A 56,173-nucleotide genomic window follows, 5' to 3' on the forward strand; every position below is an offset into this window, starting at 1 on the left:
GCAAGAAGATCCTGTTCACCGGCCAGGCCGATGAAAAGATCGCGGTCGACGCCTTCAACCGCGGCCTGATCGACCGCTATATCAAGAAAAGCGCAGACGATGCGCTGGACCGGCTGGAGGAGGAAGTGGCTGCGCTGCAGAAGGCGTTTTTCCAGGAGCAGTCGGAGACCCTGCTGGACATGCTGGTGCTGCACGAATTCAGCTTCCTGCGCTGCGGTGCGCTGGCCAAGGTCGTGCAGCAGCTGTACCAGGAGCACGGCTTCGTCGAGCACTACCCTTTCCCGAGCCCGAGCGGCATCCTGTTCTTCAAGGCCGACGGTTCGGCGCAGCTGATGGTGGTGGAAACCGAACGGGGCTACGAATCGCAGGTGGAAATGGCTCGTGACAGCGGCGCACCGCAATCGCTGGTGGAAGCGCTGGAAGAAAAGCGCATGCTGCCCTTCTTTCCGCCCGACGGCATGTATTCCGACGAAGTGGGCCAGCATTGGCACCGCTACTGCAAGGCGCCGCAGGTGTGCAAGGGCCTGGAAACCTACTACTGGGCCCTGTTCGAGGTCGAACCGACGCTGCTCGATATCCAGCCCACCCCTTACGCGGAATTCCTGCGCCAGCATACCCCGCCGCTCGCAGCGTGACGGTCCAGCCCGTGTCACACTTGGGGTGTGACCCCAGGGTGTGACACGGGCCCAGCCTTATGCCTCGCGCAGCGTTTGCAGCGGGGGGTGGTTCAGGACGTTGCGCAGGCCGAGCCAGCCGCCGATCACGGCGCAGATCGCGCCTGCCAGCAGGCCTGCCAGCCAGACCCAGGGACTGAAGGTCCAGGCGAACTTGAACTGGTAGGTTGCCAGGCCCCATCCCATCAGGCCGGCGCCGGTGGCGGCCAGCAGGCCTCCCAGGCCGCCGACCAGCATGAACTCGATCAGTTGCGCTTGCGAGAGCTGGCGGCGGGTGGCGCCGAGGGCGCGCAGCAGGCCGGCTTCGCGCCGGCGTTCGTCCTGGGAGCCCATCAGCGCGGCATAAAGCACCAGCACGCCGGACAGCAGGGTGAAGGCAAACAGGAATTCCACCGCCTGGATCACCTGGTCCAGCACCGATTGCACCTGGCGCAGGATGCCGCCAACGTCGATGATGGTCAGGTTGGGGAATTCGCGCGACAGCGCGTTGCCGGCAGCCAGGGCATGCTTCGGCAAGTGGTACGAGGTAATCCAGGTTTGCGGCGTGTCGGCCATCACTGCCGGGTTGATGATGACGAAGAAGTTCACCCGCATCGATCCCCATTCGAGCTTGCGCAGGCTGGTGATCTTCGCTTCCACCGGCGAGCCGGCGATATCGAAGCGCATCGTGTCGCCCAGTTTCAGGCCCAGCGTCTTGGCGATGCCCTCCTCGACCGAGGCTTCGCCCGCCGTGCCCCCCATCGCCCATTTGCCGGAGGTGACCTGGTTCTGCGCCGGCAGTTCCGTCATCGTCGACAGGTTGAATTCGCGTTCGGCCAGTCCTTTCGCCCGTTCGTCGGTGTAGGTCTCGCTGGTGATGGCCTTGTCGTTCACCGCCACCAGGCGGCCGCGGATCATGGGGAACATCGGCACGTCCTTCACGCCGACTGCCTTCAGGCGCGCAGCGATGACGTCCTTCTGGTCTGGCTGGATGTTGATGATGAAGCGGTTCGGGGCATCAGGCGGCATGGTATTGCGCCAGGCCGACATCAAGTCGCCGCGCACCACGGTCAATAGCAGCAATGCCATGAGGCCAAGCGACAGCGATACCACCTGCACCACGGTGGCGCCGGGCCGGCGGCGCAGGGAGGTCACCGCGAAGCGCCATGCCTGGTGCGGGAATGCATTGCGCAGCGGACGCAGGGCTTGCAAGCCGAGCCAGCCCACCAGGGCAAACAATGCGAAACCAAGCAGGAAGCCGCCGCCGGTCACGCCGGCGAGCTTGACGTCATTCGATTGCCATAACAGCAGCGCGCCGAAAGCGGCGATGCCGAGCCCGTAGGTGGCCAGGGCGGCAGGCTTCGGCGCGGCGGCCTCGCGCCGAATCACGCGGTTGTGCGGCACGTTACGCAGCTGCAGGATCGGCGGCAGCGCGAAGCCGGCCAACAGGATCATGCCGGTGGCGAGGCCCTGCAGCGCCGGCAGGATGGTCGGCGCCGGGATGTCGGTAGCGACAAGGCTGCCAAGCAGTTGCAGCAGAACATAGTGGGCGCCAAAGCCGACCAGGACCCCGAGCAGGCTGCCCGCCAGCCCGACCAGCAGGAATTCGACGAGGTAGATCAAGGTCACCTGGTTCTGCGTCAGCCCCAGGCAGCGCAGCATGGCGCAGGAATCGAGATGCCGCTGCATGAAGCGGCGCGCAGCCATCGCCACCGCTACCGCAGCCAGCATGGCCGACAGCAGGCCGACCAGCGACAGGAAGCGGTCGGCGCGGTCGAGGGTGGCGCTCATTTCCGGGCGCCCCTCTTCCAGCGATTCGAGGCGCACCCCGCGTACATTGTCCTTCCTGATCAAGGTTTTCAGCCATTCGCCATATTCCTGCGTCGCCCTGGAGCTGGCGCCGGGGCCGGCCACCAACAGCCGATAGCCGACGCGCGACCCCTCCTGCACCAGATTGGTCGCCGGCATATCGGACAAGGCAAGGAAAACGCGCGGGGCAAAGTTGATGAAACCGCCGCCGCGATCCGGTTCCGCGGCAATCAGCTGCGTTACGCGGAACTGCTTGTCCCCCAGTTGCACCGTGCCGCCGACTGCGACGTCGAGCGACGTCGCCAGCGCCGGGTCGATCCAGACCGTGCCCGGTTCAGGCGTGGCCGGTGCCGGAGTGCCGATGCTTTCGTTCGCTTGCGCGACGTCGGTATTGACCTTGACGCGGCCGCGCAGCGGATAGCCCGGGCCGACGGCTTTCAGCGTCACCAGCACGGAGCGGGCGGCATCGCCCTGCCCTGCCTGCGCCATGCTGGGGAAGGCCAGCGTATCGGTCACCAGCAGGCCGCGCCGCAGCGCTTCTTCGCGCCAGGCGCCGGGCACCGGGTTGTCGGCGACGATCACCAGGTCGGCGCCCAGCAACTGGTGCGCATCGCGATTCAGTCCGCTGCGCAGGCGATCGATGAAGAATCCGGCGGCCGACAGCGCCGCCACTGCCACAACCAGCGCTACCAGCAGGAAGCGCAACTGCCCGGCGCGCCAGTCGCGCGCCGTCATCCTCAGGGCTTGTTGAAACATTAATTGTCAGACCACGTTAAAGGCAGAGAAATAGGTATCGACTTCGTCCAGGAACTTCTGCTTTTCCTCGGCGGGCAGGAAGGCTGCTTCGAAGCTGTTGCGCGCCAGCTGGTGCGCATGGGCCAGGCCAAGCGGCAGCGCGTCGAACACGGCGACGAAGTTATCGTTCATATAGCCGCCAAAGTACGCCGGGTCGTCCGAATTCACCATCGCCACCAGGCCCGCGTCGAGCAGCGCCAGCAGGTTATGGTCCTTCATCTGGTCGAACACGCGCAGCTTGGTGTTGGACAGCGGGCAAACGGTCAGGGGCATGCGCAGCGCGGCCAGGCGCCGTGTCAATGCAGGATCTTCCAGGCAGCGTACGCCGTGGTCGATGCGCTCCACCTTGAGCAGGTCGACCGCCGTTTCGATATAGGCTGGCGGCCCCTCTTCGCCGGCATGCGCCACCAGGTGCAGTCCGAGGTCGCGGGCGCGTGCGAACACGCGGGCAAATTTCTCCGGCGGGTGGCCGACTTCGGAAGAATCGAGGCCGACGCCGATGAATTTGTCGCGGTACGGCAGCGCCGCTTCCAGCGTGGCGAGCGCGTCTTCTTCGCTCAGGTGGCGCAGGAAGCACAGGATCAGCTTCGCGCTGATTGGCCCTTCGGTGCAAGCGCGATGGATACCATTAATCACATCGCCAATCGGCACGCCGCGCGCGGTATGGGTCTGGGGGTCGAAGAAAATTTCGGCATGGCGTACATGATCGGCCCTGGCGCGCTGCAGGTAAGCCATGGTCATGTCATAAAAGTCCTGCTCTTTCAGCAGCACGCTGGCGCCGGCGTAGTAGATGTCGAGGAAGGATTGCAGGTTGGTGAAGGCATATGCCGCGCGCAGTGCTTCCACCGACGGGTAGGCCAGCTTGACGCCATTGCGTTCGGCCAGCGCGAAAATCACTTCCGGCTCCAGCGAGCCTTCAATGTGAATGTGCAGTTCTGCCTTCGGCATATTCTGCACGATGGAGCGCATTTGGGTAGTCATTTTTTGTTCTCTTTCACCGCTGATAAGTAGTTGGCATCTTACTCCAAGATAGTGTGCTGCAGAGTCGGGCCAGCCGTGCTACTGTGGTGCCATAGGCGAGGGGATCGAGCATTGGCGGTACTACTGGCTTTACTTCTAGATCCAATAGAGCAATAATAAATTTCATCAACGTAAGATGCGTTTCGAGCCCGGCAACCATCCCCCCGCCGGCTAATAATGATCCAGCTCCGAGCCTCGGGCAATCCCTGGCAACTCAGGCAAGCTGGCAAAGCATTGAGCAGGCCTGCAGCCCACGCTACGACTGCCGACCATGTGACTAGTAGATTTTTCATTAAAGGACATTCACATGACCATTTTTGACAACTACGCAGCACGGTATGAGCGCACCAAGGAAGAGGAAATGTCCCTCTCCGAGTATCTCGCGCTTTGCAAAAAGGACCGCCTGACTTACGCTTCGGCGGCGGAACGGATGCTGGCTGCGATCGGCGAACCGACCCTGGTTGATACGCGCAACGATACGCGCCTGTCCCGCATCTTCGCCAACAAGGTCATCAAGATTTATCCCGCCTTCCGTGAGTTCTACGGCATGGAGGACGTCATCGAGCAGGTCGTTGCCTACTTCCGCCATGCCGCCCAGGGCCTGGAAGAGCGCAAGCAGATCCTCTACCTGCTGGGCCCTGTCGGCGGCGGCAAATCGTCGATTGCGGAAAAGCTCAAGCAACTGATGGAAGAAGTGCCGTTCTACTGCCTGAAAGGCTCGCCGGTGAACGAATCGCCGCTCGGCCTGTTCAGCGAGGCGGAAGACGGCACCATCCTGGAAGAGGATTACGGCATCCCGCGCCGCTACCTGCGCAATATCCCTTCGCCATGGGCAGTCAAGCGCCTGCACGAATTCAATGGCGATATCAACCAGTTCCGCGTGGTCAAGCGCTACCCTTCCGTACTGAAGCAGACTGCCATCTCGAAGACCGAGCCGGGCGACGAGAACAACCAGGACATTTCTTCGCTGGTGGGCAAGGTCGATATCCGCAAGCTCGAAGACTACGCCCAGGACGACCCGGACGCCTACAGCTATTCCGGCGGCCTGTGCCTGGCCAACCAGGGCCTGATGGAATTCGTCGAGATGTTCAAGGCGCCGATCAAGGTGCTGCACCCCTTGCTGACCGCCACCCAGGAAGGCAACTACAAGGGCACGGAAGGCTTCGGCGCCATCCCCTTCGAGGGCATCATCCTGGCCCACTCGAACGAGTCGGAGTGGAAGAGCTTCAAGAACAACCGCAATAACGAGGCATTCCTCGACCGTATCTATATAGTGAAGGTGCCGTACTGCCTGCGCGTCACCGACGAGATCAAGATTTACGAGAAGCTGCTGCACAATTCCTCGCTCGACAAGGCGCCTTGCGCTCCCGGCACGCTGCGCATGATGTCGCAGTTCGCCATTCTGTCGCGCCTGAAAGAGCCGGAAAACTCCAGCATTTTCAGCAAGATGCTGGTGTACGATGGTGAAAACCTCAAGGATACCGACCCGAAAGCCAAGTCCATCCACGAATACGTGGACTATGCCGGGGTCGACGAGGGCATGAGCGGCCTGTCGACGCGCTTCGCCTTCAAGATCCTGTCCAAGGTCTTCAACTTCGACTCGACCGAGGTGGCGGCCAACCCGGTGCACCTGCTCTACGTGCTCGAACAGCAGGTCGAGCGCGAGCAGTTCCCGCCGGAGACCGAGCAAAAGTACTTCTCCTATATAAAAGAGCACCTGGCCCAGCGCTATGTCGAGTTCATCGGCAAGGAAATCCAGACCGCCTACCTGGAGAGCTACTCCGAATACGGCCAGAACATCTTCGACCGCTACGTGACCTTTGCCGACTTCTGGATCCAGGACCAGGAATACCGCGACCCGGATACCGGCGAAAGCTTCGACCGCGAATCGCTGAACAACGAGCTGGAGAAGATCGAGAAGCCGGCCGGGATTTCGAACCCGAAAGACTTCCGTAATGAGATCGTCAACTTCGGCCTGCGGGCGCGCGCCAATAACGGTGGCAAGAACCCGGCCTGGACCAGTTACGAGAAGTTCCGCACGGTGATCGAGAAGAAAATGTTCTCCAATACGGAGGAACTGCTGCCGGTGATCTCCTTCAATGCCAAGGCCAGCGCCGAGGACGCCAACAAGCACGCCGACTTCGTGGCGCGCATGGTGGAAAAGGGATACACGGCCAAGCAGGTCCGGCTGCTGTGCGAATGGTATCTGCGCGTGAGGAAGTCGTCCTGATAGAGAAGTGGGATAATCAGGACGCGCCAATCAAGCAGGCAGGAGGCACATGACTTACCTCATCGACCGTCGTTTGCAGGGCAAGAACAAGTCCGCGGTCAACCGCGAACGATTTTTGCGGCGTTACAAGGGCCAGATCAAGGATGCGGTCGGGCGCGCCATCAAGGGGCGCTCGATCACCGACATCGAGAATGGCGAAAAAGTATCGATTCCCGTCAAGGACGTGAACGAGCCCTCGTTCGGCCACGCCCATGGCGGGATCTGGGAAGTGGTTAATCCCGGCAACGAGGAATACCAGAAAGGTGATTTGATCAACCGCCCCAAGGGCGGCGGGGGCAGCGGCCGCGGCCGCGCAGGCAACAGCGACCAGACCACCGAGGATGATTTCATCTTCGAACTGTCGCGCGAAGAATTCATGAACTACTTCTTCGAAGACCTGGAACTGCCGCACATGATCAAGACCCAGCTCACGGCGACCACGGAATTCAAGCCGCAGCGCGCAGGTTATACGGTATCGGGCACGCCTTCGAACATCCACGTGCTGCGCTCCCTGCGCGGCGCCCTCGGCCGCCGCATTGCGGTGGGCGGCAGTTCACGCAAGCGCCTGATCGAGGCGGAACGCGAACTGGAGGAACTGCTGGTGGCCGGCGCGCCCCTCGACGACCCGCAGGTCATCGAGCTGAAAAAGCTGATCCACCACTTGCATACGCGCTTGCTGGCCATTCCCTACATCGATCCCTTCGACCTGCGCTATTCGAACCGCATCAAGGTGCCGAAGCCGATGACCCAGGCCGTGATGTTCTGCATCATGGACGTGTCGGGCTCGATGGACGAGCAGCGCAAGGATACCGCCAAGCGCTTCTTCATCCTGCTCTACCTGTTCCTCAAGCGCGTGTACGACAAGATCGAGGTGGTGTTCATCCGCCACCATACGGCAGCGTCGGAAGTGGACGAAAATGAATTCTTCCATTCGCGCGAATCGGGCGGTACCGTGGTGTCCTCGGCCTTGCACCTGCTGAACAAGATCATTGACGAGCGCTTCGGCGGCGGCAGCTGGAATGCCTACGTGGCGCAAGCATCCGACGGCGACAACTGGGACAACGACTCCGTGCTGTGCCGGCAGCTGCTGGTCAACACCATCATGCCCAAGGTGCAGTACTACACCTATGTCGAGATCACCGACGGCCCGCCGCAGAACCTGTGGGAGCAATACGCCCAGATCCCCGAATACCACCAGCACTTCGCCATGCAGAAGATAGTCACGCCGGCCGATATCTACCCGGTGTTCCGCGAACTGTTCAAGAAGCAGCCAAAATGAACCAGATGACCAAGCGCCCCCCGCATCCACGCGCCCTGCCGGAGCAATCCGAATGGACGTTTGAACTGATCGAGCAGGCGCACGAAGAAATCCGCCGCGTAGCGCAGAACTTCGGGCTGGATACCTATCCGAACCAGCTGGAGATCATTACTGCCGAGCAAATGATGGACGCCTACACTTCAGTGGGCATGCCGGTGTCGTATGCCCACTGGTCGTTTGGCAAGCACTTCCTGGCGACAGAAAAAGGCTACAAGCGCGGGCAGATGGGGCTGGCTTACGAGATCGTCATCAATTCCAACCCCTGCATTGCCTATCTCATGGAGGAAAACAGCCTGACCATGCAGGCGCTGGTCATTGCCCACGCCGCCTATGGCCACAACTCCTTCTTCAAGGGCAATTACCTGTTCAAGACCTGGACCGATGCCGATGCCATCATTGATTACATGGTGTTTGCCAAGAATTACATCACCGAGTGCGAACAGCGGCATGGTATCGATGCCATTGAATTGCTGCTCGACTCCTGCCACGCGATCCAGAACTATGGCGTGGACCGCTACAAGCGTCCGGCCAAGCTGTCGCTGGCGCAGGAACAGATGAAGCAGAAGGAGCGCGAAGCCTACCTGCAATCGCAGATCAACGAACTGTGGCGCACCGTGCCGCGGCGCGAAGAAGAGGCCGTCGACAAGCCGGCGCCGCGCTTCCCGCCTGAGCCGGAAGAAAACCTGCTGTACTTTATCGAGAAGTACGCGCCGCTGCTGGAACCCTGGCAGCGCGAGATCGTGCGCATCGTGCGCAAGATCAGCCAGTATTTCTACCCGCAGCGCCAGACCCAGGTCATGAACGAGGGCTGGGCCACGTTCTGGCATTACACCATCCTCAACCAGTTGTACGATGAGGGCGTGGTCAGCGATGGCTTCATGATGGAATTCCTGAAGAGCCATACCAATGTGGTGTACCAGCCGCCGGTGCACAGCCCCTACTACAACGGCATCAATCCGTATGCACTGGGCTTTGCCATGATGTCTGACATCCGGCGCATTTGCGAGAATCCGACGCCGGAAGACCGCGAATGGTTCCCCGATATTGCCGGCAGCGACTGGAAGAAGACGCTTGACTTCGCCATGCGCAATTTCAAGGATGAAAGCTTCATTGCGCAATATCTGTCGCCGCGCCTGATCCGCGAGTTCCACTTCTTTGCTGTATTAGATGACGACAAGAACGACAAGCTGGCCGTCTCGGCCATCCACGATGAGCTGGGCTACCGCTATGTGCGGCAAATGCTGGCCGACCAGTACAACCTGGGCAACCGCGAGCCGAATATACAGGTATGGTCCGTCAATACCCGCGACGACCGCGCCCTGACACTGCGTCACACGCAGTACAACCGCCGTCCCCTCAACCAGCAGGCCAATGAAGTGCTGAAGCACGTGGCCCGTCTCTGGGGATTTGACGTTCACCTGGATACGGTTTCGCCGGATGGCCAGGTGATCAGCACCATCGAGTGCAAGCGCGAGAAGCGCAACCGGGTGATCTGACCGCCGCTTTTGACAGAGTTACGTCGAAGCAACACACTTCGCCAAATTTCCTTAGCCTCGCCAGGGTCGCTGGCGAGCAATATTTCGTCTTGAAGAAAAAGTGATGAAGATCAATCGCAGGGGCGAAAAAATGGTCAATTTTCTCTTGCTTTTTCTGCCAGACCACTTTGGCACAGCCTGGTAACAGCCTGCCAATATGGGGCTAAGGGCATGAAATTTAAACGGTTTTCGGGACAAAATTCTATGCAAAAATCCAAAATTCGTATGTATAATTCGCCGACGTCCCGGATGCGGCTGTAGCTTTGTGTCGCCATTTTGGGGGTTTAAAGTAGCAACACAAGAGTTGGTATTGGAGAAAGCAGGCATGAATTTCAGTGATAACGAGAAAATTGCCGGGAAGAAGAACTATACGGGCATCGTGTTCGTCGTAGTCCTGCACATAATTGCTGGTTACGGTATTGTTTCCGGCTTGGGCAAGAAAATGATTAGCAAGATGATCGAACCGGTGGAGACCAAGATCATCGAGGAGGTTGCCCCGCCTCCGCCAAAAGAACTGCCACCACCGCCACCGCCACCAGAGATGAAGGCCCCCCCACCGCCATTCATTCCTCCGGTCGAAGTGAACGTGCAGCAACCGCCGCCAGCGCAGAACGTGATCGCCAACGCGACCAACGTGAAGCCAGCAACCACCGATATTCGCCCAGCCCCTCCGGCACAACCTGCACCTCCAGCCCCTGCGGCAACCGGTGTACGTACCCCGGCTGTGGTCGACTTCAGCACCTGCGCCAAGCCAGAATGGCCGAAGTCGTCGCTGCGTAACGAAGAGACTGGCACTGTGACCATGTCCTTCCTGATCGGTGTGGACGGCCACGTAGCTGAGGCAAAAGTAGTGAAATCTAGTGGTTTCCGTGACCTGGACAAGGCCGCACAAGTTGGTATTTCCAAGTGCAAATTCAAGCCTGCAACGGTCGACGGCAAGCCGCAAGAAGGCTGGCAACAGATGCAATACGTCTGGACGCTGGAATAAACCTGAGACAGAGCACCGTCTCGCAACTAAGTAAGTCCGTTGTCGTTTAAGCCAGCGAACTGATTATTTTTCAAATTTGGAGGAAGCATGTTTAAGAATACCCGTTTGTCCGCTGTACTGGCCGCTGTGCTGTTCTCGGTGACCGCAGCTACCGCCCTGGTAAGCGCCCCAGCCATGGCTGACGCGCCTGCCTCGGCAGCCGCTTCGGCTCCAGCCGCTGACGCACCTGCAGCTCCAGCAGCTGACGCGGCAGCCGCTCCAGCAGCAGAAGCAGCCGCTCCAGCTGCTGCCCCAGCTGCTCCAGCCGCTAAAGAAGAAGTCGAAAACCCATTCGGTATCTCCGCTGTGTGGGAAGCCGGCTTCGTGGCTCGTGCTACCCTGATCATCCTGTCGATCATGTCGATCGGTTCCTGGTACATCATCGTGACCAAGATCATCGACCAGCAGAAGATCTTCAAACAGCAGAAAGAAACCTCTGCCAAGTTCTGGAAAGCATCGTCGATCGCTGCCGGCACCGCGACCCTGACCGAAGGTTCCCCATTCCGCTTCATCGCTGAATCCGGCACCAAGGCCACCGCTCACCACGACGGCGCCCTGCTGGAACAGATCGACCTGTCGACCTGGGTGACCATGTCCATCCAGCGCGCTGTTGACAAAGTGCAGTCCCGCCTGTCCGATGGCCTGTCCTTCCTGGCAACCGTTGGTTCGACCGCTCCGTTCATCGGCCTGTTCGGTACCGTTTGGGGTATTTACGGCGCGCTGACCAACATCGGTATGACCGGTAACGCATCGATCGACAAGGTTGCAGGTCCAGTGGGTGAAGCGCTGATCATGACCGCTTTCGGTCTGCTGGTCGCAGTTCCTGCCGTTCTGGGTTACAACTGGCTGCTGCGTCGTAACAAGACCGCAATGGAAGATGTACGCTCCTTCTCCGCAGACGTGCACTCCGTGCTGATCTCCGGTGCAATGTCCACCTCGAACGCTGCTGCTTCGTCGAAAAAAGTAGGTTAATACCATGTCGATGTCTGTAGGCTCCGATACCGGGGGAGAAGAGCAGCTTAACAGTGAGATCAACACGACTCCGCTCGTGGACATCATGCTGGTTCTGCTGATCATCTTCCTGATCACGAGCCCGGTCGTTCTCAAACTGCAGAAGATCAACCTGCCGGAAGAGATCAACCAGGCAATCCAGACCAAACCAGAGAACGTCAACATCGTTGTTAACAAAGATGGCGACATCTACTGGAACCAGAAGAAAATGCGCGACGCGAATGAGCTGTTCGATTTTCTGAAAGAGGAAGCTGTGAAGGTGCCTCAGCCTGAAGTTCATGTCCGCGGCGACAAAGACGCGAAATATGAATCGATCGGCCGTGTGATCTACACCACCCAGCGCGCTGGCATCCAGAAGGTCGGTTTCATCACCGAACCGCCTGATAAGATGTAAGAACAAGCCGCCCCTGGCTGTAGCGGGGGCGGCCTTCTGAAAAGGAACACATTTCATGAGTATGAGCGTAGGCAGTTCCGGCGGTGAGTCGGAACCGATGATGGAAATGAACATGACGCCGATGATCGACGTCATGCTGGTTCTGATCATTCTGCTGATCATCACCATTCCAAAAGCGAACCACTCGGTCAACCTGAACATGCCGGTCGGCACCCCGCCACCGCCAACCAAGGAACCAGTGGTCGTGACCATCGACGTTGACTTCGACGGCACCATCCTGTGGGACAATGTGGTCGTTCCTGACCGCCCTGCCCTGGAGAACAAGCTGATCGCCGTAGCGGCACAGGCTGACCAGCCTGAAGTGCACCTGCGTCCGAACAAGCTGGTTAACTACAGCGTGGTTGCAGGCGTCATGGCTTCGGCACAGCGTCTGGGCGTCACCAAGATTGGCCTGGTCGGCAACGAGCAGTTCCAGTAAATAATTGGGCCAAAACACCCTTTATTTTCCTAAATAGGCAGGTTATCCTGCCTATTTCGCATTTTGAAGAAAGAAAATCACCCCATGATTAAGTTTCGTCTCGCACACCTCGGCCTGGTAATGGCCGCTATCGGTTTCAACGCTGCTGTCCCGATGGTGGGCCTGTCCTCGATCGCGTATGCCGAGGCCGTGCGCGCAGAAGTTGGCAAGCCACTGCAAGAAGCCCAGAAACTGGCCTCCTCCGGCCGTTACAAGGAAGCCCTGGCGAAACTGAAGGAAGCAGACGCTGTCGGCGGCAAGTCCGAACTGGAAAAATTCCAGATCGAATACACCCGCGGTTCCGCTGCTGCCGCTGCCGGCGAGAATGAGACCGCCGCCCGCGCCTTCGAGCAAGTGCTGGCATCCGGCAAGCTGTCGCCAGCCCAGGCACCAAAGATCACCGAAGCCCTGGCCAGCATCTACCTGCGCGCCAAGGATTATCCAAAAGCCATTACCTACATCCAGAAGGTCCTGAAGGATAATCCGAACAACTCCCAGATGCGCGAGCAACTGATCCAGACCTATTACCAGAGCGGCAAGCTCAACGAAGCCGCCAAGGAACTGCAAGGTGCCAAGTCCGAAGGCAGCCTGCAAATGCTGGCCAACATCCAGCTGAAGCAGAACGACAAGGCTGGCTACGTGCAGACTCTGGAAAAGCTGGCTGCATCCTATCCAAAGGCATCCTACTGGGCCGACCTGCTGAACCGCGTGATCGGCAAGCCAGGCTTCTCCTCGTCCCTGAACCTGGACGTGATGCGCCTCAAGCTGGCCCTGAAGCAGATCACCAAGCCGTCCGAATTCATGGAAATGGGCCAGTTGGCCCTGCAAGCCGGCAACCCTGCTGAAGCCCTGAAGATCGTCGACGAAGGCTACAAGAAAGGTGCCCTGGGCACCGGCGCCGACGCCGGCCGCCACCAGCGCCTGAAAGACCTGGCAACCAAGACCCTGGCCGACCAGCAGAAGAACGCTGCCACCCAGGAAGGCAACTTCCGCAAGGAAAAGGATGCTGACGGCCTGGCCAACCTGGGCTATGCCATGGTTTCCGACGGCAAGGCCGATGGCCTGAAGCTGATGGAAGAAGCGATCAAGCTGGGCACCGGCCGCAAGCCTGAAGAAATGAAGCTGCACTATGGCGTGGCACAGTACATCGCCGGCAAGAAGGCTGCTGCCATCAGCACCCTGAAGTCGGTGAAAGGCACCGCTGGCGAGCCAGAACTGGCCCGCTACTGGACCATGTACATTAACAACCCGGTCTGAACAAAGCCGGGCTGAGCCAAGAAAAGCGCTGCCTGCACCCGCAGGCAGCGCTTTTTTACATTGAGAACGTATAATCAAGCATTTGAGCCTGATAGCAAGATAAATGAAGGTATTTCGCGGACTTCCCAATGCAGCGGCGCGCGCGCCCTGCGCCCTGACGATCGGCAACTTCGACGGTGTCCACCGCGGCCACCAGGCCCTGCTGGCGCGCGTGCGCGCGGCCGCCGATCGCCTCGGGCTGGAATCGGCCGTGATGACCTTCGAGCCCCATCCGCGCGAATTCTTCGCCCACAAGATGGGCGATATGTCGAAAGCCCCGCCGCGCATCGCCAACCTGCGCGACAAGCTGCAGGCCCTGGAAAACAATGGCGTGGACCGGGTGATCGTCGAGCATTTCTGCGATGCCTTTGCCGGCCAGTCGCCGCAAAGCTTCGTCGAAAAGGTGCTGGTCGAAGGCCTGCACGTGAAGTGGCTGATGGTGGGGGACGATTTTTGTTACGGCGCCAAGCGCGCCGGCAATGTCGCCATGTTGGCCGAAGCTGGCAGGCAGTATGGCTTCGAAGTCGAAGTACTGCCGACCGTGCGCAATGGCGAAACCCGTATTTCCTCCTCCGCCGTGCGCAGCGCGCTTTCCGAAGGCGATTTCCCGCATGCGCAGGCCTTGCTGGGCCATCCCTACTCGATTTCCGGCCACGTGATCCACGGCGCCAAACTGGGGCGCGATATCGGCTTCCCGACGCTGAACCTGCGCGTGCCGCACCGTCCTGCCCTCTCCGGCATCTTTATCGTGCAGGTGCACGGCCTGGGCGACAGGCCATTGCCGGCCGTTGCCAGCCTGGGCGTGCGTCCCACGGTGGAAGACGCCGGCCGCGTGCTGCTGGAAGTCCATGTCTTCGACTTCGCCCGGAACTGCTACGGCAAGGTGGTGCGCGTCGAATTCCTGCAAAAGATACGTGACGAAGAAAAGTTCATTGACCTGCCTACCCTGGTCAAGGCCATCGAGCGCGACGCCGACCAAGCGCGCGCCTTCTTCGCCGCCAACTCCGTCACCGACCGAATTTAGGCCTTGCCCAACTTCGCAAGCGCCAACCGAAACACAAACTTAAAGCATTCATCATGTCTGACAACAAACCAAAGAAGCAAGAGAGCAAGTACCCGGTCAATATGACCGAAACCCCATTCCCGATGCGCGGCGACCTGGCCAAGCGCGAACCGGGCTGGGTCAAGCAATGGCAGGACAAGAAGATCTACGAACGCGTGCGCAAGGCCGCCAAGGGCCGCCCGAAGTTCGTGCTGCATGATGGTCCTCCCTACGCCAACGGCGACATCCACATCGGCCACGCCGTCAACAAGATCCTGAAGGACATCGTAGTGAAGTCGCGCACCCTGGCCGGCTTCGACGCGCCTTACGTGCCGGGCTGGGATTGCCACGGCATGCCGATCGAGATCCAGATCGAAAAGCTGTTCGGCAAGAACCTGCCGACCGCCGACGTGCTGACCAAGGCGCGCGCCTACGCGCACGAGCAGGTGGAGCGCCAGAAGAAGGACTTCATCCGCCTGGGCGTTCTGGGCGAATGGGACAATCCTTACCTGACCATGAACTATGGTAACGAAGCCGACGAGCTGCGCGCCCTGGGCAAGCTGCTGGAGAAAGGCTACGTCTATCGCGGCCTGAAACCGGTGAACTGGTGCTTCGATTGCGGCTCCGCCCTGGCGGAAGCGGAGGTGGAATACCAGAACAAGCGCGACCCGGCGATCGACGTCGGCTTCGCCTTCCATGAACACGACAAGCTGGCAGCCGCCTTCGGCCTGCCTGCCCTGCCGGCCGGCGACGGCTTCGTCGTGATCTGGACCACCACCCCCTGGACCATCCCGTCCAACCAGGCCCTGAACATGCACCACGAGGTGACCTACGCGCTGGTGCAGACCGAGCGCGAAGGCAAGCCGCTGCTGCTGATCCTGGCCAAGGACCTGGTGGCCTCCTGCCTGGAGCGCTACAAGCTGGAAGGCAGCGTCATCGCCACCGCCACCGGCGACAAGCTGGCCGGCATCGCCTTCAAGCACCCGCTGCACGCCAGAGACGCGTTCTACGACCGCCTGTCGCCGGTCTACATCGCCGACTACGTAACCACCGAAAGCGGTACCGGTGTGGTGCACTCGGCCCCGGCTTACGGCCAGGACGACTTCATCTCCTGCAAATCGCACGGCATGAAGGACGATGACATCCTGAAGCCGGTGATGGGCGACGGCAAGTACATCCCGTCCCTGCCGCTGTTCGGCGGCATGAGTATCTGGGAAGCCTCGAAGCCGATCTGCGAGGCGCTGCGCGAAGCGGGCGCCCTGTTCGAACTGAAGATGTTCGACCACAGCTACATGCACTGCTGGCGCCACAAGACCCCGATCGTCTACCGCGCCACCTCGCAGTGGTTCGCCGGCATGGACATCCAGCCGCTGGACGGTGGTTCCACCCTGCGCGAGACAGCGCTGGAAGGCATCGAAGCCACTGAATTCTTCCCGGACTGGGGCAAGGCGCGCCTGCATGGCATGATCGCCAACCGTCCGGACTGGACCCTGTCGCGCCAGCGCCAGTGGGGCGTGCCGATGGCCGTGTTCGTCCACAAGGAGACCGGTGAGCTGCACCCGCGCACCGCGGAACTGCTGGAGCAAGTGGCCAAGCTGATCGAGCAAGGCGGCATCGACGCCTGGCAGGCGCTGGACCCGGCTACCCTGCTGGGCGCGGAAGCCGAACACTATGTGAAGAACAAGGACACGCTGGACGTGTGGTTCGACTCCGGCTGCACCCACCAGACCGTGCTGCGCGGCTCGCATCCTGAGCAATCGCACTTCCCGGCCGACCTGTACCTGGAAGGCTCGGACCAGCACCGCGGCTGGTTCCACTCCTCGCTGCTGACCTCTTCGATGCTGAACGGCCGTCCGCCGTACAAGGCGCTGCTGACCCACGGCTTCGTGGTCGACGGCGAGGGCAAGAAGATGTCGAAGTCGATCGGCAACACCGTCGCGCCGCAGAAGGTGTCCGACACCCTGGGCGCCGATATCCTGCGCCTGTGGGTGGCCGCCACCGACTACACCTCCGAGCTGTCGATCTCCGACGAGATCCTGAAGCGCGTGACCGAGTCCTACCGCCGCATCCGCAACACCCTGCGCTTCCTGCTGGCCAATACCTCGGACTTCGATCCGAAGGCGAACGCCGTGCCGGTTGCCGATCTGCTGGAAATCGATCGCTACGCGCTGGCCAATATGGCTGCGCTGCAGGCCGACCTGTCGCGCCACTACGAGCGCTACGAATTCCACCCGGTGGTGTCCAAGCTGCAGAACTTCTGCTCCGAGGACCTGGGCGGCTTCTACCTGGACATCCTGAAGGACCGCCTGTACACCAGCGCCGTGGATTCCAAGGCGCGCCGTTCCGCGCAAACCGCGCTGTGGCACATCACCCAGTCCCTGCTGCGCCTGATGGCGCCGGTGCTGTGCTTCACCGCCGAAGAGGCGTGGGCTTCATTTGCCGGCGAGGAATCGTTCAAAGCCAGCGACGAAACCATCTACACCCAGACCTGGTGGCAACTGCCGGAACTGGCGGACGCCGAAGCCCTGATGGCCAAGTACGCGACCATCATCGCCGTGCGGGCCGACGTGACCAAGCAACTGGAAGAACTTCGCGGCTCCGGTGCGATCGGCTCCTCGTTGCAGGCGGAACTGGAGATCAAGGCCGCCGGCGACAAGTTCAAGGCGCTGGCATCGCTGGACGACGACCTGAAGTTCATCTTCATCACTTCGCTGGCCAAGGCTGTCGAAGTGGCATCCGAAGCAGATGAAGCCGTGAACGTGGCAGCATCGACCGCGCAGAAGTGCGAGCGCTGCTGGCACTACCGCGCAGACGTGGGCTCGCACGCCGACCACCCAGGCCTGTGCGGCCGTTGCCACGCCAACCTGTTCGGCGCCGGCGAATCCCGCAAGTACGCCTAACCCAAGTCTGCGGCCGCCGCAGATGAGTGTCTGACCCTGCGGGTCAGACACTGGTTCCCCGGTTCTGGCAAGCACAAAGAAAAAGCTATTTATGGCCACCAAAAAGACCACCACCTTCAGCAGCAAACCCGCCTCCGGCAGCATGGCCCCGTGGCTGGGCATCGCCTTCATCATCATCCTGCTGGACCAGCTAAGCAAGATCACGATCAACAAGCTGTTCGTATACGGCGAAGAGAAAGTCATCACCAGCTTCTTCAACCTGGTCCTGGCCTACAACAAAGGCGCCGCATTCAGCTTCCTCGCCAACGAAGGCGGCTGGCAACGCCACCTGTTCACCGCCATCGGCGTGATCGCCGCGCTGTACATCGTCTACCTGCTGATGCGCCACAGCGGCCAGCGCATGTTCTGCTGGGCCCTGTCCCTGATCCTGGGCGGCGCAGTGGGCAACGTGATCGACCGCATCTGGCACGGCCACGTGATCGACTTCCTCGATTTCCACTGGAGCGGCTTCGGCCACTTCCCGGCCTTTAACATCGCCGACACCGCCATCTGCATTGGCGCCGCACTGTTCGTACTGGACGAACTGCGCCGCGTGAACAAGTAGGAGCAGCAAAATGGAACTGACTGGCAAGAAAATCGTCCTCGGCCTGTCCGGCGGCGTAGCCTGCTACAAGGCCGCTGAACTGTGCCGCGCGCTGACCAAGGAAGGCGCTTCGGTGCAGGTCGTGATGACCGACGCCGCGACCCACTTCATCACCCCGGTGACGATGCAGGCGCTGTCCGGCAAGCCGGTCTTCAACAGCCAGTGGGATCCGCGCGTGAACAACAATATGGCCCACATCGACGTCACGCGCGACGCCGACGCCATCCTGATCGCGCCCTGCTCCGCCGACTTCATTGTCAAGCTGGCGCACGGCGTGTGCGACGACCTGCTGTCGACCATGTGCCTGGCCCGCCCAAGCCGTGTGCCGCTGCTGATCGCGCCCGCCATGAACGTGGAAATGTGGTCCAATCCCGCCACCCAGCGCAACGTGGAGCAGGTACGCGAAGACGGCATCACCGTGTTCGGTCCCGCCGCGGGCGACCAGGCTTGCGGTGAAGTGGGACTGGGCCGCATGCTGGAACCGGAACAACTGCTGGCGGAAATGATCGCCGCCTTCCAGCCGAAAGTCCTGGCCGGCAAGCGCATCCTGGTCACTGCGGGCCCGACTTTCGAAGCCATCGACCCGGTGCGCGGCATCACCAACCTTTCCTCCGGCAAGATGGGTTACGCCGTAGCGCGCGCCGCGCGTGAAGCGGGCGCCGAAGTGACCCTGGTGTCCGGCCCTGTCGCGCTGGAGACGCCGTACGGCGTGGAGCGCCACAACGTCAAAAGCGCACAGCAGATGTTCGACGCCGTAATGGATCACATCGGCGGCCAGCACGTGTTCATTTCCGTAGCCGCGGTGGCGGACTGGAAGGTCGTGAACCCGAGCGCGCAGAAGGTCAAGAAAACCGGCGACAACAGCGTGCCGGAACTGAAGTTCGAACAGAACCCGGACATCCTGGCCAGCGTGGCCACCCGCACCAGCCTGGCCGGCTGGCCTTATTGCGTAGGCTTCGCCGCCGAATCGGAAAACCTGATCGAATACGGCGCCAGCAAGCGCGAACGCAAAGGCATCCCGCTCCTGGTCGGCAATATCGGCCACAACACCTTCGGCCAGGACGACAACACCATCATCCTGTTTGACGAGAACGGACATACCATCCTGCCGCGCGCCGACAAGCTCACGCTGGCGCGCCAGCTGATTTCCGAAATCGCCAAACGCATCGACAAGAACTCGCTATTCCAATGAAAACTGTAGACGTCAAAATCCTCGATCCGCGCATGAAAGACCAGATGCCGGCCTACGCAACGCCTGGCAGCGCCGGCCTCGACCTGCGCGCCTGCATCGATGCGCCGCTGGTCATCGAACCCGGCCAGACCGTGCTGGTGCCGACCGGCCTGGCGATTCATATCGCCGATCCGGGCTATGCCGCCATGATCCTGCCCCGCTCCGGCATGGGCCACAAGAACGGCATTGTTTTGGGGAATCTGGTAGGCTTGATTGACTCCGATTACCAGGGACAATTGATGGTGTCTACCTGGAACCGGGGCTTCAACACGTTTACGCTGAATCCAATGGAGCGCCTGGCGCAATTGATCATCGTGCCCGTGCTGCAGGTTGGCTTCAATGTTGTCGAAGACTTCGAGGCCAGCGACCGCGGCGCCGGAGGTTTCGGCAGCACAGGCAAGCACTGAGGAAATATTTATGGCAGTAGAGCAACGCTACAATTCGAATTCGCCGCTTACCTGGCCCGCGATTGCGGCCTCGCTCCTGCTCTCAGCCTGTTCAACTTTTCAATCCGGCAGCGAGCCGGCCGCCCCGGCTCAGCCAACGCCGCCGTCGGCGCCAGTTGCCCCGGTGGTGACGCCGCAGATGCAGGCCGCACGCGACAACCTGAAGGTGATCGCCAGCCTGCAGGAACGCCTGTACCGCATCGCCGCCCCGCTGTTGATCAATAACGCTGACCTGTGCAAGGCGCAGGCGCGCAACCTGCTTGGGTTCACCGCCAAGAACAAATACTCCTATCCCGGCGAATACGGCGACGCATCGGCCGCCGTGCTGGGCTACGACGATGTACTGCAAGTGTCCGGCGTACTGGCTGGCAGCGGCGCCGCCAAGGCCGGCCTGCGCAAGGGCGACGACCTGATCGCCGCTGGCGGCAAGCCGCTGCCGAAAGGCCATGATGCCGAAAGCAAGGCTGCAGCCGTCTTCGGTCCTTTGACCGCCAACAGCGCCACCTTGAGCATGACCATTGCACGCAATGGCAACAGCCAGACGCTGAACGTGCCCGTCACCCGCGCCTGCGCCTTCCGCGTCGACCTGGGCAACTCGGACAATGTGAACGCCTACAACGACGGCAGCCGCGTCATGCTGACGCGCGGCATGATCAACTTCGCGCAGAACGATGAAGCCGTGGCCTACGTCATGGCGAAAGAACTGGCGCACAACATTCTCGGCCACGCCGGCACCATGCGCAGCACCGCCACCATGGCCAGCATCATCGACAACCTGGCATCGGTGCGGCCTGACCTGACCATGCTGGTCGGGACAGCCGGCGTACGGCCAATGCCTGCCGATTACGACGTGGCAGCCGACAACCTGGCGCTGTACATGCTGGCGCGCGCCGGCTACAACATCGGCAATGCACGCAACTTCTGGCAACGCCTGTCCGGCCAGTATCCAGCGACGGCGCTGAATGGCTACACCGCGATCCACCCGAACGTCACCGTCCGCCTGGCCGCGATAGACCGCAGCGTTTCCGAAATCAAGGCCAAGCAGGCCGCCAAGCGCCCGCTGCTGCCATGAAAACAGCGGTCCTGATGCTCGCCCTGGCGCCCGGCGTGGCGCTGGCGGGGCCCTGGACCACCGTCTCCAGGGACAAGGACAGCACCCTCCTGCTCGACAGCAAATCCGTGCGCAGCGCTGCCGAAGGCCGCAAGGCCTGGACCATGGAAACCTTCCGCAAGCCGCAAACCGCGCCCGACGGCAAGATGTATCTCTCGGTGCGCTCGCTGCACCTGTATGCCTGCGAGGCCGGCACCCGCACCCTGCTCAGCCAGACCTTCCACGCCGACGTCCTGGGCAACGGCGAGCCGGTAGGCACCTTCAAATACGAAGCCTACGATCCCGAAACGATCGCCCCCGACAGCCTGCCGGAAAAGGCCTTCAGGGCCGTCTGCAAAAAGCGCTGACCCTTGCTATAGTTCGATGCATGGACAGCATCGACCTCGAAGTACTCAAGACTTGCTCCGCCTGGCTGGCCGCGGGACACCGCTGCGAACTGGTCACGGTCATCCGCACCTGGGGCTCCAGCCCGCGCCCGATCGGCGCCAACCTGGCCATCTGCGACGATGGGCGCGTAGTCGGCTCGGTCTCCGGCGGCTGCATCGAAGACGACCTGATCGAGCGCGTGCGCAAGGAAGGCATCGTGCGCCAGTTGCCGGAGGTCGTCAGCTACGGCATCACGGCCGACGAAGCCCACCGTTTCGGCCTGCCCTGCGGCGGCACCATCGAACTGGCGCTGGAACCCCTCGGCCCGCACAGCCGCATTGACGAGCTGCTGGAACGACTGGCGGAGCACCAGCTGGTGGCGCGCACGCTAGACATGGGCAACGGCGCCGTCACCCTCGAACGTGCCCGTCCCGGCGCGGTGCTGGAACGCAGCGGCGATTTGCTGGTCACCCAGCATGGCCCGCGCTGGCGGCTGCTGATCATTGGCGCCGGCCAGTTATCGCGCATGCTGGCACAGATCGCCACGGCCATGGACTACCACGTCACCGTCTGCGACCCGCGCGAAGAATACCGCGCCGGCTGGGCCCTGCCCGAAGTGCCGCTGGTGCACGCCATGCCCGACGACCTGGTGCTGGAGATGCAGCTCGACTCGCGCAGCGCCGTGGTCGCGCTGACGCACGACCCCAAGCTGGACGACATGGCATTGATGGAAGCGCTCAAGTCCGACGCCTTCTACATCGGCGCCATTGGCTCGCGCGCCAACAACAACAAGCGGCGCGAACGGCTGTTGCAGTTCGACCTGACCGAGAAACAGATCGCCCGCCTGCACGGCCCGATCGGCCTGTACATCGGCAGCAAGACACCGCCCGAAATCGCGATCTCCATCCTGGCCGAAATGACGGCGGTAAAAAACGGCGTTCCCGAAGTCCTGCAGATCAACCACGCCGCCGCCCTGGCCACAGCCCCCGGCCCCGCCTGCCCGACATGAATTCAATAGCAAGAATCAGCTTGCCACAGCCCAGCCCGTGTCACACCATGGGGTCATCACGGGGACGCCGAGTCCCCAAGTGTGACACGGGCTCAACCATGTTACAGACGAGCTCGTGTCACACTCGGGGTGTGACCCCACGGTGTGACACGAACTGAACAATATGAATACTGCGAACCTTCTTAAACTGATTTTGCTGGCTGCCATCTGGGGTGGCTCCTTTCTGTTCATGCGCATTGCGGCGCCGGTGCTGGGGCCGGGTGTGCTCATCGAGTACCGGGTGACGTTCGCGGCGGTCTTCCTGGCCGCGGTGGCGCTGGTGCTGCGCAAGCGGCTTGACCTGGGCCAGCATTGGAAGCATTACCTGGTGCTGGGCTTCTTCAACTCTGCCCTGCCCTTCCTGCTGTTCGCCTTTGCGGCGAAGACGCTGACCGCTTCCGTGCTGTCGGTCTTGAATGCGACCGCGCCGATCTGGGGCGCTATCGTCGGCGCCGTGTGGCATCGCCATATGGTTTCGGGGCGAGTAATGCTTGGGCTGGCTTTGGGCACGGCAGGCGTGGCGATACTGGTCGGCTTCGACCATGTGAGCAGCAAGGATGGCGCCGGATTGGCTATCGCCGCAGCTACCCTGGCTGCCTTCAGTTATAGCATCGCCACTACCTATACCAAGGTGGCCAGGTCGGCGCAGGGCGTTGAGCCTTTCGCCAACGCTCACGGCAGCATGTGGGCTGCGGCCTTGCTGACCATACCGTCCCTGGCGATCTTCCCGCAACCGGGCGAGCCGACCATCGGCATCATGGGCGCTGCCCTGGCGCTGGGCGTGCTGTGCAGCGGCATCGCTTACCTGCTCTACTTTGGACTGGTGCGCGATGTGGGGCCGACTTCGGCGCTGACCGTTACCTTCCTGAATCCCTTGTTCGGCATCCTGTGGGGCACGCTGTTCCTGCACGAAGTGGTGGGCTGGTACACGGTTGCCGGCGCGGCCATCGTCATTGCCGGCACCATGCTGGTCACCGGTTACAAGGTCAAACTGCCCTGGATGCGGAATACCGAGGCTGCATGAAGCATACATTTTCACTGGCCCTGCCCGCCGCGTACCGGGTGCAGGACGTACTGGCCTTCCATAGCCGCGATGCCGAAAGCGTCGCGGAACAAGTGAGTCCGGATGCGATCCGCAAAGGGATGTTGCTGGATGGCGTGCCGGTGCTGCTGGCCATCGCGTTGCCCAAGGGCCGCGCACGTTCCGCCGTGTGCGATGCCGACATTGACCTGCCGCGTGCCCGTAAGGTTCCTGCGGCGCTGGCGGCGCGCATCGAAGCCGCTGCCCGCAACATCCTCGGCCTTCACATTGATCCCGCACCGTTCGTTGCGTTTGCTCGCGGGGACGAGCTGCTCGGCCCGCTGGTCGCCCGCCAGCCTGGCCTGCGGATCGTGCAGTCGGCAACCGTGTTCGAGGCGCTGACCTGGGCCATCATCGGCCAGCAGATCAACCTGTCCTTCGCCATCGCCTTGCGCCGCACCTTCATCTTGCAGGCGGGGCGCCAGCACAAGGCCGGCCTGTGGTGCTATCCCGAGGCGGCGGATGTGGCCAGGCTCGCCGTGGAAGACCTGACTACCCGCAAATTCTCGCGCGCCAAGGCTGAAACCCTGCTCCGCTTCGCCCAGCTGGTCGCGGCCGGGGAGCTCGATATCGAGGAGCGCGAGGACAATCCGATCCCGGCGATCTGTCAAAACCTGCTGGCGGTGAAAGGCATCGGGCCGTGGACGGTCAACTACGCTCTGCTGCGCGGCTACGGCTTCGCCGATTGTTCGCTGCATGGCGACGTGGCCATCCGCGCAGCGCTGCAACGGTTGCTGGGCGAAGAGAGCAAGCCTGACATGGCGCGTACTGAGGCCCTGCTGCAGCGCTACTCCCCGCACCGCACGATGGCGGCGGCCCACCTGTGGGCCAGCCTGGCGTTCGAGGGCTAGCCTCAGTAGTAGTATTTGGTTTTCCTGGCCCAGTCGCTGTTCGGGTACAGCTTGTGCAACATGGCGAAAGCTTGCCTGGAGTACTTGTTGCGCAACTCCGTTTGAGCAGGCAAGCGCTCCTCGGCAGCATAGACCCAGGGGCTTTCGTTGCGCATCGATGCCACCAGCAGATGCAAGGCCTTCGGCGCCTCCGCGTCATTCGGCTTGGCCGAAGCCCATGCCATCAGGGTCGGGGCCAGGAAAATCGAACGCAATGAGAGTTGGCGCAAGCTTTGCTGCTCGCGTTCTGCTTCGGCGCGCTGCTCCTCGCTCAGGAAGCGCGGCGCCGGTGCCGGCCGCTCGCCGATACTGACCGGTTTGCCGTAGACATCGTTGCCGACAGCTGCATTGCTGATCACATGCGGCCGCAGTTCCGGCGTGTTCACCAGGATCAGCGCCGCGGCCAGCTTGCGTTCCGCTCCGCTGGCAGCCTTGCGATAACGCGCGTACAAATGTGCGGTAGTCTTGCGCCCTTCGGCGACGCCATCCAGCAGGGAGAGCGCGGTCGCTTCGTCATTGGCAATCAGGGCGCGCGTGAAGATGGCCTCGCGCAGCTCCACTTTCGAGGCCGGCAGCAGGCCGGGGTGGGCGTACAGCGCCTTCAGGCTGGCCATCGGCAGGTAGCGGTAGACCGCCACGTAAAAATCGCCGTCGGTTCCTTCCGGATCTTTTGCCGCATCATCGATCGGTGCGCCGCGTTCCACGGGGTCCTGGACTCTTCGCCCGGCCCTGACAAAACCGTCCAGCGTACTTGCCGTCAGCATCTTCAGCGCCAGGAAGCGGTTGGTGGTTGCCACCGACATGGCCTTGCCCTGGCTTGCCAGCAGGCGGTCGACGTCCTTGTCCGCTTGCGCCAGGCGGTTTTCAGAAACAGCCAGGCGCACAAGGTTGTATTGCATTGTCTGGTAGAGCGGATGGCCGGCGGGCACTGCCGCGGCGGCCTTCTTTTCTGCCTCGCCAAGCTCACCGGACCGGGCGAATGTCAGCAGGGGTGCCAGCCACAGGGCGTCTCCATGCTTCTGCCATTGCTGGCGCGTCACCTCCAGTGCCAGCTTGCGGCGCTCCTTCACTTCCGGATTGTCGCTGCTGTCATACCAACCGAACGAGTCGCCTTGCATGGTGCCGATCCATGCCGTCAGCGGCTCCCTGGCTTCGATCATTTCATTGCGCGGCAGCTTGTCGAGCAGCAGCAGGTAGTCGCTCAACATGCGCGGCGTATCGGCGCTGAAAGGTTCCTTCTCCAGGCGGCGCGCCAGCACCTTCACCTGCGCTGCGGGATCGAGGCGCGCGTCGATCAGGAGCATCATTTGCCTTGCTGGCGCGTAGGAAGGCGCCAGCGCTTCAAGCTCTTCGCGCGCCTGCCTGAACCTGGCGATACGATTGTCGCCTGCCTCCTCCCTTTGCAGCGTGGCCATGCGGATCAGGCATCGTGCTGCCAGGTAGGCGCCCAGCGGCTGCCAGGGCGAGTTCGCATCCTGCGCCACTGCCTGGAACTGGCGGCGCGCGGCGTCCAGGTTGCCCGAATAGAAATTGGCTGCCGCTTCCTGATACGCGCGGTCTGCCTTCAGCCATGCGGGCGCGCTCTCCGGTATCGCGGGCGGCAGCACCGGACTCGATGGTCCGCCTGTAAAGCCGCAATTGGCAAATACCGCGTCCTGCCCTTCCAGCCATGCTTTGAACCACTGGTCAGGCTTGCCGCCAGGGCCCAGTTGCGCGCGCGCCTTTGCGGTCGCGGCGGCGCGGCGGAAGGCATCGGGGTGGCAATTCACATAGCTGCCCCAGTCTTCGCTGCCAGTGATCTTGACTTCGGCCTCGGCCGGCAAGCCTGCCTGCACCGCGAGCGGCGTACGCGCCTTGAACCATTCCCCGCTGCCATTCTTCTCCGCGTTGCCGACGTAGTCCCAGGCCCTGTGGCCTTCCCCTACATGCCAATCCCACACATGGAGCGAAGCGACTTGCGCCGGAGTGAGGCCGTGCCCTTTGGTTGCCTGGTAAGCAAGGTAGAGATAGACGCGCCAGTAGCTGCTCGACAGCACGCCAAGGTTGCCGGCCGCGTATTGGGGCAGCGCGCGCGGTGCGACCATCAGTTCATTGGCGTAGAGGTTGTAGGTGAAGCCATCGAAGCCGCTGGAGAAAGCATATTGCGGCAGGACGACTAGCGCGGTCATGGCTGCGAACTTGCGCAAACTGGAGAAACGTTTCATGGAGAGCGGACCTTGGTTGGTGCATGGAGGGCTTGCCATTGCGCAGCCGTCCAGGAACGAGGGGAAAAATAATAGCTGCGCGGAGCCAGCCGGCGCAGCCGCGGTTCATCGGTCGCGTAGCCGGCGGCCTGGCGGCAATAGGGCTGGGTGAATCCTTGCCAGCGCAGGCGCTGGCGAAGCTCGTGCTGCTGTTGTCCCATGCGGAAGGCCATCGGCACAACCTCGTCAGCCATGCCTTCGGCCAGCCAGGCATCGTCGAGGCACCAGGACGCCAGCGCCGTCACCGATAGCGCCATGTCGGGCGCCAAGCTGCGGCGGATGGCGGCGACAGTGCGGGCCAGGAAGGGACGCTGCGAGCGCCGCACTTCAAAATCGAGCTGCACTACTTGGCGGTTGGCTCCCGGCGCAATGCGCAGCAGTTCCTTGACGATGGCCTGTAGCTGCGCTTCGTTCAATGCCGGCGGCTCGTGTCCCGACATGTCGACGTGCAGCACCGGCACGCGCGCCGTGGCAGGCTCCATCAACAGGCGCGCGGTGCGTGGACGCACCAGCGCTTCATCGCCCTGCAGCATGATGCTGGAGGCGACGAACGCCACCCCGGCATCGCCCGGCAGCCAGCGCAGGTCTTCCGGCCGCTCCCAGGCCCAGGCCATCTGCAGGGGCAGCATGGCCAGCGCCGGATGGGCATTCGGCACGTGGCCGCTGTCGGCGCGCCACAGGACGGCAAGCAGCAGGGTCGCGATGAGTAAAAACAAACGTTGCATGTCCAACATCATAAGGGATGGATCGCTTACCATCATCTTTTTGCACGCAGCGCTTGACCCTCACCTAGCGTGAGGCTCCAGCATGGCAGTAACGTAACGAAGAAAGGAGCGGGAAGATGATGTTGAAAGTAGGTGAACTGGCGCGCCGTTGCGGCCTGACCGTGCGCACCCTGCACCATTACGACAGCATCGGCCTGCTCAAGCCTTCGGGACGTTCCGACGCCGGCTACCGCCTCTACAACCGCGACGACGTGGCGCGCCTGCACCAGGTGCAGGCGCTGCGCCGTTTCGGCATGGCGCTGGCCGACATCGGTCACTTCCTGGCCAAGCCCGGCTCTTCCCTGCCCGACCTGATTTCCCGCCAGATCGATTCGCTCGACCGGCAAATCGCCGAAGCCGCCAAACTGCGCGAGCAGTTGACGGCCCTGCGCGGGCAATTGCTGGCGGGCGAGGAGCCGGAACTGGCCACCTGGCTAACCACACTGGAGCAAATGACCGTGTACGACAAATACTTTACCAAGGAAGAACTGGCTCAACTGCCAATCTACAACGACCCAGCCGCGCCCGAAGAGTGGTCGGAATTGATCGAAGCCGTAGGGCAGAAAATGGCGGCGGGCATCCCGCCGTCCGATCCTGCGGTTCAAGCGCTGGCCGAAAAATGGATGGCGACCTTCAGCCGCCAGGCCGGCCACAGTGTCGACATCATGCATCGGCTCGACAATATGTGGTCGCGCGAAGAGGAATACCGCAAGCAAAGCGGCGTGACGCTCGAGATGCGCAACTATATTGCGGCGGCCAGCGGCCAAGGCAAACTGGCGCTGTATGCCAAATATATGCGGCCGGAGGAAATCGAGACCATGCACAAGCATTTCCGCACCCGCGCCCACGAATGGCCGGCACTGATCGGCGAAATCTGCGCGCAAATGGCCGCCAATCCCTCGCCATCGGCGCCTGAAGCACGTGCGCTGGCCCAGCGCTGGTTTGAACTGTTCACCGATATGGTCGGCAACGCGCCGGGCGTGCGTGAACGCTTCCGCGAGGCGCTCGAAAGCGAGCCGGCGCTCCGTGCCGGCCGCATGATGAGCGACGAAGTGCTGGATTTCCTGCGCCAGGCCCACGCAGCGGCGTAAAAAGACGAAAAAAAACCGTCATCGCTAGCTGCTGATGACGGTTTCTTCTGAATTCTGGTTGCGGGGACAGGATTTGAACCTGTGACCTTCGGGTTATGAGCCCGACGAGCTGCCAGACTGCTCCACCCCGCGTCTGATGCGAGTATTATAGGGCGTCTCGCCAATTTAGGCAATATTTATCCCACTTCTTCTTACGATAGCTCGAATATATTTCGCTGAATTCCGGCAACGAGCCGTTCGGTGTACAGTAGACCCTATGAAATTTTGCTCAGAATGCGCCCACCCTGTTGAGTTGATGGTGCCGGCCGGCGACAACCGGCCGCGTTATGTTTGCGTCAACTGTTCGGCAATCCATTATCAAAATCCCAAAATGGTGATCGGTACGGTCCCGGTCTGGGAGCGTGATGGCGAGTTGCAAGTTTTGCTGTGCAAGCGCGCGATCGAGCCGCGCCGCGGATTCTGGACCCTGCCGGCCGGCTTCATGGAAAACAATGAAACCACCGCCGAGGCAGCCCAGCGCGAAACCGAAGAAGAAGCCGGCGCCAATATCGACCTTGGCAGCCTGTACACCCTGCTCAACGTGCCGCGCGTGCACCAGGTGCATATGTTCTACCTCGCCACCCTGCGCGACCTCGATTTTGCGCCGGGCGAAGAAAGCCTGGATGTCAAGATGTTCACGGAAGCGGAAATCCCATGGGATGAGCTGGCCTTCCCCACCATCCGCACCACGCTGGAATTCTTCTTTGCCGACCGCGCCAGAATGCGCGAAAGCGGCAGCTACGGCTTCCATACCCAGGACATTACCCAGCCGATGCGCCAGTCGTCCGACACATGATTCCCTGGCTCGACGTCAACACGCCCTTTCCCGACGTCTCCGAAGCCTTGACCACGGACGCGCCGGGCCTGCTGGCCGCCGGCGCTGATCTGTCGCCGAAGCGGCTGCTGGCCGCTTACCAGCGCGGCATCTTCCCCTGGTTTTCCGAGGGCCAGCCCATCCTGTGGTGGAGCACCGATCCGCGCATGGTGCTGCGCACCGCCGACTTCAAGATTTCCGACAGCCTGCGCAAGACGCTGAGGAAGATTGCGCGCGACGGCCAGCGCTGGGAAGTGCGTTTCGACAGCGCCTTCGAGCAGGTGATGCGCGCCTGCGCCGCACCACGCCGCGACGGCCCCGGCACCTGGATTTCGGAAGACATCATCGCCGGCTACACCGGCCTGCACCAGCAGGGCTTCGCCCATTCCTCCGAGTTGTGGCTGGACGGCGAACTGGTGGGCGGCGCCTACGGCGTTTCCATCGGCACCATGTTCTACGGCGAATCGATGTTTGCGCGCGTCACCGACGGTTCCAAGGTGGCCCTGGCCTACCTCGTGCATTTTTTGCGACAGCACGGCGTGGAACTGATCGATTGCCAGCAGGAGACCGGCCACCTGGCATCGCTCGGCGCGCGGCCGATTCCGCGCAAGGACTTCATCGCACACTTGCAGAAAAGTATTGTGATGCCACAGATACGCGATTGGTGCCCTGTCGCACCGTTTTAAGCCGCGGACGCGTTATGATATGACTCATGACGCAGCTTAACGACCTTCCCTTCGCAACGTTGCAGTTTTATACAACGGCGCCTTATCCGTGCAGCTACCTTGATGCGCGCCAGGCACGTTCGCAAGTGGCAACGCCCTCGCACCTGATCAACGCCGACGTCTACTCGGAGCTGGTGAAGAACGGTTTCCGCCGCAGCGGCATCTTTACTTATCGTCCATATTGCGACGGCTGCCAGGCTTGCATTCCGGTGCGCGTCGTGGCCGCCGGCTTCAAGCCGACACGCGGCCAGCGCCGCGCCTGGGCGCGCCACGGCAACCTGGAGGCGGGTGTTGCCAGCCTGTCCTTCTCGGACGAGCACTACGAGCTCTATCTGCGCTACCAGAGCACCCGCCACGCGGGCGGCGGCATGGACCAGGATTCGCGCGACCAGTATGCCCAGTTCCTGCTGCAAAGCCGGGTCAATACGCGCCTGGTGGAATTCCGCGAGCCCGATGGCACGCTGCGCATGGTGTCGATCATCGACGTGCTGTCGGATGGCCTGTCGTCGGTCTACACCTTCTTCGACCCTGACGTGCCGGGTGCGTCGTTCGGTACCTACAACGTGATGTGGCAAATCGCGCAGGCGCACGAGCTGGGGCTCGATTTCGTCTACCTGGGCTACTGGATCGAAGACAGCCCGAAGATGAACTACAAGATCAAGTTCCAGCCCCTGGAAGCCCGCATCAAGGGCGTGTGGGGACCGCTCACATCTTCATCAAATCCAGCAGCGCAACCGTAGTTGCCAACACGCCGGTCTGGATCGACTTTTCCGCATCGGCGCGGAACAGCGGGCTATGGTTGTAGGCAATCGTGCCTTTGCCGGCGCGTGCCGCTTCCACCTGCGCGGCCGGCGTGCCGCCCACCATGAAATACACGCTCGGGATGCCCTGGCCGTAAATGAAGTGGGCGTAGTCCTCGCCCACCATGCTGCCGCGCTGGTAGCCCTTGTCGAAAATGCCCTCACCCAGTTTGCTGGACCATACGGTACGCAGGCGCTGCAGCATCGCTTTGTCGTTCAGGGTTGGCGGCACGGGCCGGTCGGTGTGGCGGATTTCCGGCAGCTTGTCTTCCGGTACGCCTGCAGCCCGCGCGGTGTTCTCGGCCACGCGCTTGATTCCCTCCAGCAGCCTGGCGCGCGTCTCGTCGCTTTCCGAGCGCACGGTCAGCTCCAGGCGCGCCGTATCGCTGATCACATTGCCCTTGGTGCCGGCGTGGAAAGAGCCGACGGTGATCAGGGCTGCTTCACGCGGGGCGATGTCGCGTGTGACCACGGTTTGCAGCGCCAGCACGATCTGCGATGCGATCACGACCGGGTCCTTGCCTGTATGCGGACTGGCGCCGTGCGTGCCAATGCCGTGCACCACGATCTCCATCAGGTCGGCGCCGGAAAACGGCGCCTCGCTGGCCTCGATCTTGCCGGCTTCGATGTCGGCGCCCACGTGCAGCGACAGCGCGTAATCCGGTTTGCCAAAGCGTTTGTAGATGCCGTCGGCCATCATGTCCAGCGCGCCGCCGGTGCGTTCTTCGGCTGGCTGGCCGACCAGCATCAAGGTGCCTTTCCACTCGCCCTTGTGCGCCGCCATCTGGTGGGCCGTGCCGACCAGGCTGGTCATGTGCACGTCGTGGCCGCAGGCATGCATTACCGGTACCAGGTTGCCGCTCGAATCCTTGACCTTCACCTTGGAGGCGTTCGGCGCATCCGATTTCTCTTCCACGGGCAGCGCATCCATGTCCGCGCGCACCATCACGGTCGGGCCTTTGCCGTTGCGCAGTATGGCCACCAGGCCGGTCTTGCCCACGCTTTCTGTCACCTCGAAGCCTGTTGCACGCAATTCCCTGGCCATGCGCGCGGCCGTCTGCACTTCCATATAGGACAGCTCTGGATTGGCGTGCAAGTGGTTGAACAGGGGCTCCAGGCTGGCTTTGTAGTCGCGCGCAATGGCGGCGGAGAGCGGGTTTTCGGCGGCAACGACGGGCAGGGAAAGGCAGGCCAGCAAGGCAAGTCCAGGCTTGATCACGGAAGGTCCTCCAGGGAGCGCAGTGTAAAATGCTACAAAAATACACCAAAGCTGCCCACAATGTCCGACAAATTCCTGTACTCCCTCGCCCGCCCCATCCTGTTCTCGATGGACGCGGAATCCGCCCACCATTTCACCCTGCCGGCACTCAAGCGCCTGTCCGCACTGGGCCTGACCCGCGCCATGGTGCGCCGTCCGAAAGACGATCCGCGCACCGTCATGGGCCTGACCTTCCGCAACCCGGTCGGCCTGGCCGCTGGCCTGGACAAGGATGGCGCCTTCATCGACGCGCTGGCCGACCTCGGCTTCGGTTCCATTGAAGTGGGCACCGTGACTCCGCGCGCCCAGCCGGGCAACCCGAAGCCGCGCATGTTCCGCATTCCTGCGGCGCAAGGCATCATCAATCGCATGGGCTTCAATAATGGGGGAGTCGATGCTTTCGTGGCCAATGTGCAGTCGTCGCGCTTCTACCAGAACCGCGAGGGCGTGCTGGGCCTGAACATCGGCAAGAATGCCGATACGCCGATCGAGCGCGCGGTCGACGACTACCTGCATTGCCTGGACAAAGTCTATCCCTACGCCAGCTACGTCACCGTCAACATCTCCTCGCCGAATACCAAGAACCTGCGCCAGCTCCAGGGCGCGTCGGAAGTCGACGGCCTGCTGTCGCAGCTGAAGCAAGCGCAACTGCGCCTGGCCGACCAGCACAAGCGCTACGTGCCGATGACCCTGAAGATCGCGCCCGACATGGATGGCGACCAGGTTAAGAATATCGCCGACGCGCTGCTGCGCCACAAGATCGACGGCGTGATCGCCACCAATACCACCCTGAGCCGCACTGCGGTGGAAGGCATTCAGCACGGCGCTGAAGCCGGCGGCCTGTCCGGTGCACCGGTATTCGAACTGTCCAACAACGTGATCCGCCTGCTGAAAGCGGAACTGGGCGATGCGCTGCCGATCATCGGCGTTGGCGGCATCATGCAGGGCAAGGACGCCAGGGCCAAGATCGAAGCCGGCGCGCAACTGGTACAGCTCTACTCCGGCCTGATCTACGCCGGCCCGGCGCTGGTACGCGATTGCGCGGACGCCTTGCGAGCCTGAACATGGAAAAAATCGCCCTTGGACGCAGCGACCTGAAAGTCAGCAAGATCTGCCTGGGCACGATGACTTTCGGCCAGCAGAACACGGAAGCGGACGCGCACGCCCAGCTAGATTATGCGCTGGAGCGCGGCATCAATTTCATCGATACGGCGGAACTGTATCCGGTCATGCCGTCCGCCGCGACCCAGGGCGATACCGAACGTTTCATCGGCAGCTGGCTGAAAAGGTCCGGCCGCCGCGCCGGCGTGGTGCTGGCGACCAAGATTGCAGGCCCCAACCCTTACATGCACTGGATCCGCAAGGGCAAGAGCAACCACAACGCGTCCAATATCCGCGCTGCCGTGGAGACCAGCCTGCAGCGCCTGCAGACGGACTGCATCGACCTGTACCAGCTGCACTGGCCAAGCCGGAATGTGCCGATCTTCGGCGCCAGCCAGTTCGATCCTGAAAAAGAGCGCCACAGCATCGCCGTCGAAGAAACGCTGGCCGTGCTGGGCGACTTGATCAAGGAAGGCAAGATCCGCCATATCGGCGTGTCGAACGAAAGCAGTTGGGGCGTATCCGAATTCGTCAAGCAAGCCGAGATGAAGGGCTTGCCGCGCATTGCCACTATCCAGAACCTGTACAACCTGACGGCGCGCCATGTCGAAACCAGCTTCCTCACCGAGACTTGCTTCCGCGAGCAAGTAAGCCTGATGGCATATAGCCCGCTGGCATTCGGCCAGCTCACGGCAAAATACCACGACGACCCGAAGGCGCACGGCCGCCTGACGATCTTCCCGCCGACCTGGAGCCCGCGCTACCTGCGTCCAGGCGTGCTGGAGGCGGTTGCGCAGTACGCAAAACTGGCGCGCGACAACGACATGACGCCAGCCCGGCTTGCGTTGGCATGGTGCTACTCGCGCTGGTTCGTCGCCTCGACCATTATCGGCGCCACCACGCTGGCGCAGCTCAAGGAAAACATCGATGCCTTCGACGTGCGGCTGTCGCCGGAGGTCGTGGCGGCAGTCGACGCAATCCACGCCAGGCTGCCCAACCCGGGCCAGTAACCGCAAGGTCAGGCCTTTTCCTGACGATGAATTCATTTGCTGCGCGGGAATGTTGTTGATACTATTCCCCATTCAGGTTGCCTGCGCCCGCAGGCCATGCCGTCCCTGATTCTTTGCCGCCCCCTCCCTGCGGCCTTGTCAAACTCCCCAATAAGAAATCGACATGTTCAAGAACCTGACCATCAGGGCGCGGCTTGTTGCCGTCCTTTCCATGTTGTCCATCCTGCTGCTTGCCGTTGGGGGCGCCGGCTTGGCCGGCCTTGGCAGAAACCACGACGCGTTGCGCACCGTGTATGAAGAACGGTTGATGTCACTTGGCCATCTCGACAACATGATGCGCATCATGCTGCGCAACCAGCTCGCGCTTCACCGCGCTGCGAATTCGGCCCCCGCTGCCTTGCCGGCGGCGATCGAGCAGATCGAACAGGATCGCGATGCCACCAGCCGCCTGTGGCAGCAGTACAGCGCATCCTTCGCCTCCGAAGAAGAAAAGGAAATCGCCGAACGATTCGACGCGGCGCGCAAGCATTTCATGCTCGATGCCCTGGCCCCTGCCCTGGTGGCCGGAAAAGCCGGCGATATCGAGACCATGCGTGCATTGGTGAACGGGCCTATAGAACATATGTTTCCAAAGATCCGGATCGAGATGGACAAGCTGATCGCCTACCAGCTGGAGCATGGCAGGGTCCAATATGCAATGTCCGCGGCAAACTACGCCAGGCAGCGCACGCTGGTGACTGCCCTTTTGGCAGCAGGCTTCGTGTTGGTCGCAGTCGTAGGCCGGTGGCTGGTGCGCAGCATTACCGTTCCCTTGAACCGCGCGGTGGCGGTCGCGCAAGCCGTTGCCCGGGGCGACCTGACGCAACAGATCGAGGTTCGCACGCATGACGAAACTGGCAAGCTCCTCGCCGCGCTAAAGGAAATGAACGCGAACCTCGCTGCCATGGCCGGCCACGTGCGCCAGTCTGCGCAGGACATCGCTGCTGCCTCAGGCCAGGTTGCCTGCGGCAGCCTGCATCTCTCGCAACGGACCGCGTCCCAGGCGAAATCACTGGAGGAAACCGCGGCGTCGATGGAGGAGCTGGCCAGCATCGTGCGCCAGCATGCCGACAATGCCCGGCAGGCGAATCATCTGGCACAGCGCGCGTCGCATGCCACGACGCGCGGCGGGGCGGCAGTGTTCCTGGTGTTTGGCAAAATGGAGGCGATCAGGCAGGCGTCGCGCAGCCTGGAAGAGGTCAGCGGCGCCGCGGAGTGCGCTCCACTGCAGGCCGGCCTGCTTGAACTGGATGCCGCCGTGGCAGCGGCGCATGCCATCATGGGCGAGGTCGTGCAGGCCGTGCACCAGGTTGGCGACACCATTAACGAGATCACCGCGGCCAGCCATGAGCAAAGCGTTGGCATCGACCAGCTCAATGGGGCGCTCATCCAGATTGATGCGGACACGCAGCGCAATGCTGCGCTGGTCGAGCAGGCAGCCGGCGTTGCAGCTGCCATGCAGCGGCAGTCCGCCGTGCTGTCGGAAGCTGCCTGTGCTTTCCGTCTTGTCGGAGAAGCGTCATTGGCAAGCCGACATTCGAACGGCGCGGTGCGCGCTCCGGCGGCGGCGAATACGCCACATTCTCACCAAATCTCACTTGCCTAGCGGGAACCTTGTTGTTAGCATCGGGTTCCGGGGTGCCGCATGGCCGGCCCAAATACCCCCGAAGCCCGCCGCCTCGCCCACGCGGCATGTTGAACTCCCCCCCTACAATGCCGGCGCACCTGCGCGGGCCGGAGCCGTACATGCTGAACAACCTTACAATCAAAGCCCGCCTGGTAGCGGTCCTGGCCATCCTGTCGGTCATGATGACGGTGATCGGCATTGCCGGCATCGCCAGCCTCGCCAACACGAATGCATCGCTGCAGACCGTCTATGAAGACCGGCTCGTCGCGCTGGGCCAGTTACAGGAAGTCATCCGCACGATTAACCGCAACCAGCTGGCCATGTCCGACGCCCTCACCGTCGGTCCGGCAGCGTTGCCGGAAATGGTCAAGACTGTCGAAGAAGGCCTGGCCAAAACCGACAGTACCTGGAAAGCCTACGCCGCCACCAAGATGACGGATGAAGAAAAATCGCTGGCGGAACGCTTTGCCGCGGCCCATGCAAGCTTCCTCCAGGAGGGGATGAATCCGGCCCTGGAAGCCGGGCGTGCCGGCGATATGGAAAAGATGAAGGCGCAGATGCACGGCCGCATGAAAGAGAGCTTCCTGCCGGTGCGCGACCTGATCAACCATCTCGTGCAATTGCAGATGGATGTCGGCAAACAGGTCTACGAGTCCTCGCAGGCCAGCTACGCAAGCTTCCGCCTGGTGGTCATTGGCATGCTCGCCGGCGGCCTGGCGCTGGCGACCGGCATTGGCTGGTGGCTGGTGCGCAGCATTACCGCCCCGCTGGGCCGTGCGGTGCGCATCGCCGAAAGCGTGGCGGCCGGCGACCTGACGCAGCAAATCGACGTCACTTCGCAGGACGAAACCGGCAAGCTGCTGGCGGCCTTGCGTGAAATGAACAATAGCCTGGTTGGCATCGTCGGCAACGTGCGCAGCGCCACCGATTCCATCTCCACCGCCTCGTCGGAAATCGCCACCGGCAATATGGACCTGTCGGCGCGCACCGAGCAGCAAGCCGGCTCGCTGGAGGAAACCGCCTCGTCGATGGAAGAACTGACTTCCACCGTGCGCCAGAACGCCGACAATGCAAGGCAGGCCAACCAGCTTGCGGGGAACGCCTCGGAAGTGGCCCGGCGCGGCGGCGCGGTGGTAGCACAGGTGGTCGACAAGATGAGCGCCATCAACGAGTCGGCCTACAAGATCGTGGAAATCATTTCGGTCATCGACGGCATCGCTTTCCAGACCAATATCCTGGCGCTGAATGCGGCAGTGGAAGCGGCGCGTGCCGGCGAACAGGGGCGCGGCTTTGCCGTCGTTGCGTCGGAAGTGCGCAACCTGGCGCAGCGCGCCGGCAATGCGGCCAAGGAGATCAAGCACCTGATCGACAACTCGGTGGCCCAGGTCGAGGAAGGCAGCCGGCTGGTCGACCAGGCCGGCGCCACTATGGGCGAAGTGGTCAACAGCGTGCAGCAGGTGACCGACATCATCGGCGAAATCTCGGCTGCCAGCGGCGAACAGAGTTCGGGCCTGCAGCAGATCAATGCGGCCGTGGTGCAGATGGACAGCGCCACCCAGCAAAATGCCGCATTGGTGGAGCAAGCTGCCGCTGCAGCAGGCGCCTTGCAGGAGCAGGCTGCGTCATTGTCGCAGGCCGTCAGCGTGTTCCGCCTCGCCGCATCGGTGCAGGAAGCAATGCCGGCACGCCGCAGTGCCGTGGTCACCCAGCTCAAGCCGCGTGCAGCCGCCCGCCCTGCCTCTCCGGCAAAGCCGAAGCGTGGCGCCGTCGCGGCCAATGGGACGGCCGACGGCTGGGAGGAATTCTAGGCCTCGCCGCCCAGCATGGCCTGTTCGATCTCGGCGCGCGTCAAATCAGGGGCAAACTGCGAAATGAATTCATAAGCGTAGGTACGCAGGTAAGCCCCTTTGCGCACCGCCAGCCGGGTTGTATTCGCTGCGAACAGGTGCGATGCTTCAATGGCGCGCAGGCCCTTGTCGCGGCCATGGTCAAACGCCATGGAGGCCACCAGGCCAACGCCCAGGCCAAGCGCCACATATTGCTTGATGACGTCTGAATCCATTGCGGTCAGCACGATGTCGGGACGCACGCCGGCCTTGTCGAAAGCGGCATCGATGTGGCCACGGCCGGTGAAGCCGACGTCGTAGGTGATCAGCGGGTATTCGGCCAGGTCTTCCAGGCGGATCGGCGAACGTGTCAGCAGCGGGTGGCCATCGGGCACCACCACCAGGTGGCTCCAGCGGTAGCACGGGAAGGACACCAGGTCGGGGAATTGCGACAGGCCTTCGGTGGCAATGCCGATATCGGCCTTGCCCGACAGGACCCATTCGGCGATATGGTCCGGCGCGCTTTGCTGCAAGGCGATGCGCACGTCCGGGAACGCATTGCGGAAATGCGACACCGCCTTCGGCAGCGCATAGCGCGCCTGAGTGTGCGTCGCTGCGATGGTCAGCGTGCCGCTTTTCTGGCCGGTGAATTCCAGGCTGGCCTGCTGCAGGTTTTCCGCTTCCACCAGCAGGCGGTCGACGATCTTCAGGATGCCTTTGCCAGGCTCGGTCAGGCCGGTCAGGCGCTTGCCGTTGCGTTCGAAGATGATGACGCCCAGTTCATCTTCCAGTTCGCGGATCTGGCGGCTCACGCCCGGCTGGGACGTGAACAGCGCATTGGCCACTTCGGTCAGGTTGTAGTTGCGGCGTGCCGCTTCACGGACGGAGCGTAACTGCTGGAAGTTCATGCATGTGCCCCTTCATCGACAAAGACGCGCAGGCGCTTGGGCCGCACCACCAGGGTTTCGCCGTCTTTCAGGTTAAGCTGGATATAGCGTTCATTGGAGATCGTGGCTTCGATGATCTGGGCATTGTCGGCGCGCTCCAGGTCGAGCTGGGCCAATGGGCCGATGGCGTGTGCGCGGCGCAGCTTGACCACGATGCCCTCCGCCCCCGGCACATAGCGTTCGACCTCCAGGTCGTGCGGGCGAATGTACGCCGTGCCCTTGCCGCTGCCGTGGCCTTCCACGTCGAATTCGACGCCGTCGCTGGCCAGCACGCCTTCATGCACGCGGCCGTGGAAGACGTTGACGTTGCCGAGGAAGCCGTACACGAACGGCGACGCAGGATGGTTGTACACCTCGTCCGGCGAACCCAGTTGCTCGACGTGGCCTTTGTTCATCAGCACCACGCGGTCGGCCACTTCCAGCGCTTCTTCCTGGTCGTGGGTCACGAAGATCGACGTCACGTGCAGTTCATCATGCAGGCGGCGCAGCCAGCGGCGCAGTTCCTTGCGCACCTTGGCATCCAGCGCGCCAAACGGTTCGTCGAGCAGCAGCACGCGCGGTTCAACGGCCAGCGCGCGGGCCAGGGCGATACGCTGGCGTTGGCCGCCGGAGAGCTGCGGCGGGTAACGGTCGGCCAGCCAATCCAGCTGCACCAGCTCCAGCAGCTCTTTCACCTTGCGGCGGATCTGCTCTTCCGATGGACGTTCCTTGCGCGGCTTGACGCGCAGGCCGAAGGCCACGTTTTCGAAGACGGTCATGTGCTTGAACAGCGCGTAGTGCTGGAACACGAAACCGACCTGGCGTTCGCGCACGTGGCGGTCGGACGCATCCGAGCCGTCAAGCAGCACCTGGCCCGAGTCCGGGTGTTCCAGGCCGGCGATGCAGCGCAGCAGCGTGGTCTTGCCGCAGCCCGATGGGCCGAGCAGCGCGGTCAGCTCGCCTTGCGGGAAGTCGAGCGATACATTGTCCAGTGCGACGAAGTCGCCGAAACGCTTGTTGATGTTCTTGACTGCGATCGTCATATCAATGCTCCTTGGCGTCGTCGCCGTAATTTTCGTGCAGGCGCCATTCGATAAAGGTTTTCACTGCCAGGGTGACCAGCGCCAGCAATGCCAGCAGCGAGGCCACGGCAAAGGCGGCGGCAAAGTTGTATTCGTTGTAGAGGATCTCGACCTGCAGCGGCATGGTGTTGGTTTCGCCGCGGATATGGCCCGACACCACCGACACCGCGCCGAATTCGCCCATGGCGCGGGCGTTACACAGGATCACGCCATACAGCAGGCCCCACTTGATGTTCGGCAGGGTCACGCGGAAGAAGGTCTGCCAGCCGTTTGCGCCCAGCACCACGGCCGCTTCTTCCTCCTCGCTGCCCTGGGCCTGCATCAGCGGAATCAGTTCGCGCGCCACGAATGGGAAGGTGATGAACACGGTCGCCAGCACGATGCCCGGCACGGCGAACAGGATCTTGATGTCGTGCTCCGCCAGCCATGGTCCGAACCAGCCCTGGGCACCGAACAGCAGCACGTAGATCAGGCCCGAAATCACCGGCGACACCGAGAACGGCAAGTCGATCAGCGTCAGCAACAGGCTCTTGCCGCGGAATTCGAACTTGGTGATGGCCCAGGAAGCTGCCACGCCGAACACCAGGTTGAACGGCACCGCAATTGCGGCCGTCAACAGCGTGAGCTTGATGGCGGCAATCGAGTCGTCTTCCAGGATGGCGCTGGCATACACGTCCCAGCCCTTTTTCAGCGCTTCGGTGAATACTGCCACCAGCGGCACGAACAGGAACAGGGTCAGGAACGTCAGCGCCACGGTGATCAGCGCGTAGCGCACCCAGCGCGGTTCCAGCACGTCATGGCGTTGCGGCAGTTCGCCGCGGCGGATTGGCGTTACCGATGCGCTCATTTGGCATTCCTCCCGCGAGACCATGCCTGCAGCAGGTTAATCGTCAACAGCATGAGGAAAGAAGCCACCAGCATGACCACGGCGATGGCCGTGGCGCCGGCGTAGTCGTACTGTTCCAGCTTGGTGATGATGAACAGCGGTGTAATCTCTGACACCAGCGGCATATTGCCAGCGATGAAAATGACAGAGCCGAATTCCCCGGTGGCGCGGGCAAAGGCCAGTGCAAAGCCGGTCAGCAGCGATGGCAGGATGGTCGGGAATACCACGCGGCGGAAGGTCTGGAAGGCCGAGGCACCAAGGCTGGCGGCCGCTTCTTCCAGTTCGCGTTCAGCGTCTTCCAGCACCGGCTGCACGGTGCGCACCACGAAAGGCAGGCCGATAAAGGTCAGCGCAACAACCACGCCCAGCGGGGTGAAGGCGACCTTGATGCACAGGACGCCTTCGATATATTGGCCGAACCAGCCGTTGGAGGAATACAAGGCGGTCAGGGTGATGCCGGCAACGGCTGTCGGCAGCGCGAAAGGCAGGTCGACCAGTGCATCGACAATGCGCTTGCCCGGGAATTGATAGCGCACCAGCACCCATGCCACGATGCCGCCAAAGAAGACGTTCAGCAAGGCGCCGATGAAGGATGCGCCGAAAGTCAGCTTGTATGAGGCGACCACGCGTTCCGAGGTGACGGCCGTCCAGAAGCCATCCCAGGTCATGGTGAAAGTCTTGAGGAAGATCGCCGATAGCGGGATCAGGACGATCAGGGTCAGGTACAGAATGGTGAAACCAAGCGACAAGTTGAAGCCGGGCATCACGCGGTATGGCGCTTTGCGGGCTTTGACCTCGCCTGCCGGCGTTCTTGTCGGCAACGCAACTGCTGACATGCTTGCTCCCTTATTACATTTTCGACTAACAGGAGCGCATGTTCGCATTCATGCGTTATAAACCAAACTACCCTTTTTTTATTTGCTTAGATGCCAAATCGGCAGTCATGCAACGAGTTTGGCGGCAACAGTCACCAGGACTGTCGCCAGCATGCCGCGCAAGATGCGTTCTGGCACGGACTTGGCGAACCAGGAGCCGATGGTAATACCAGGCACGGAGCCGACCAGCAAAGTCAGCAGCAAAGTCCAGTCGATGGAACCGAGCCACCAATGCCCTGCTGCGGCGATGGCAGTCAGCGGCACGGCGTAGGCGATGTCGGTGCCGGCCACTTCGGCCGGGGTGAGGCGGGGGTACATCAGTACCAGCAGGGTGGCGCCAACGGCACCTGCGCCGATGGAGGAAATCGTGACCAGGGTGCCCAGCACGGCGCCTGCAATGATAGTGGCGCTGCTCAGCGCCCTGCCCTGCAACTGTCGATCCGGGTGGGCCAGCATCCATGCCAGCATTTTCCCGCGGAACAGGATCGCCAGCACGGTCAGCATGACGGAACCGGCGATGCACAAGCGGATCAAATGGCCGATTTGCCTGTCGAGCGCGCCGAAATGCTTGAGGCCATAGGTGGCCACCAGGGCGGCTGGCAGGGCGCCATAGCATAGCAGGCGCACGATATCCCAGCGCACGGTGCCGCGCAGGCGATGGGTGGCCGTTCCCGCAGTCTTGGTAATGGAGGCAAAGGCCAGGTCAGTGCCAACCGCCACCGAGGGCGAAACCCCGAACATCAAGGTCAGGATCGGCGTCATGAGCGAACCGCCGCCAACGCCGGTCAATCCGACGAGCAGGCCTACGACAAAACCAGAAACGATGAACGACAGATCCATGCGAAATCCTTCCAAGATCCGCTAGGGTATGCGCAATCGCATGATATCTCAACAACGAAGTCCTTATTTGCTTATGACAAAAAAGGTAAAAGTCTGACTACCATACTTTAACGATTGGCGGATTGCCAGACCTGACCCCGACTTTCAAAAAAAAAGCGCCCCGGGGGGCGCTTGCAACGGGAAGTACCAACTTGCTTAGAAAGCGGTATCGAACTTCAGGTACATCGACCGGCCATTCACGCCGAATGGGCAGGTTTCCCAGCAGTACTTGAAGCCCAGTTTCGGGAAGTCGCCGCCATTGGTCCATTCGGATGGGTAAGTGTCGAACAGGTTGTTGACGCCGAAGGCCAGGGTGGTCTTCTTGCTAAAGCTGTAACGAATGCTCGAGTCGACGATCCATTTCGCGTCCCAGGTTTGCAGCGGGCTGAAACCTTCGCCCTGCACTTCGCCGTAGTAGTTGGCGCGGGCATTCACATTCCATTGGCCGATGGTGTAGTCGGCTGCAACAACGTGGTGCTTGCGGGGCTGGCCACGTTCGATCAAAGTCACCTGCGCCTGGTTGAACAACTGATCGCCGGTCAGCAAGCTGGATGGCGAGTGGCGTTTGGTCACTTCGGTCTTGTTGAAGCCTAACTGGCCGGACAGCACGAGCGTCGACGAGGTGAACTTGGTGGTGTGGTCGGCAACAATGTCCAGGCCGCGAGTCTTGGTGTCGACTGCGTTGGTAAAGAACTGCGCCTGGCCGACGCCCAGCGGGTTCAGCACGTTGGCGATCGGGCCGCCGCCGGCTTCTGGCGAGATCTCGCTGGAAAACACGATGCGATCCTTGATCTTGATCTGGTACAAGTCAGCGGTCAGCGACATGTTCGACGCTGGACGCAGCACCATGCCCACCGAGGCATTGCGCGAGGTTTCTTCCTTCAGCGGCTTGATGCCCAGCGCTGTCGTCACAGCGCTGCCCTCGCGCGCGGTCAGGGTTTCGGTCAGTTGGCCAGCCTGGTTCAGGTTGGTCGATACCGAGCTGTAGAACTTCTGCTGCACGCCTGGCGCGCGGAAGCCGGACGATACGCTGCCGCGCAGGCCGAATTGCTTGGTCGGGTCCCAGCGCGCGCTGAACTTGCCGGTGACGGTGTTGCCGAAGTCGGAGTACTTCTCGTAGCGCACGGCGGCGCCCAGCAGCAGGTCCTTGACCGGATGGTATTCGGTGTCAAGGAACAGGGCGATGTTGTGGCGGCCCTCGTCCACTGCGGTGGCCGGGGTATAGCCAGGGAAGCCCTGGGTGCCGGAAGCCGCTACGCCGCCATTCTGGTTCAGGATGGTGATTGCAGGGTTGTTGGTGCGGCCGTATTGGTAGGACACCGGATCGCCTGCGACAATCTCGTAGTTGTCACGGCGGTATTCGAAGCCGGTCGCCACGAACACTTCTTCGCTGCCGAATTTGACCGGCCCCTTCACGTCGGCGTTGAAGGTGGTCTGGTTGAATTTCAGCTTGCCGGTGTCGGCTTCGAACGGGGACTCGGCGTAGATGCCGCCGCCCGGTTTCGGCTCGTACCAGTAGGAGACGTTGATGGTCTGCTTCTCGTGGAAATCGAGCTCGCTCATGCCGTGGTTGATGCTGATGTCGGCCTTCCAGTCGTTCGGCAGGTCGCGGCGATAGCCGAAGGCGAACGATGCATCCTTCACGGTGGTGCGAATGTTCGGCAGGAAGCCTTCCGGATAAACAGCAGGCACGTTGCGGCCATCGCCTTTGGAGCGGAAGAAGCCGGACGAATCGCCCTTGCGCTTGGATACGCCGCCGAAGCTGTAAAACTCACTGGCCTTGTCGACCGGCAGCGCCGCGTTCCACCACAGGTAGGCATCCCTGGCGTCGCTGTCGCCGATGCGTTGGGTCACGCGCGGTGGATTGACGCGCAGCGAGTCTGGGCCGGCGCGGTTGGTTTCGTCGCGCTTGCGGCCTTCCAGGGACAGGTTGATGTAGCCGCCGTCTTCGCCCAGCGCCCAGCCGCGGTTCACGCTGCCGGAGACCATGTCGCCGTCGCCTTCCTTGGTGGTGCCGACCTGGCCGCTGAGGGCAGTCTCGTTCACGTTCGACTTCAGCACGATGTTGATCACGCCGGCAATCGCGTCCGAGCCGTACTGGGCGGCCGCGCCGTCGCGCAGCACTTCGATGTGGTGGATGGCCGACAGCGGAATCGCATTAATGTCGGTACCGGCCGAACCGCGACCGATGGTCTGCTGCACGTTGACCAGCGCCTGCTGGTGGCGGCGCTTGCCGTTCACCAGCACCAGCAATTGGTCAGGGCCGAGCGAGCGCAGGGTCGCAGGGCGAATGATGTCGGTACCGTCGCTGATGAAGGTGGTGGAGAAGTTGAACGACGGGTCCAGGGTCTGCAGCAGCTTGCCCAGTTCCAGCGGGCCGGCAGTCTGCAAATCCTTGGCGTTGATCAGGCCAACCGGCGCGGCGGTATCCAGCGCGGTCTTGGCGGTTGCGCGCGAGCCCAGCACGACCACGGTCTGCTGTTCTTCGGCGGCTGGTTGAGCGGCGGTTTGTGCGTAAGCTTGCGATGTTGCCAGTAAAACAGCACTGGCGATGAGGGTGCGTTTCATAGGAATTCCGATCTCTCTAACGATTTTTATTTGGTGCCGCGAAAAAATACTAACCTCGCACAATTGAACTCACAAAGAAATAATTCATTTATGACAAGTGAATCAGCTGCCAACGTTGCATGAATGGAACAGCTGCAAGGCTATTGGCTTGTATTCAACCAAGTGCTACATTGTTCCCAAGCGATCCAAGGGAGGAAGTGTGATGACTGATGCTCTGTTGCTGACCGACCGTTTGTGCGACCTGACCGAAATGGCCTTGCAGGCCTATACCAAGTTCGAAAAGGCCACTGTCTACTGCACCGCCAAGCACCTGATGGCCGACTTCGAAGATGCGGGCCTACCGCTGGCAGCCTTCGACAAACTGTCCGCCATCCAGGCCAGCATCCTGGCGGCTGTCGAATTCGCCCCGCCAGGCGGCAAGAACAATCCCCAGTGCATCGTCAGCGCGCGCAACGAGATCGCGGCGCTGCGCGAAATGCTGAAGGAAAAAAAGCGCCCCGAAGGGCGCCTTCCAGAGCATTTGCACTAGTCTTTCGCGAACTTACTTGTTTGGTTGCGGCGTAATGCGCAAATAAGGACGCGGGGCCTTGTAGCCTGCCGGGTACTTCTGCTTGATCACTTCCGGATCCTGCACGGTGAGCGGGATGATCACGTCGTCGCCATCTTTCCAGTTGCCCGGGGTGGCGACGGTGTACCCGTCCGTCAGTTGCAGGGCATCGATCACGCGAAGCACTTCATCGAAGTTGCGGCCAGTGCTGAGCGGATAGGTGATCTGCAGCCGTACCTTTTTGGCCGGGTCGATCACGAACAGCGAGCGCACGGTGGCAGTGGCCGACTGGTTGGGGTGGATCATGTCGTACAACTCGGCCACCTTGCGGTCGGCGTCAGCGATGATCGGGAAACCGACAACGGTTTGCTGCGTCTCCTCGATATCCTTGATCCATTCCTTGTGCTTGTCGGCCGGGTCGACCGAGAGCGCGATGGCCTTGACGTGGCGCTTGTCGAATTCCGGCTTCAGCCTGGCGGTCAGGCCCAGTTCAGTGGTGCAGACCGGCGTGAAGTCGGCGGGATGCGAGAACAGGACGACCCAGGAATCGCCTGCCCATTCATGAAACCTGATGCTGCCAATGCTGGAATCCTGTTCGAAGTCCGGTGCGGTATCGCCAAGGCGTAAACTCATTCTTCTTCTCCGTTGTTAAATTCGATGCGCGCTGCGCCAGGACTTGCAGCAGGCGCTGGCCAAACCGCCAGTCGCCCAAGCCCGATTCAGCGTTGATATGCCCCAGCGCTCCGGCGTTGACGAAGTCGCTGCCCCAGCGCTCCGCCCAGGTCTCGGCTTTCTCCACCGTCATCCACGGGTCGTTGGTGCTGGCCACCATGATCGATGGGCAAGGCAGTTCGCCGTGCGGCAGCAAGGAGCTGACCTGGAACTTGTCGGGATCGGCAGGCCCCACCAGCAAGACGCCCGCCACGTGGGGGGAGGTTGAACGCGACAGGCTCAATGCGGTGGTGAGGCAGCCGAAACTGTGTGCAACGATCAGGGTCGGGCGGCGGTCCTCGTCCAGTACTTCATCCAGGCGATCGGCCCAGCGCAGCAGGACCGGATCGCTCCAGCGCTTCTGCTCTACCCGCTGGAAGCGCGGGTACAGGCGCTGCCAGCGGGATTGCCAGTGATCGGGCCCGCTGTTATGCAGGCCTGGCGCGACCAGGACGCGGAATTGGTTCAGTTGTTGGATCGCCATGCGGCCCTCCGTTGCGTGTTATTGGCCGGCGACCTTGGCGCCTGGCTGGTAGATCTGGTCGAACACGCCGCCGTCGGCAAAGTGCGTTTTCTGCGCGGTGGTCCAGTCGCCGGCGACGTCGGTGATCTTGAACAGCTTCACGTTCGGAAATTGGGCGGCGTACTTCTTCGCCTCTTTCTCGATGCCCGGGCGGTAGTAGTTCTTGGCGATGATGGCCTGGGCCTGGTCGGTGTACAGGAAGTTCAGGTAGGCCTCGGCCACTTTGCGCGTGCCGCGCTTGTCGACCACTTTATCGACCACAGCGACCGGCGGTTCGGCCAGGATCGACACCGAAGGCGCCACGATTTCCACCTTGTCCGGACCAAGTTCCTTGATCGCCAGCAGGGCTTCGTTTTCCCAGGCGATCAGCACGTCGCCGATGCCGCGCTCCACAAAGGTGGTGGTGGCGCCACGCGCGCCGGAATCGAGCACGGGTACGTTCTTGTACAGTTTTTTCAGGAATTCGCGGGCCGTGGCATCGCTGCCGCCAGGCTGGCGCAAGGCGTAGCCGTAAGCGGCCAGGTGGTTCCAGCGGGCGCCGCCGGAAGTCTTGGGATTCGGGGTGATCACTGCGACACCAGGCTTGACCAGGTCGTTCCAGTCCTTGATGCCTTTCGGGTTGCCCTTGCGGACCAGGAAAACGATGGTGGAGCTGTAGGGGGTGGCGTTATGGGCCAGGCGCTTCTGCCAGTCCTTGTTCACCAGGCCCCTTTCGGCGATCGCATCGATGTCGTAGGCCAGGCCCAGGGTGACCACATCGGCTTCCAGGCCGTCGATCACGGCGCGTGCCTGCTTGCCCGAGCCGCCGTGCGACTGCTTGATCTTCACGTTGTCGCCGGTCTTGGCTTTCCATTCCTTCGCGAAGGCGGTGTTGACGTCCTGGTACAGTTCGCGGGTTGGGTCGTAGGAGACGTTGAGCAAGCTCACGTCGGCAGCCTGCGCCACTGCGGCAGTGGCGAACAAGGCGGCGGCAATCAGTTTCCTGGACAGCATCTGGTTTCCCCTTTGGTGTTTGGAGATGCCAGATTAACTGCCCCTTATATAAATGCGAACGAATGTTTTCTTCGTTCGTTATACCGGAAAGTAATTAATAGAAGCGATTGACCAGCACCACCAGCCAGGTTGCGCCCGACAGCAGGCAAGCCAGCAGCACGGCGGCGCTGCCAAAGTCCTTGGCATTCTTGGACAAGGGGTGGCGTTCCAGCGAAACGCGGTCCACCACGGCTTCAATCGCAGAATTGATGAGCTCGACGATCAGCACGATGACCATGCTGCCAATCAACACCAGTTTTTGGAAGGCAGAAACAGGCAACAACAGGGCAGCAATGGTGCCGACCACGAAAACGAAGAGTTCCTGGCGGAAGGCGTGTTCAGAGCGGATGGCGGTCTGCAGGCCTTCGAGGGAGTAAAAAAAGGCCGAAAAAATGCGTTTCATGCCGCTCTTGCTTTTAAATTCACTAGTAGGTTCCATGGACACGGATTATAGCGACAGAATTCCCATTTTTTTCACATCATGGTATAAATAAGTCTGCTTATACCGCACTGCACCAACCACATCATGAAAAGCGAAACCCTGCCCCCGCAGGAGCCGAAAACGACCATCCAGGTCATTGACCGCATGACGGCCCTGCTTGACGCCCTGGCGAAATACCCCGATCCGGTCAGCCTGAAGGAGCTTTCCAAGGTCTCCGGCCTGCACCCTTCCACCGCCCACCGTATCCTGAACGACCTGGTGGTGACCCGCTTTGTCGACCGTGTCGAGCCCGGCACCTACCGCCTCGGCATGCGCCTGCTGGAACTCGGAAATGTGGTGAAGAGCCGCCTGTCGGTGCGCGAAGCTGCGCTCGATTCGATGCGTGCCCTGCACAAGAAAACACAGCAGACCATCAACCTGTCTGTACGCCAGGGTGACGAGATCGTCTACATCGACCGTGCCTACTCCGAACGCTCGGGCATGCAGGTGGTACGCGCCATCGGCGCTCGCGGCCCGCTGCACCTGACGTCGACCGGCAAGCTGTTCCTGTCGGTGGACGAGCCAAAGGCGATCCGTGCCTATGCCACCCGCACCGGGCTGGCCGGCCACAACAAGAATTCGATTACCGACCTGGCCCGCCTCGAGCGCGAACTGAGCCTGGTGCGCGCACGCGGCTATGCACGTGACAATGAGGAACTGGAACTGGGCGTGCGCTGCATGGCGGCCGGCATCCGCGACGATTCCGGCAAACTGGTAGCAGGCTTGTCGATTTCCGCGCCGGCGGACCGGCTGCAGGATGATTGGCTGGAAGACCTGGTCAATACCGCCAACCAGATCTCCGCAACCCTGGGTTACATACCCGAGTAAGACTGGGCGCTGGTGCTGGCGCCGCTGACGTTTTCACCGAAGGTTGGCTTGAGCGCGGCCAACCACTTCTTCATGCGGGTGGCGTCGGCCACACGTGCTGCGGTGCCCTTGGCATCCAGCAGCACCATGATGACGGCGCGGCCTTCAATCATGGCCTGCATGATCATGCAACGGCCGGCTTCGTTGATGAAGCCGGTTTTCTGCAAGCCGATTTCCCAGCCCGAGTTCGGCGCTACCAGGCGGTTGGTGGTGCCAAAGGTTACCGGACGGCCGCTGTTTTCCACCACGGCTTTCGGGTCGGTCGAGAATTCGCGCAGGATCGGGTGCTCGTATGCAGCCTGCACCAGCTTGGCCAGGTCGCGTGCGCTGGCCACATTCATCTTGGACAGGCCGCTGGAATCGACATAATGGGTGTCGTTCATGCCCAGCGACTGCGCCTTTTCATTCATCGCCTGCACGAAAGCCGGCAAGCCGCCCGGATAGTTGCGCCCCAGGGCGGAGGCAGCGCGGTTTTCCGAACTCATCAGCGCGATGTGCAGCATATTGCGGCGGGTCAGGCGGTCGCCCACTTTCAGGCGGGACGAGCTGAATTTCTCGCGGTCGACGTCTTCGTCGGTCACGGTCAGCTCTTCATCCAGGTCCTGGTTGGCTTCCACCACCACCAGGCCGGTCATCATCTTGGTGATCGAGGCGATCGGCAAAGCCACGCCGGCGTTCTTTTCAAACAGGACTTCAGAGTTGGCCTGGTCCAGGACCAGGGCCACGTTCGATTTCAGGTCCAGCGGATCACGCGTCAGGTTCAGGCCCGCCAGGTCGCCCATGGTCGGACGGCTGACGTCGGGCACCTTGGTCACGCGCTGGTAAACGATCTTGTTACGGCCACGCACAATGACGCTGCGCTTGACCATTTGGGATTTCGTCGCCGGGGCAGCGTAACGGGTACCAGCTTTCTTGACGGCCGCTTGTGCAGATCCAATTGAAGCCGATGCGCAAAGCAAGGACACAAGCACGCTGATAGCAAGTTTGTTCATTCGTCATTCCCCGGTGTGAAACAGCAGAATCGCTAGTTGCAGTGTAGCAAAATCAGTTTACTGCGCAAGCAAAATCGGACTTTTCTTCACCAATGTTTTCAGCCCCACAATACACATTTCCCATAGTGATGCGGGGCTACAACGAAAGCTTGTTCACTCCATAAATTTAACAAATTTGGCAATCGGCTCGCGCTCGGTAACCAACGTGTTTTCAATTTTGCCACTATCTGCAAAACCAAGCGACATCCCGCATACAACAGTTTCGCTGGCCGGCAGGCCCAGCACCTCGCTGATGATGCGGTGGTACTGGGTGAAAGCCGCTTGCGGGCAGGTATCGAGTCCGCGGCCGCGCGCGGCCACCATGATATTTTGCAAAAACATTCCATAATCGAGCCAGGACCCTTGTTCCATGATGCGGTCGATGGTAAAGATCATGCCAACCGGCGCATCGAAGAACTCGAAATTGCGGCCATGCTGGGCAGCCATGCCGGTCTTGTTCTCCCGCGTCAGGCCAAGCAGCGCGTAAAGGTCCCAGCCTACCTTGCGGCGGCGGTCGATGTAGGGCGAGACCCATTCGCGCGGGTAGTACGCATATTCCTCGCTGTGCAGCTTGTTCTGCTCGGGGTCGGCATAGGCGGCCAGGATCTTGGCGGACAGGGCTTCCTTCATGGCGCCAGTCAACACATAGACTTGCCAGGGCTGGGTATTGGTGCCGGACGGTGCGCGTGCAGCCACTTCCAGGATGGCTTCGATATCTTCGCGCGGCACCGGGGTTGGCAGGAATGCGCGGATCGAACGGCGCGAGGTGATGGCCGCGTCGACGGCCTGCTGTGCTGGGGAGCTGATCATGATTCGCCTATCTGGGTTGCTTAACCACAAATATTACTCCAACCACTGCGAGCGCCATACCGGCAACGCCCATCCAGTTCAGGACTTCGCCGAACATGGCCCAGGCCATGATGGCCGTGGCGGGCGGTGTCAAATAGAGCAGGCTTGTGACCTGGGTCGCGTCGCTGCGGCGGATCAGCGCAAACAGGAGGAAGATCGCACCGATGGACAGGGCGAGCACGGACCAGGCCCAGGCGCCAAGGAATTGCGGCGTCCACCGAATCGAATCCATGTCTTCCAGCAGCCAGGCAAAAGGCAGGACCGCGGCAAACGAAGTGGCGAACTGGATCACGGTGCCAGTGCGCAGGTCGAACTTGGGACAAAAGTGCTTTTGATAGAGCGTACCGGCCGTAATCGACAACAAGGCGAAGACAGCCAATGCAATCGCCTGCCAACTGAGTCCAACCAGCGTGATCTTCGCGTAAACGACCAGGGCCACCCCGCCCAGTCCGAATGCCAGTCCAAGCCATTGGCGCGGACGCACCCGCTCACCAATCAACGGTGCAGCAAAAGCCGTCAGGATAGGTTGCATGCCCACGATGAGGGCTGACAGCCCGGCCGGCATGCCGAGTTTGATGGCGCACCAGACTCCACTCAGGTAGCCGGCCTGCAGCAACAGGCCGGCGGCCGCCACATGGCCAACCTTCCCTTTCGGCCACGGCGCGCGCAGCACCAACACGGCCGGCGCCAGGATCGCCAACACACCCAGGAAGCGCAGCAGCAGGAAGGTCAGAGGAGGCGCATAAGGCAGGCCATAGCGGGCCACAATAAACCCGGTACTCCAGAGGAAAACGAAGAATAAGGGGATAGGAGAAAAGAGGGAGCGCATCCGGCGATTCTAGCACCGAGGCCAAATGCCCTGCTGGGCAGCAATAATTATGACTTTTCTGGCCAGAAACCCTTTACCAACAGGAAGTTGGTTACTTTGTGCAATGCACAAAAACTGCTTGACTTTGATTCCCGAACCCGGATAATCGCCTTTGTTGCGTTGCACAATGCGTTGTTTTCCGTTGCAGAAACATCAAGTTCCAACGACTAATTCACTTATTTGGAGAGTCAAATGTTTGCGATTCCTGAGCAGTTTTCTAATGCCACCAAGGCAAACTTCGAAAGCCAATTCGCACTCTTTTCTTCGCTGACCAACAAAGCCTTCGAAGGCGTTGAGAAGTTCGTCGATCTGAACATCACCGCTGCCAAGGCATCGCTGGAAGAATCGTCGGTCGCTACCAAGCAGCTGCTGGCTGCCAAGGACCCGCAAGAGTTCTTCACGCTGACCGCTGCCCAGGCCCAGCCAGTTGCAGAGAAAGCCATCGCTTACGGCCGTCACCTGGCATCGATCGCAACCGGCACCGGCGCTGAATTCAGCAAGGCCGCCGAAAGCCAGATCGCCGAGACCAACCGCAAGGTGATCTCCCTGGTTGACGAAGTGAGCAAGAACGCCCCAGCCGGCAGCGAAAGCGCCGTGGCCCTGTTCAAGTCCGCCCTGAACAACGCCAACGCCGGCTACGAGCAGTTCACCAAGAGCGCCAAGGCTGCTGCTGAAACCTTCGAAGCCAACGTGAACGCTGCCGTGAACCAGTTCACCGCTGCTGCGGCCAACGGCGCCAAGAAGCAGTAATTGATCTACCCGCCGGCCCCAGCGGCCGGCGGCATCGCTGTACGCAGGTCTCCTCGGCATCCGTGGTTTCCTCTCAGCGGGTGTCCTTCCCGAGCCCCGGCAAAGTCCGGGGCTTTTTTTGTTTACGCCGCTGGATCAGTTGCCCAACCAAGCGCGGCCTCGTTTACATTTAATCTAAAACGAGATAATCTGTCTTAATGACAAAACGCACTCCCGAACAGCAGCATCTGCTGGACCAGATCAAGCATGTGGCCGATGGACTTGGCCGGACGCTGGCGCCATTCACTGAAGTGGTGCTGCACGACTTGCTCGATCCGGGTCATGCCGTGCTGGCCATCCATAACAACCTGTCCGGCCGCACGGTTGGCGAACCGGCGACGGAGCTGGGCCTGGCGCGGATTGCCGATCCGGCGTTCCCGCAAGTGCTGGCCAACTACCCCAACACCTTCCCCGACGGCCGCCCCGCAAAGAGCACTTCCGTCGGCATCAAGGACAGCGATGGCCAGTACATTGCAGCGCTTTGCATGAACGTGGACCTGAACCTGTTCCGCAGCCTGCAGGCGATGCTGGGCCAGTTCAGTAACATCGACCCGGCCGCAGCAGTGATCGAGTCGCTCGCCCCGGCGGCGGGTGCAGATGCGATCCGCGCGCATATCGAACAATTCGCCGCACGCCTTTCCACCACGCCGCGCGCACTGAAGGCCGACGACCGCCGCGCCCTGCTGCGTGAACTGGGCGACGCAGGCCTACTGGAAATGCGGCGCTCGATGGAAACCATCGCAGCCCACTTGGGCGTCTCCCGCGCCACGGTCTACAACTATGCGAAATAACGATGCCCGCCTGTTGATACTGGACCGCGACGTCGTCGCCGCGCTGCTGCAACCGGACGACGTGTACGCTGCCGTGCGCGAAGCCTTTGCCTTGCACGCAGCGCGTGCCGCGCGCGTCTTCCCATTGGTGCGTGAAGAGCTGCCAGGGAGCGCGGTGTTCGGCATCAAGTCTGGCGATGCGCCATCGCAAGAGCTGCTGGGATTTAAAGCCGCTGGTTTCTGGCCTGCCAATCGCGAGGCTGGCGGCGACGCGCACCAGGCGACCATCATGCTGATCGACCCGCGCACCGGCCGCCCGCTATGCATCGCCGACGGTAACGCTGTGACGACCGCACGCACCGCTGCTGCAGGCGCGCTTGGGCTTCAGCTGTTGGCGCGAGCCGATAGCGAACAGTTGTGCGTGTTCGGCACTGGTGTGCAAGCGCGTGGACATGTGGAGTATGCGCTGCACGCCCTGCCCTCCCTCAAGCGCGTGCGATATGTGAGTTCCGATGGCCGGCAAGCCCCTGCATTCGAAGCGCTGTTCGCCGGGCGCTGCGAGGTCGCATTGGCTGGCGGCGCTCGCACTGCGGCTGCAGATGCAGCAGTTGCGGCATCGGACGTAATCATCACGACAACACCTGGCCACAGCATGCTGTTCAGTGCAGATGCAGTGCGCGCGGGAACACACATCAACGCTGTCGGCGCCGACACGCAAGGCAAGCGCGAGCTGCCCGCGGGGCTGCTGGAGCGCTCCCGCGTATGGGCCGACGACCTGCCGCAGGCGCGGCACATCGGCGAACTGCAATGGGCCAGCGAGCTGCCGGCAGCAGAACTTGGCGAACTGATCGCGGCACGTGCGGGCGCAGCGCCACGCGCGCCGGGCGACATCACGATTTTTGACATGACGGGCATCGCCCTGCAGGACCTCACCACGGTGCGCATGCTATATGAGCGCGCCCTCGCCAACGACATGGGCCAGAACATCCCCTGGCCCTGGTAAGGAAGGAGAACCATGAGCATCACATACGAAGACGTCGTCGCGGCAGCCGGCCGCATTGAAGGCCACGCTCACCGCACGCCAGTGCTGACCTCCCGCACCGCCAACGAAGAATTGGGCGCGGAGATTTTCTTCAAGGCCGAGAACATGCAGCGCATGGGCGCCTTCAAGTTCCGCGGCGGCTTCAACGCCCTCTCGCGCTTCAACGAGGCGCAGCGCAAGGCTGGCGTGGTAGCCTTCTCGTCCGGCAACCACGCGCAGGCGATTGCGTTGTCGGCGAAGCTGCTGGGCATTCCGGCCACGATCATCATGCCCGAAGACGCCCCGGCATCGAAGATCGCCGCCACGCGCGGCTACGGCGGCAACGTGGTGACGTATGACCGCTACAAGGAAGACCGCGAAGCCATCGGCCGCAAGCTGGCTGAAGAAAAGGGCATGACGCTGATTCCGCCTTACGACCATGCCGACGTGATTGCCGGCCAGGGCACTGCGGCCAAGGAACTGTTCGAGGAAGTGGGCGAGCTTGATTACTTCTTCGTCTGCCTGGGCGGCGGCGGCCTGCTCTCGGGTTCCGCGCTGGCGACGCGCGCACTGTCGCCGAAGTGCAAGCTGTACGGCGTGGAGCCGGAAGCCGGCAACGACGGGCAGCAATCGTTCCGCAGCGGCTCGATCGTGCATATCGATACGCCGAAGACGATCGCCGATGGCGCGCAAACGCAGCACCTCGGCTCGCTGACCTTCCCCATCATCCAGCGCGACGTGGACGACATCCTGACCGTCAGCGATGCGGAACTGGTGGACGCGATGCGCTTCTTCGCCTCGCGCATGAAGATCGTCGTCGAGCCGACCGGCTGCCTGGGCTTCGCGGCAGCACGAAAGATGAGGGAAGAACTGCGCGGCAAGCGCGTGGGTGTGCTGATCAGCGGCGGCAACGTCGACATCGAACGCTTCGCCGCCCTGCTCGCGTAAACTGAAGAGCCCGTGTCACACCGTGGGGTCAGCCCCCAAGGTGTGACACGGGCTCTTCAGTATTATTCGCCGAGGTAGGCGGCCTTGACGCGCGGGTCGTGCAGCATGTCTTCCGCGTTGCCGGTCATGGTGACCGAGCCGGATTCCATGACATAGCCACGGTTGGCCGCTTGCAGCGCCAGCTTGGCGTTCTGTTCCACCAGCAGGATGGTGATGCCCTGCTTGTGCACGTCGCGGATCACTTCGAAGATCTTCTCGACCATGATCGGCGACAGGCCCATTGAAGGCTCGTCCAGCAGCAGCAGGTGCGGATGGCACATCAGCGCGCGCGCCATGGCCAGCATCTGCTGCTCGCCGCCGGACAGGGTGCCGGCCAGCTGCGAAGCACGTTCTTTCAGGCGCGGGAACACGCCGAACCATTTCTCGATATCAGCTGCAATCGCGGCCTTGTCGTTCATGGTGTAGGCGCCCATCATCAGGTTTTCGGTGATGGTCATGCGGGTGAACACGCCACGGCCTTCCGGCACCATCGCCAGCTTTTTCTCCACCAGGTGGAAGGACTGCGAGCCTTTCAGCGACTGGCCCATATAGGCCACGGTGCCCTCCACTTTGCACGGCGGCAGGGTGCCTGTGATCGCCTTCAGCGTGGTGGTCTTGCCGGCGCCATTGGCGCCGATCAGGGTGACCAGTTCGCCTTCGTTGACTTCCAGGTCGATTCCCTTGACTGCCTTGATGCCGCCGTAGGCGACCTTCAGGCCCGAAACTTTCAGTACATTGGCGC

General features: G+C 61.8%; 52 protein-coding genes and 1 tRNA gene (2 of these 53 only partly in view). 33 read left to right on the top strand and 20 right to left on the bottom strand.

Annotation, left to right across the window (positions count from 1 at the left end):
• Nucleotides 1-635, top strand: the 3' portion of a protein-coding gene (locus ACN9M3_RS25240) for a response regulator (protein WP_426163867.1). The gene continues 361 nt to the left of window position 1, outside the view; 635 of the gene's 996 nt are visible here — the last part of the coding sequence; its start codon lies off the left edge, out of view; it ends in the stop codon at nt 633-635.
• 57 nt (nt 636-692) lie between these two features.
• Here the strand turns inward: ACN9M3_RS25240 and ACN9M3_RS25245 are convergent, their stop codons facing one another.
• Both ACN9M3_RS25245 and ACN9M3_RS25250 read right to left on the bottom strand, forming a co-directional pair.
• Nucleotides 693-3,218 (bottom strand): ABC transporter permease, encoded by a 2,526-nt coding sequence (locus ACN9M3_RS25245; RefSeq protein ID WP_426318989.1) that lies wholly within the window; start codon nt 3,216-3,218, stop codon nt 693-695.
• 6 nt (nt 3,219-3,224) lie between these two features.
• Nucleotides 3,225-4,238, bottom strand: coding sequence for an adenosine deaminase (locus ACN9M3_RS25250; RefSeq protein ID WP_426163873.1), 1,014 nt, complete (start codon nt 4,236-4,238; stop codon nt 3,225-3,227).
• Nucleotides 4,239-4,584: 346 nt separating this feature from the next.
• Here ACN9M3_RS25250 and ACN9M3_RS25255 point away from each other — a divergent pair, with 346 nt between their 5' ends.
• The 18 genes from ACN9M3_RS25255 (at nt 4,585) to ACN9M3_RS25340 (ending at nt 24,363) form a co-directional block, all read left to right on the top strand.
• On the top strand, nt 4,585-6,507 hold the full coding sequence (locus ACN9M3_RS25255; RefSeq protein ID WP_057260456.1) for a PrkA family serine protein kinase: 1,923 nt from the start codon (nt 4,585-4,587) through the stop codon (nt 6,505-6,507).
• Nucleotides 6,508-6,556: 49 nt separating this feature from the next.
• Nucleotides 6,557-7,825: a YeaH/YhbH family protein gene (locus ACN9M3_RS25260; RefSeq protein ID WP_130310792.1), complete on the top strand. Its 1,269-nt coding sequence runs from the start codon at nt 6,557-6,559 to the stop codon at nt 7,823-7,825.
• Nucleotides 7,826-7,830: 5 nt separating this feature from the next.
• Nucleotides 7,831-9,360 carry a SpoVR family protein gene (locus ACN9M3_RS25265; protein ID WP_426172297.1) on the top strand — a complete coding sequence of 510 codons (1,530 nt, stop codon included), beginning with the start codon at nt 7,831-7,833 and terminating at the stop codon, nt 9,358-9,360.
• Nucleotides 9,361-9,724: 364 nt separating this feature from the next.
• Nucleotides 9,725-10,387 carry an energy transducer TonB gene (locus tag ACN9M3_RS25270; protein WP_426163877.1) on the top strand — a complete coding sequence of 221 codons (663 nt, stop codon included), beginning with the start codon at nt 9,725-9,727 and terminating at the stop codon, nt 10,385-10,387.
• 87 nt (nt 10,388-10,474) lie between these two features.
• Entirely contained in the window at nt 10,475-11,398 is a 924-nt protein-coding gene (locus ACN9M3_RS25275; protein ID WP_426163880.1) for a MotA/TolQ/ExbB proton channel family protein, read from the top strand.
• Nucleotides 11,399-11,402: 4 nt separating this feature from the next.
• On the top strand, nt 11,403-11,831 hold the full coding sequence (locus ACN9M3_RS25280) for an ExbD/TolR family protein (protein WP_028101866.1): 429 nt from the start codon (nt 11,403-11,405) through the stop codon (nt 11,829-11,831).
• Between the two features lie 55 nt (nt 11,832-11,886).
• Nucleotides 11,887-12,309 (top strand): ExbD/TolR family protein, encoded by a 423-nt coding sequence (locus tag ACN9M3_RS25285; RefSeq protein ID WP_200953793.1) that lies wholly within the window; start codon nt 11,887-11,889, stop codon nt 12,307-12,309.
• 84 nt (nt 12,310-12,393) lie between these two features.
• Nucleotides 12,394-13,605, top strand: a complete 1,212-nt coding sequence (locus tag ACN9M3_RS25290; protein ID WP_426163883.1) for a tetratricopeptide repeat protein — start codon at nt 12,394-12,396, stop codon at nt 13,603-13,605.
• A 103-nt stretch (nt 13,606-13,708) separates the two neighbouring features.
• Complete coding sequence (locus ACN9M3_RS25295; protein ID WP_426318990.1) at nt 13,709-14,668, top strand: bifunctional riboflavin kinase/FAD synthetase; 960 nt, start codon at nt 13,709-13,711, stop codon at nt 14,666-14,668.
• 53 nt (nt 14,669-14,721) lie between these two features.
• Nucleotides 14,722-17,586 (top strand): isoleucine--tRNA ligase, encoded by a 2,865-nt coding sequence (gene ileS, locus ACN9M3_RS25300; RefSeq protein ID WP_426318991.1) that lies wholly within the window; start codon nt 14,722-14,724, stop codon nt 17,584-17,586.
• A gap of 91 nt (nt 17,587-17,677) precedes the next feature.
• Nucleotides 17,678-18,190, top strand: coding sequence for a signal peptidase II (gene lspA / locus ACN9M3_RS25305; protein WP_426163890.1), 513 nt, complete (start codon nt 17,678-17,680; stop codon nt 18,188-18,190).
• A 10-nt stretch (nt 18,191-18,200) separates the two neighbouring features.
• The gene (gene coaBC, locus ACN9M3_RS25310) at nt 18,201-19,421 is read left to right on the top strand and encodes a bifunctional phosphopantothenoylcysteine decarboxylase/phosphopantothenate--cysteine ligase CoaBC (protein WP_426318992.1); all 1,221 of its coding nucleotides are present in this window, start codon (nt 18,201-18,203) and stop codon (nt 19,419-19,421) included.
• Complete coding sequence (gene dut, locus ACN9M3_RS25315; protein WP_130310784.1) at nt 19,418-19,867, top strand: dUTP diphosphatase; 450 nt, start codon at nt 19,418-19,420, stop codon at nt 19,865-19,867. Before coaBC ends, dut begins: the two co-directional genes overlap by 4 nt.
• 10 nt (nt 19,868-19,877) lie before the next feature.
• Nucleotides 19,878-20,978 (top strand): M48 family metalloprotease, encoded by a 1,101-nt coding sequence (locus ACN9M3_RS25320; RefSeq protein WP_426318993.1) that lies wholly within the window; start codon nt 19,878-19,880, stop codon nt 20,976-20,978.
• The gene (locus ACN9M3_RS25325) at nt 20,975-21,364 is read left to right on the top strand and encodes a surface-adhesin E family protein (protein ID WP_426318994.1); all 390 of its coding nucleotides are present in this window, start codon (nt 20,975-20,977) and stop codon (nt 21,362-21,364) included. Before ACN9M3_RS25320 ends, ACN9M3_RS25325 begins: the two co-directional genes overlap by 4 nt.
• 20 nt (nt 21,365-21,384) lie before the next feature.
• Nucleotides 21,385-22,392 (top strand): XdhC family protein, encoded by a 1,008-nt coding sequence (locus ACN9M3_RS25330; RefSeq protein WP_426318995.1) that lies wholly within the window; start codon nt 21,385-21,387, stop codon nt 22,390-22,392.
• Nucleotides 22,393-22,555: 163 nt separating this feature from the next.
• Nucleotides 22,556-23,455 (top strand): DMT family transporter, encoded by a 900-nt coding sequence (locus ACN9M3_RS25335; RefSeq protein ID WP_426163901.1) that lies wholly within the window; start codon nt 22,556-22,558, stop codon nt 23,453-23,455.
• Nucleotides 23,452-24,363, top strand: coding sequence for a DNA-3-methyladenine glycosylase 2 (locus ACN9M3_RS25340; RefSeq protein ID WP_426163903.1), 912 nt, complete (start codon nt 23,452-23,454; stop codon nt 24,361-24,363). Before ACN9M3_RS25335 ends, ACN9M3_RS25340 begins: the two co-directional genes overlap by 4 nt.
• Before the next feature lie 2 nt (nt 24,364-24,365).
• On the opposite strand, the gene ACN9M3_RS25345 is transcribed toward ACN9M3_RS25340, so the two are convergent.
• Nucleotides 24,366-26,606, bottom strand: coding sequence for a hypothetical protein (locus ACN9M3_RS25345; protein ID WP_426318996.1), 2,241 nt, complete (start codon nt 26,604-26,606; stop codon nt 24,366-24,368).
• Nucleotides 26,603-27,370, bottom strand: coding sequence for a hypothetical protein (locus tag ACN9M3_RS25350; RefSeq protein ID WP_426163907.1), 768 nt, complete (start codon nt 27,368-27,370; stop codon nt 26,603-26,605). Before ACN9M3_RS25350 ends, ACN9M3_RS25345 begins: the two co-directional genes overlap by 4 nt.
• Nucleotides 27,371-27,486: 116 nt before the next feature.
• Here ACN9M3_RS25350 and ACN9M3_RS25355 point away from each other — a divergent pair, with 116 nt between their 5' ends.
• Complete coding sequence (locus ACN9M3_RS25355; protein WP_426318997.1) at nt 27,487-28,500, top strand: MerR family transcriptional regulator; 1,014 nt, start codon at nt 27,487-27,489, stop codon at nt 28,498-28,500.
• 55 nt (nt 28,501-28,555) lie between these two features.
• Here ACN9M3_RS25355 and ACN9M3_RS25360 read toward each other — a convergent pair.
• Nucleotides 28,556-28,632, bottom strand: a tRNA-Met gene (locus ACN9M3_RS25360).
• A 124-nt stretch (nt 28,633-28,756) separates the two neighbouring features.
• On the opposite strand from ACN9M3_RS25360, the gene ACN9M3_RS25365 reads away from it, so the two are divergent.
• From ACN9M3_RS25365 to ACN9M3_RS25375, 3 genes are read left to right on the top strand one after another with little or no spacing between them, the layout of a single operon-like run.
• Nucleotides 28,757-29,335 (top strand): NUDIX hydrolase, encoded by a 579-nt coding sequence (locus ACN9M3_RS25365; protein ID WP_426318998.1) that lies wholly within the window; start codon nt 28,757-28,759, stop codon nt 29,333-29,335.
• On the top strand, nt 29,332-30,039 hold the full coding sequence (gene aat, locus ACN9M3_RS25370; protein ID WP_426163913.1) for a leucyl/phenylalanyl-tRNA--protein transferase: 708 nt from the start codon (nt 29,332-29,334) through the stop codon (nt 30,037-30,039). The genes ACN9M3_RS25365 and aat overlap by 4 nt, the downstream gene beginning before the upstream one ends.
• A gap of 26 nt (nt 30,040-30,065) precedes the next feature.
• Nucleotides 30,066-30,818: an arginyltransferase gene (locus tag ACN9M3_RS25375; RefSeq protein WP_426163915.1), complete on the top strand. Its 753-nt coding sequence runs from the start codon at nt 30,066-30,068 to the stop codon at nt 30,816-30,818.
• Here ACN9M3_RS25375 and ACN9M3_RS25380 read toward each other — a convergent pair.
• Nucleotides 30,784-32,097: an amidohydrolase gene (locus ACN9M3_RS25380; RefSeq protein ID WP_426318999.1), complete on the bottom strand. Its 1,314-nt coding sequence runs from the start codon at nt 32,095-32,097 to the stop codon at nt 30,784-30,786. The two genes, ACN9M3_RS25375 and ACN9M3_RS25380, sit on opposite strands and share 35 nt — an antisense overlap.
• A 60-nt stretch (nt 32,098-32,157) precedes the next feature.
• On the opposite strand from ACN9M3_RS25380, the gene ACN9M3_RS25385 reads away from it, so the two are divergent.
• The 4 genes from ACN9M3_RS25385 (at nt 32,158) to ACN9M3_RS25400 (ending at nt 37,721) form a co-directional block, all read left to right on the top strand.
• Nucleotides 32,158-33,198, top strand: a complete 1,041-nt coding sequence (locus tag ACN9M3_RS25385; RefSeq protein ID WP_426163919.1) for a quinone-dependent dihydroorotate dehydrogenase — start codon at nt 32,158-32,160, stop codon at nt 33,196-33,198.
• A gap of 2 nt (nt 33,199-33,200) precedes the next feature.
• A complete protein-coding gene (locus ACN9M3_RS25390) occupies nt 33,201-34,247 on the top strand; it encodes an aldo/keto reductase (protein ID WP_426163921.1) in 1,047 nt (348 codons plus the stop codon).
• 163 nt (nt 34,248-34,410) lie between these two features.
• Nucleotides 34,411-35,892: a Tar ligand binding domain-containing protein gene (locus tag ACN9M3_RS25395; RefSeq protein ID WP_426319000.1), complete on the top strand. Its 1,482-nt coding sequence runs from the start codon at nt 34,411-34,413 to the stop codon at nt 35,890-35,892.
• 140 nt (nt 35,893-36,032) lie between these two features.
• Nucleotides 36,033-37,721: a methyl-accepting chemotaxis protein gene (locus tag ACN9M3_RS25400; RefSeq protein WP_426319001.1), complete on the top strand. Its 1,689-nt coding sequence runs from the start codon at nt 36,033-36,035 to the stop codon at nt 37,719-37,721.
• On the opposite strand, the gene ACN9M3_RS25405 is transcribed toward ACN9M3_RS25400, so the two are convergent.
• The 6 genes from ACN9M3_RS25405 to ACN9M3_RS25430 all read right to left on the bottom strand — a co-directional run bounded on the left by ACN9M3_RS25405 (nt 37,718) and on the right by ACN9M3_RS25430 (nt 44,955).
• The gene (locus ACN9M3_RS25405; protein WP_426319002.1) at nt 37,718-38,647 is read right to left on the bottom strand and encodes a CysB family HTH-type transcriptional regulator; all 930 of its coding nucleotides are present in this window, start codon (nt 38,645-38,647) and stop codon (nt 37,718-37,720) included. The two genes, ACN9M3_RS25400 and ACN9M3_RS25405, sit on opposite strands and share 4 nt — an antisense overlap.
• Nucleotides 38,644-39,708: a sulfate/molybdate ABC transporter ATP-binding protein gene (locus ACN9M3_RS25410; protein WP_426163930.1), complete on the bottom strand. Its 1,065-nt coding sequence runs from the start codon at nt 39,706-39,708 to the stop codon at nt 38,644-38,646. The genes ACN9M3_RS25405 and ACN9M3_RS25410 overlap by 4 nt, the downstream gene beginning before the upstream one ends.
• A gap of 1 nt (nt 39,709) precedes the next feature.
• Entirely contained in the window at nt 39,710-40,594 is an 885-nt protein-coding gene (cysW, locus tag ACN9M3_RS25415; protein ID WP_426163933.1) for a sulfate ABC transporter permease subunit CysW, read from the bottom strand.
• Nucleotides 40,591-41,469, bottom strand: coding sequence for a sulfate ABC transporter permease subunit CysT (cysT, locus tag ACN9M3_RS25420; protein WP_426319003.1), 879 nt, complete (start codon nt 41,467-41,469; stop codon nt 40,591-40,593). Before cysT ends, cysW begins: the two co-directional genes overlap by 4 nt.
• 105 nt (nt 41,470-41,574) lie before the next feature.
• Complete coding sequence (locus tag ACN9M3_RS25425; protein ID WP_426319004.1) at nt 41,575-42,348, bottom strand: sulfite exporter TauE/SafE family protein; 774 nt, start codon at nt 42,346-42,348, stop codon at nt 41,575-41,577.
• 195 nt (nt 42,349-42,543) lie between these two features.
• The gene (locus ACN9M3_RS25430; protein ID WP_426319005.1) at nt 42,544-44,955 is read right to left on the bottom strand and encodes a TonB-dependent receptor plug domain-containing protein; all 2,412 of its coding nucleotides are present in this window, start codon (nt 44,953-44,955) and stop codon (nt 42,544-42,546) included.
• Between the two features lie 202 nt (nt 44,956-45,157).
• Between ACN9M3_RS25430 and ACN9M3_RS25435 the strand changes: the two genes are divergently transcribed.
• Nucleotides 45,158-45,484, top strand: a complete 327-nt coding sequence (locus ACN9M3_RS25435; protein WP_426163942.1) for a hypothetical protein — start codon at nt 45,158-45,160, stop codon at nt 45,482-45,484.
• 12 nt (nt 45,485-45,496) lie between these two features.
• On the opposite strand, the gene ACN9M3_RS25440 is transcribed toward ACN9M3_RS25435, so the two are convergent.
• From ACN9M3_RS25440 to ACN9M3_RS25455, 4 genes are all read right to left on the bottom strand, one after another.
• Nucleotides 45,497-46,135, bottom strand: a complete 639-nt coding sequence (locus ACN9M3_RS25440; protein ID WP_426163944.1) for a peroxiredoxin — start codon at nt 46,133-46,135, stop codon at nt 45,497-45,499.
• Entirely contained in the window at nt 46,062-46,697 is a 636-nt protein-coding gene (locus ACN9M3_RS25445) for an RBBP9/YdeN family alpha/beta hydrolase (protein ID WP_426319006.1), read from the bottom strand. The genes ACN9M3_RS25440 and ACN9M3_RS25445 overlap by 74 nt, the downstream gene beginning before the upstream one ends.
• A gap of 18 nt (nt 46,698-46,715) precedes the next feature.
• Nucleotides 46,716-47,729: a sulfate ABC transporter substrate-binding protein gene (locus ACN9M3_RS25450; protein ID WP_426319007.1), complete on the bottom strand. Its 1,014-nt coding sequence runs from the start codon at nt 47,727-47,729 to the stop codon at nt 46,716-46,718.
• A 94-nt stretch (nt 47,730-47,823) separates the two neighbouring features.
• The gene (locus ACN9M3_RS25455; protein ID WP_426319008.1) at nt 47,824-48,207 is read right to left on the bottom strand and encodes a diacylglycerol kinase; all 384 of its coding nucleotides are present in this window, start codon (nt 48,205-48,207) and stop codon (nt 47,824-47,826) included.
• An 87-nt stretch (nt 48,208-48,294) separates the two neighbouring features.
• Here ACN9M3_RS25455 and ACN9M3_RS25460 point away from each other — a divergent pair, with 87 nt between their 5' ends.
• A complete protein-coding gene (locus tag ACN9M3_RS25460) occupies nt 48,295-49,077 on the top strand; it encodes an IclR family transcriptional regulator (RefSeq protein ID WP_090441755.1) in 783 nt (260 codons plus the stop codon).
• Here ACN9M3_RS25460 and ACN9M3_RS25465 read toward each other — a convergent pair.
• The 3 genes from ACN9M3_RS25465 to ACN9M3_RS25475 form a co-directional block, all read right to left on the bottom strand.
• A complete protein-coding gene (locus tag ACN9M3_RS25465) occupies nt 49,062-50,108 on the bottom strand; it encodes a serine hydrolase (protein ID WP_426319009.1) in 1,047 nt (348 codons plus the stop codon). The genes ACN9M3_RS25460 and ACN9M3_RS25465 overlap by 16 nt on opposite strands.
• Before the next feature lie 153 nt (nt 50,109-50,261).
• Nucleotides 50,262-50,957 (bottom strand): nitroreductase, encoded by a 696-nt coding sequence (locus ACN9M3_RS25470; protein WP_426319010.1) that lies wholly within the window; start codon nt 50,955-50,957, stop codon nt 50,262-50,264.
• A gap of 7 nt (nt 50,958-50,964) precedes the next feature.
• Nucleotides 50,965-51,825, bottom strand: coding sequence for a DMT family transporter (locus ACN9M3_RS25475; protein ID WP_426319011.1), 861 nt, complete (start codon nt 51,823-51,825; stop codon nt 50,965-50,967).
• Nucleotides 51,826-52,056: 231 nt separating this feature from the next.
• On the opposite strand from ACN9M3_RS25475, the gene phaP reads away from it, so the two are divergent.
• From phaP to ACN9M3_RS25495, 4 genes are all read left to right on the top strand, one after another.
• Complete coding sequence (gene phaP / locus ACN9M3_RS25480) at nt 52,057-52,614, top strand: TIGR01841 family phasin (protein ID WP_426163959.1); 558 nt, start codon at nt 52,057-52,059, stop codon at nt 52,612-52,614.
• A gap of 197 nt (nt 52,615-52,811) precedes the next feature.
• The gene (locus ACN9M3_RS25485) at nt 52,812-53,444 is read left to right on the top strand and encodes a helix-turn-helix transcriptional regulator (protein ID WP_426319012.1); all 633 of its coding nucleotides are present in this window, start codon (nt 52,812-52,814) and stop codon (nt 53,442-53,444) included.
• Nucleotides 53,434-54,426 (top strand): ornithine cyclodeaminase family protein, encoded by a 993-nt coding sequence (locus ACN9M3_RS25490; protein WP_426319013.1) that lies wholly within the window; start codon nt 53,434-53,436, stop codon nt 54,424-54,426. Before ACN9M3_RS25485 ends, ACN9M3_RS25490 begins: the two co-directional genes overlap by 11 nt.
• A 12-nt stretch (nt 54,427-54,438) precedes the next feature.
• Complete coding sequence (locus tag ACN9M3_RS25495) at nt 54,439-55,392, top strand: threo-3-hydroxy-L-aspartate ammonia-lyase (RefSeq protein ID WP_426163965.1); 954 nt, start codon at nt 54,439-54,441, stop codon at nt 55,390-55,392.
• A 62-nt stretch (nt 55,393-55,454) separates the two neighbouring features.
• Here the strand turns inward: ACN9M3_RS25495 and ACN9M3_RS25500 are convergent, their stop codons facing one another.
• Nucleotides 55,455-56,173 carry the 3' portion of an ABC transporter ATP-binding protein gene (locus tag ACN9M3_RS25500; protein ID WP_426163967.1) on the bottom strand. Its footprint extends 4 nt past the window's final position, so only the last 719 of its 723 coding nucleotides appear in the window; its start codon lies beyond the right edge, outside the window; it ends in the stop codon at nt 55,455-55,457.

Origin of the sequence: Pseudoduganella sp. R-43, from assembly GCF_049913255.1 — a bacterium.
Taxonomy (GTDB): domain Bacteria; phylum Pseudomonadota; class Gammaproteobacteria; order Burkholderiales; family Burkholderiaceae_D; genus Rugamonas.

Bases quoted from the DNA above. Each gene is read 5' to 3' on its own strand.
- ACN9M3_RS25245 (WP_426318989.1), bottom strand. From the start codon at position 3,218: ATGTTTCAACAAGCCCTGAGGATGACGGCGCGCGACTGGCGCGCCGGG.
- ACN9M3_RS25250 (WP_426163873.1), bottom strand. From the start codon at position 4,238: ATGACTACCCAAATGCGCTCCATCGTGCAGAATATGCCGAAGGCAGAA.
- ACN9M3_RS25255 (WP_057260456.1), top strand. From the start codon at position 4,585: ATGACCATTTTTGACAACTACGCAGCACGGTATGAGCGCACCAAGGAA.
- ACN9M3_RS25260 (WP_130310792.1), top strand. From the start codon at position 6,557: ATGACTTACCTCATCGACCGTCGTTTGCAGGGCAAGAACAAGTCCGCG.
- ACN9M3_RS25265 (WP_426172297.1), top strand. From the start codon at position 7,831: ATGACCAAGCGCCCCCCGCATCCACGCGCCCTGCCGGAGCAATCCGAA.
- ACN9M3_RS25270 (WP_426163877.1), top strand. From the start codon at position 9,725: ATGAATTTCAGTGATAACGAGAAAATTGCCGGGAAGAAGAACTATACG.
- ACN9M3_RS25275 (WP_426163880.1), top strand. From the start codon at position 10,475: ATGTTTAAGAATACCCGTTTGTCCGCTGTACTGGCCGCTGTGCTGTTC.
- ACN9M3_RS25280 (WP_028101866.1), top strand. From the start codon at position 11,403: ATGTCGATGTCTGTAGGCTCCGATACCGGGGGAGAAGAGCAGCTTAAC.
- ACN9M3_RS25285 (WP_200953793.1), top strand. From the start codon at position 11,887: ATGAGTATGAGCGTAGGCAGTTCCGGCGGTGAGTCGGAACCGATGATG.
- ACN9M3_RS25290 (WP_426163883.1), top strand. From the start codon at position 12,394: ATGATTAAGTTTCGTCTCGCACACCTCGGCCTGGTAATGGCCGCTATC.
- ACN9M3_RS25295 (WP_426318990.1), top strand. From the start codon at position 13,709: ATGAAGGTATTTCGCGGACTTCCCAATGCAGCGGCGCGCGCGCCCTGC.
- ileS (WP_426318991.1), top strand. From the start codon at position 14,722: ATGTCTGACAACAAACCAAAGAAGCAAGAGAGCAAGTACCCGGTCAAT.
- lspA (WP_426163890.1), top strand. From the start codon at position 17,678: ATGGCCACCAAAAAGACCACCACCTTCAGCAGCAAACCCGCCTCCGGC.
- coaBC (WP_426318992.1), top strand. From the start codon at position 18,201: ATGGAACTGACTGGCAAGAAAATCGTCCTCGGCCTGTCCGGCGGCGTA.
- dut (WP_130310784.1), top strand. From the start codon at position 19,418: ATGAAAACTGTAGACGTCAAAATCCTCGATCCGCGCATGAAAGACCAG.
- ACN9M3_RS25320 (WP_426318993.1), top strand. From the start codon at position 19,878: ATGGCAGTAGAGCAACGCTACAATTCGAATTCGCCGCTTACCTGGCCC.
- ACN9M3_RS25325 (WP_426318994.1), top strand. From the start codon at position 20,975: ATGAAAACAGCGGTCCTGATGCTCGCCCTGGCGCCCGGCGTGGCGCTG.
- ACN9M3_RS25330 (WP_426318995.1), top strand. From the start codon at position 21,385: ATGGACAGCATCGACCTCGAAGTACTCAAGACTTGCTCCGCCTGGCTG.
- ACN9M3_RS25335 (WP_426163901.1), top strand. From the start codon at position 22,556: ATGAATACTGCGAACCTTCTTAAACTGATTTTGCTGGCTGCCATCTGG.
- ACN9M3_RS25340 (WP_426163903.1), top strand. From the start codon at position 23,452: ATGAAGCATACATTTTCACTGGCCCTGCCCGCCGCGTACCGGGTGCAG.
- ACN9M3_RS25345 (WP_426318996.1), bottom strand. From the start codon at position 26,606: ATGAAACGTTTCTCCAGTTTGCGCAAGTTCGCAGCCATGACCGCGCTA.
- ACN9M3_RS25350 (WP_426163907.1), bottom strand. From the start codon at position 27,370: ATGCAACGTTTGTTTTTACTCATCGCGACCCTGCTGCTTGCCGTCCTG.
- ACN9M3_RS25355 (WP_426318997.1), top strand. From the start codon at position 27,487: ATGATGTTGAAAGTAGGTGAACTGGCGCGCCGTTGCGGCCTGACCGTG.
- ACN9M3_RS25365 (WP_426318998.1), top strand. From the start codon at position 28,757: ATGAAATTTTGCTCAGAATGCGCCCACCCTGTTGAGTTGATGGTGCCG.
- aat (WP_426163913.1), top strand. From the start codon at position 29,332: ATGATTCCCTGGCTCGACGTCAACACGCCCTTTCCCGACGTCTCCGAA.
- ACN9M3_RS25375 (WP_426163915.1), top strand. From the start codon at position 30,066: ATGACGCAGCTTAACGACCTTCCCTTCGCAACGTTGCAGTTTTATACA.
- ACN9M3_RS25385 (WP_426163919.1), top strand. From the start codon at position 32,158: ATGTCCGACAAATTCCTGTACTCCCTCGCCCGCCCCATCCTGTTCTCG.
- ACN9M3_RS25390 (WP_426163921.1), top strand. From the start codon at position 33,201: ATGGAAAAAATCGCCCTTGGACGCAGCGACCTGAAAGTCAGCAAGATC.
- ACN9M3_RS25395 (WP_426319000.1), top strand. From the start codon at position 34,411: ATGTTCAAGAACCTGACCATCAGGGCGCGGCTTGTTGCCGTCCTTTCC.
- ACN9M3_RS25400 (WP_426319001.1), top strand. From the start codon at position 36,033: ATGCTGAACAACCTTACAATCAAAGCCCGCCTGGTAGCGGTCCTGGCC.
- ACN9M3_RS25405 (WP_426319002.1), bottom strand. From the start codon at position 38,647: ATGAACTTCCAGCAGTTACGCTCCGTCCGTGAAGCGGCACGCCGCAAC.
- ACN9M3_RS25410 (WP_426163930.1), bottom strand. From the start codon at position 39,708: ATGACGATCGCAGTCAAGAACATCAACAAGCGTTTCGGCGACTTCGTC.
- cysW (WP_426163933.1), bottom strand. From the start codon at position 40,594: ATGAGCGCATCGGTAACGCCAATCCGCCGCGGCGAACTGCCGCAACGC.
- cysT (WP_426319003.1), bottom strand. From the start codon at position 41,469: ATGTCAGCAGTTGCGTTGCCGACAAGAACGCCGGCAGGCGAGGTCAAA.
- ACN9M3_RS25425 (WP_426319004.1), bottom strand. From the start codon at position 42,348: ATGGATCTGTCGTTCATCGTTTCTGGTTTTGTCGTAGGCCTGCTCGTC.
- ACN9M3_RS25430 (WP_426319005.1), bottom strand. From the start codon at position 44,955: ATGAAACGCACCCTCATCGCCAGTGCTGTTTTACTGGCAACATCGCAA.
- ACN9M3_RS25435 (WP_426163942.1), top strand. From the start codon at position 45,158: ATGACTGATGCTCTGTTGCTGACCGACCGTTTGTGCGACCTGACCGAA.
- ACN9M3_RS25440 (WP_426163944.1), bottom strand. From the start codon at position 46,135: ATGAGTTTACGCCTTGGCGATACCGCACCGGACTTCGAACAGGATTCC.
- ACN9M3_RS25445 (WP_426319006.1), bottom strand. From the start codon at position 46,697: ATGGCGATCCAACAACTGAACCAATTCCGCGTCCTGGTCGCGCCAGGC.
- ACN9M3_RS25450 (WP_426319007.1), bottom strand. From the start codon at position 47,729: ATGCTGTCCAGGAAACTGATTGCCGCCGCCTTGTTCGCCACTGCCGCA.
- ACN9M3_RS25455 (WP_426319008.1), bottom strand. From the start codon at position 48,207: ATGGAACCTACTAGTGAATTTAAAAGCAAGAGCGGCATGAAACGCATT.
- ACN9M3_RS25460 (WP_090441755.1), top strand. From the start codon at position 48,295: ATGAAAAGCGAAACCCTGCCCCCGCAGGAGCCGAAAACGACCATCCAG.
- ACN9M3_RS25465 (WP_426319009.1), bottom strand. From the start codon at position 50,108: ATGAACAAACTTGCTATCAGCGTGCTTGTGTCCTTGCTTTGCGCATCG.
- ACN9M3_RS25470 (WP_426319010.1), bottom strand. From the start codon at position 50,957: ATGATCAGCTCCCCAGCACAGCAGGCCGTCGACGCGGCCATCACCTCG.
- ACN9M3_RS25475 (WP_426319011.1), bottom strand. From the start codon at position 51,825: ATGCGCTCCCTCTTTTCTCCTATCCCCTTATTCTTCGTTTTCCTCTGG.
- phaP (WP_426163959.1), top strand. From the start codon at position 52,057: ATGTTTGCGATTCCTGAGCAGTTTTCTAATGCCACCAAGGCAAACTTC.
- ACN9M3_RS25485 (WP_426319012.1), top strand. From the start codon at position 52,812: ATGACAAAACGCACTCCCGAACAGCAGCATCTGCTGGACCAGATCAAG.
- ACN9M3_RS25490 (WP_426319013.1), top strand. From the start codon at position 53,434: ATGCGAAATAACGATGCCCGCCTGTTGATACTGGACCGCGACGTCGTC.
- ACN9M3_RS25495 (WP_426163965.1), top strand. From the start codon at position 54,439: ATGAGCATCACATACGAAGACGTCGTCGCGGCAGCCGGCCGCATTGAA.